At 33.6% G+C, this 57,671-nt stretch carries 47 protein-coding genes, 2 tRNA genes and 1 pseudogene (2 of these 50 only partly in view); 23 read left to right on the top strand and 27 right to left on the bottom strand.

The window, feature by feature from the left end:
- A protein-coding gene (locus HS129_03850; GenBank protein MBE7411185.1) for a DEAD/DEAH box helicase crosses the window boundary here: on the bottom strand, window positions 1-1,408 show its 5' portion. It extends 581 nt beyond the left edge of the window; 1,408 of the gene's 1,989 nt are visible here — the first part of the coding sequence; it begins with the start codon at window positions 1,406-1,408; its stop codon lies beyond the left edge, outside the window.
- A 225-nt stretch (window positions 1,409-1,633) separates the two neighbouring features.
- Here HS129_03850 and HS129_03845 point away from each other — a divergent pair, with 225 nt between their 5' ends.
- From HS129_03845 to HS129_03830, 4 genes are read left to right on the top strand one after another with little or no spacing between them, the layout of a single operon-like run.
- Window positions 1,634-3,226, top strand: a complete 1,593-nt coding sequence (locus HS129_03845; GenBank protein MBE7411184.1) for a peptide ABC transporter substrate-binding protein — start codon at window positions 1,634-1,636, stop codon at window positions 3,224-3,226.
- Window positions 3,214-6,051: a TonB-dependent receptor gene (locus HS129_03840; protein MBE7411183.1), complete on the top strand. Its 2,838-nt coding sequence runs from the start codon at window positions 3,214-3,216 to the stop codon at window positions 6,049-6,051. Before HS129_03845 ends, HS129_03840 begins: the two co-directional genes overlap by 13 nt.
- A 19-nt stretch (window positions 6,052-6,070) precedes the next feature.
- Window positions 6,071-7,747, top strand: coding sequence for a HAMP domain-containing protein (locus HS129_03835; protein ID MBE7411182.1), 1,677 nt, complete (start codon window positions 6,071-6,073; stop codon window positions 7,745-7,747).
- Window positions 7,748-7,752: 5 nt separating this feature from the next.
- Window positions 7,753-8,094, top strand: a complete 342-nt coding sequence (locus HS129_03830) for a tetratricopeptide repeat protein (protein MBE7411181.1) — start codon at window positions 7,753-7,755, stop codon at window positions 8,092-8,094.
- A 77-nt stretch (window positions 8,095-8,171) separates the two neighbouring features.
- Here HS129_03830 and HS129_03825 read toward each other — a convergent pair whose 3' ends face one another.
- Window positions 8,172-10,469 (bottom strand): SLC26A/SulP transporter family protein, encoded by a 2,298-nt coding sequence (locus tag HS129_03825; GenBank protein MBE7411180.1) that lies wholly within the window; start codon window positions 10,467-10,469, stop codon window positions 8,172-8,174.
- 208 nt (window positions 10,470-10,677) lie between these two features.
- Between HS129_03825 and pepN the strand changes: the two genes are divergently transcribed.
- The 3 genes from pepN (at window position 10,678) to HS129_03810 (ending at window position 15,156) form a co-directional block, all read left to right on the top strand.
- Window positions 10,678-13,320, top strand: a complete 2,643-nt coding sequence (gene pepN, locus HS129_03820) for an aminopeptidase N (protein MBE7411179.1) — start codon at window positions 10,678-10,680, stop codon at window positions 13,318-13,320.
- A gap of 69 nt (window positions 13,321-13,389) precedes the next feature.
- Window positions 13,390-13,896: an Hsp20/alpha crystallin family protein gene (locus HS129_03815; protein MBE7411178.1), complete on the top strand. Its 507-nt coding sequence runs from the start codon at window positions 13,390-13,392 to the stop codon at window positions 13,894-13,896.
- A 204-nt stretch (window positions 13,897-14,100) separates the two neighbouring features.
- Entirely contained in the window at window positions 14,101-15,156 is a 1,056-nt protein-coding gene (locus HS129_03810; GenBank protein MBE7411177.1) for a FecR domain-containing protein, read from the top strand.
- A gap of 38 nt (window positions 15,157-15,194) precedes the next feature.
- On the opposite strand, the gene murC is transcribed toward HS129_03810, so the two are convergent.
- The 7 genes from murC to rsmH form a co-directional block, all read right to left on the bottom strand.
- Window positions 15,195-16,589, bottom strand: a complete 1,395-nt coding sequence (murC, locus tag HS129_03805) for a UDP-N-acetylmuramate--L-alanine ligase (GenBank protein ID MBE7411176.1) — start codon at window positions 16,587-16,589, stop codon at window positions 15,195-15,197.
- Window positions 16,579-17,670: a UDP-N-acetylglucosamine--N-acetylmuramyl-(pentapeptide) pyrophosphoryl-undecaprenol N-acetylglucosamine transferase gene (locus HS129_03800; protein ID MBE7411175.1), complete on the bottom strand. Its 1,092-nt coding sequence runs from the start codon at window positions 17,668-17,670 to the stop codon at window positions 16,579-16,581. The genes murC and HS129_03800 overlap by 11 nt, the downstream gene beginning before the upstream one ends.
- The gene (locus HS129_03795; protein MBE7411174.1) at window positions 17,670-18,707 is read right to left on the bottom strand and encodes an FtsW/RodA/SpoVE family cell cycle protein; all 1,038 of its coding nucleotides are present in this window, start codon (window positions 18,705-18,707) and stop codon (window positions 17,670-17,672) included. The genes HS129_03800 and HS129_03795 overlap by 1 nt, the downstream gene beginning before the upstream one ends.
- Window positions 18,708-18,816: 109 nt before the next feature.
- Window positions 18,817-19,926: a phospho-N-acetylmuramoyl-pentapeptide-transferase gene (locus tag HS129_03790; protein MBE7411173.1), complete on the bottom strand. Its 1,110-nt coding sequence runs from the start codon at window positions 19,924-19,926 to the stop codon at window positions 18,817-18,819.
- A 22-nt stretch (window positions 19,927-19,948) separates the two neighbouring features.
- Window positions 19,949-21,448 carry a UDP-N-acetylmuramoyl-L-alanyl-D-glutamate--2,6-diaminopimelate ligase gene (locus HS129_03785; protein ID MBE7411172.1) on the bottom strand — a complete coding sequence of 500 codons (1,500 nt, stop codon included), beginning with the start codon at window positions 21,446-21,448 and terminating at the stop codon, window positions 19,949-19,951.
- The gene (locus tag HS129_03780) at window positions 21,445-21,795 is read right to left on the bottom strand and encodes a hypothetical protein (protein MBE7411171.1); all 351 of its coding nucleotides are present in this window, start codon (window positions 21,793-21,795) and stop codon (window positions 21,445-21,447) included. The genes HS129_03785 and HS129_03780 overlap by 4 nt, the downstream gene beginning before the upstream one ends.
- Entirely contained in the window at window positions 21,792-22,724 is a 933-nt protein-coding gene (gene rsmH, locus HS129_03775; GenBank protein ID MBE7411170.1) for a 16S rRNA (cytosine(1402)-N(4))-methyltransferase RsmH, read from the bottom strand. The genes HS129_03780 and rsmH overlap by 4 nt, the downstream gene beginning before the upstream one ends.
- A 249-nt stretch (window positions 22,725-22,973) precedes the next feature.
- Here rsmH and HS129_03770 point away from each other — a divergent pair, with 249 nt between their 5' ends.
- The 6 genes from HS129_03770 (at window position 22,974) to HS129_03745 (ending at window position 30,187) form a co-directional block, all read left to right on the top strand.
- Window positions 22,974-23,492: an HIT domain-containing protein gene (locus tag HS129_03770; GenBank protein ID MBE7411169.1), complete on the top strand. Its 519-nt coding sequence runs from the start codon at window positions 22,974-22,976 to the stop codon at window positions 23,490-23,492.
- Window positions 23,493-23,501: 9 nt separating this feature from the next.
- On the top strand, window positions 23,502-23,891 hold the full coding sequence (locus tag HS129_03765) for a DUF393 domain-containing protein (protein ID MBE7411168.1): 390 nt from the start codon (window positions 23,502-23,504) through the stop codon (window positions 23,889-23,891).
- Between the two features lie 93 nt (window positions 23,892-23,984).
- Window positions 23,985-25,004 carry a zinc-binding dehydrogenase gene (locus HS129_03760; GenBank protein MBE7411167.1) on the top strand — a complete coding sequence of 340 codons (1,020 nt, stop codon included), beginning with the start codon at window positions 23,985-23,987 and terminating at the stop codon, window positions 25,002-25,004.
- Between the two features lie 194 nt (window positions 25,005-25,198).
- A complete protein-coding gene (locus tag HS129_03755) occupies window positions 25,199-26,554 on the top strand; it encodes an efflux RND transporter periplasmic adaptor subunit (protein MBE7411166.1) in 1,356 nt (451 codons plus the stop codon).
- 5 nt (window positions 26,555-26,559) lie between these two features.
- Window positions 26,560-28,686 carry an ABC transporter permease gene (locus tag HS129_03750; protein MBE7411165.1) on the top strand — a complete coding sequence of 709 codons (2,127 nt, stop codon included), beginning with the start codon at window positions 26,560-26,562 and terminating at the stop codon, window positions 28,684-28,686.
- Window positions 28,679-30,187: an efflux transporter outer membrane subunit gene (locus tag HS129_03745; protein MBE7411164.1), complete on the top strand. Its 1,509-nt coding sequence runs from the start codon at window positions 28,679-28,681 to the stop codon at window positions 30,185-30,187. Before HS129_03750 ends, HS129_03745 begins: the two co-directional genes overlap by 8 nt.
- Here the strand turns inward: HS129_03745 and HS129_03740 are convergent, their stop codons facing one another.
- The 3 genes from HS129_03740 to HS129_03730 are packed head-to-tail and all read right to left on the bottom strand — an operon-like array spanning window position 30,188 to window position 32,547.
- Window positions 30,188-30,856, bottom strand: coding sequence for a hypothetical protein (locus HS129_03740; protein MBE7411163.1), 669 nt, complete (start codon window positions 30,854-30,856; stop codon window positions 30,188-30,190).
- Between the two features lie 32 nt (window positions 30,857-30,888).
- A complete protein-coding gene (locus HS129_03735) occupies window positions 30,889-31,428 on the bottom strand; it encodes a hypothetical protein (protein MBE7411162.1) in 540 nt (179 codons plus the stop codon).
- 57 nt (window positions 31,429-31,485) lie between these two features.
- Window positions 31,486-32,547 carry a hypothetical protein gene (locus HS129_03730; protein MBE7411161.1) on the bottom strand — a complete coding sequence of 354 codons (1,062 nt, stop codon included), beginning with the start codon at window positions 32,545-32,547 and terminating at the stop codon, window positions 31,486-31,488.
- 134 nt (window positions 32,548-32,681) lie between these two features.
- Here HS129_03730 and HS129_03725 point away from each other — a divergent pair, with 134 nt between their 5' ends.
- A complete protein-coding gene (locus HS129_03725) occupies window positions 32,682-34,289 on the top strand; it encodes a DUF2079 domain-containing protein (GenBank protein MBE7411160.1) in 1,608 nt (535 codons plus the stop codon).
- A 19-nt stretch (window positions 34,290-34,308) separates the two neighbouring features.
- On the opposite strand, the pseudogene HS129_03720 reads toward HS129_03725, so the two are convergent.
- Window positions 34,309-34,731: pseudogene (locus HS129_03720) on the bottom strand (hypothetical protein).
- Window positions 34,732-36,737: 2,006 nt separating this feature from the next.
- Here HS129_03720 and HS129_03715 point away from each other — a divergent pair.
- The 5 genes from HS129_03715 (at window position 36,738) to HS129_03695 (ending at window position 39,997) form a co-directional block, all read left to right on the top strand.
- A complete protein-coding gene (locus HS129_03715; GenBank protein MBE7411159.1) occupies window positions 36,738-37,142 on the top strand; it encodes a PaaI family thioesterase in 405 nt (134 codons plus the stop codon).
- 10 nt (window positions 37,143-37,152) lie between these two features.
- Window positions 37,153-37,236 (top strand) — tRNA-Leu (locus HS129_03710).
- Window positions 37,237-38,045: 809 nt separating this feature from the next.
- Entirely contained in the window at window positions 38,046-38,480 is a 435-nt protein-coding gene (locus tag HS129_03705; protein ID MBE7411158.1) for a PilZ domain-containing protein, read from the top strand.
- Between the two features lie 35 nt (window positions 38,481-38,515).
- Window positions 38,516-39,220 (top strand): hypothetical protein, encoded by a 705-nt coding sequence (locus tag HS129_03700; GenBank protein ID MBE7411157.1) that lies wholly within the window; start codon window positions 38,516-38,518, stop codon window positions 39,218-39,220.
- Window positions 39,221-39,274: 54 nt separating this feature from the next.
- Entirely contained in the window at window positions 39,275-39,997 is a 723-nt protein-coding gene (locus tag HS129_03695; protein MBE7411156.1) for a hypothetical protein, read from the top strand.
- 350 nt (window positions 39,998-40,347) lie between these two features.
- Here the strand turns inward: HS129_03695 and HS129_03690 are convergent, their stop codons facing one another.
- From HS129_03690 to HS129_03640, 11 genes are all read right to left on the bottom strand, one after another.
- Window positions 40,348-41,103 carry a hypothetical protein gene (locus tag HS129_03690; GenBank protein ID MBE7411155.1) on the bottom strand — a complete coding sequence of 252 codons (756 nt, stop codon included), beginning with the start codon at window positions 41,101-41,103 and terminating at the stop codon, window positions 40,348-40,350.
- 7 nt (window positions 41,104-41,110) lie between these two features.
- Complete coding sequence (locus tag HS129_03685) at window positions 41,111-42,520, bottom strand: N-acetylmuramoyl-L-alanine amidase (GenBank protein MBE7411154.1); 1,410 nt, start codon at window positions 42,518-42,520, stop codon at window positions 41,111-41,113.
- Window positions 42,521-42,664: 144 nt separating this feature from the next.
- On the bottom strand, window positions 42,665-43,477 hold the full coding sequence (locus HS129_03680; GenBank protein ID MBE7411153.1) for a hypothetical protein: 813 nt from the start codon (window positions 43,475-43,477) through the stop codon (window positions 42,665-42,667).
- A 54-nt stretch (window positions 43,478-43,531) separates the two neighbouring features.
- Window positions 43,532-44,182 carry an O-methyltransferase gene (locus HS129_03675; protein ID MBE7411152.1) on the bottom strand — a complete coding sequence of 217 codons (651 nt, stop codon included), beginning with the start codon at window positions 44,180-44,182 and terminating at the stop codon, window positions 43,532-43,534.
- Entirely contained in the window at window positions 44,179-45,021 is an 843-nt protein-coding gene (locus HS129_03670) for an MBL fold metallo-hydrolase (protein ID MBE7411151.1), read from the bottom strand. Before HS129_03670 ends, HS129_03675 begins: the two co-directional genes overlap by 4 nt.
- Before the next feature lie 4 nt (window positions 45,022-45,025).
- The gene (locus HS129_03665; GenBank protein ID MBE7411150.1) at window positions 45,026-46,465 is read right to left on the bottom strand and encodes an insulinase family protein; all 1,440 of its coding nucleotides are present in this window, start codon (window positions 46,463-46,465) and stop codon (window positions 45,026-45,028) included.
- Window positions 46,462-47,994, bottom strand: coding sequence for an insulinase family protein (locus HS129_03660; GenBank protein ID MBE7411149.1), 1,533 nt, complete (start codon window positions 47,992-47,994; stop codon window positions 46,462-46,464). The genes HS129_03665 and HS129_03660 overlap by 4 nt, the downstream gene beginning before the upstream one ends.
- Window positions 47,995-48,116: 122 nt before the next feature.
- Window positions 48,117-48,389: a hypothetical protein gene (locus tag HS129_03655; protein ID MBE7411148.1), complete on the bottom strand. Its 273-nt coding sequence runs from the start codon at window positions 48,387-48,389 to the stop codon at window positions 48,117-48,119.
- A 119-nt stretch (window positions 48,390-48,508) separates the two neighbouring features.
- A complete protein-coding gene (locus tag HS129_03650; GenBank protein MBE7411147.1) occupies window positions 48,509-49,588 on the bottom strand; it encodes a glycosyl transferase in 1,080 nt (359 codons plus the stop codon).
- Window positions 49,585-50,382: an RNA methyltransferase gene (locus HS129_03645; protein MBE7411146.1), complete on the bottom strand. Its 798-nt coding sequence runs from the start codon at window positions 50,380-50,382 to the stop codon at window positions 49,585-49,587. Before HS129_03645 ends, HS129_03650 begins: the two co-directional genes overlap by 4 nt.
- Before the next feature lie 6 nt (window positions 50,383-50,388).
- Window positions 50,389-51,171, bottom strand: coding sequence for a class I SAM-dependent methyltransferase (locus tag HS129_03640; GenBank protein ID MBE7411145.1), 783 nt, complete (start codon window positions 51,169-51,171; stop codon window positions 50,389-50,391).
- 256 nt (window positions 51,172-51,427) lie between these two features.
- Between HS129_03640 and HS129_03635 the strand changes: the two genes are divergently transcribed.
- Complete coding sequence (locus HS129_03635) at window positions 51,428-51,751, top strand: hypothetical protein (GenBank protein MBE7411144.1); 324 nt, start codon at window positions 51,428-51,430, stop codon at window positions 51,749-51,751.
- Between the two features lie 13 nt (window positions 51,752-51,764).
- Here HS129_03635 and HS129_03630 read toward each other — a convergent pair whose 3' ends face one another.
- On the bottom strand, window positions 51,765-54,944 hold the full coding sequence (locus tag HS129_03630; GenBank protein ID MBE7411143.1) for an EAL domain-containing protein: 3,180 nt from the start codon (window positions 54,942-54,944) through the stop codon (window positions 51,765-51,767).
- A 113-nt stretch (window positions 54,945-55,057) separates the two neighbouring features.
- Complete coding sequence (locus HS129_03625) at window positions 55,058-55,729, bottom strand: CDP-alcohol phosphatidyltransferase family protein (GenBank protein ID MBE7411142.1); 672 nt, start codon at window positions 55,727-55,729, stop codon at window positions 55,058-55,060.
- Between the two features lie 238 nt (window positions 55,730-55,967).
- On the opposite strand from HS129_03625, the gene HS129_03620 reads away from it, so the two are divergent.
- The 3 genes from HS129_03620 to HS129_03610 all read left to right on the top strand — a co-directional run bounded on the left by HS129_03620 (window position 55,968) and on the right by HS129_03610 (window position 57,246).
- A tRNA-Asp gene (locus HS129_03620) sits at window positions 55,968-56,041 on the top strand.
- Between the two features lie 71 nt (window positions 56,042-56,112).
- Window positions 56,113-56,712 (top strand): FHA domain-containing protein, encoded by a 600-nt coding sequence (locus tag HS129_03615; protein ID MBE7411141.1) that lies wholly within the window; start codon window positions 56,113-56,115, stop codon window positions 56,710-56,712.
- Window positions 56,713-57,246, top strand: coding sequence for an SET domain-containing protein (locus HS129_03610; protein ID MBE7411140.1), 534 nt, complete (start codon window positions 56,713-56,715; stop codon window positions 57,244-57,246).
- 4 nt (window positions 57,247-57,250) lie between these two features.
- Here HS129_03610 and HS129_03605 read toward each other — a convergent pair whose 3' ends face one another.
- Window positions 57,251-57,671: the 3' portion of a hypothetical protein gene (locus HS129_03605; protein MBE7411139.1), read on the bottom strand. The gene runs 200 nt beyond the window's last position; 421 of the gene's 621 nt are visible here — the last part of the coding sequence; its start codon lies beyond the right edge, outside the window; its stop codon occupies window positions 57,251-57,253.

Genomic DNA, 57,671 nt, shown 5'->3' with positions numbered 1-57,671 from the left:
TTTCACTGGAAGGATCCCTTAAATTTCTTGCAAGATACAAAATAGAATTTTTAGTATAGTCAAAAGGAGAGTTCAGAATTTCTTCTTTTACCGGAATATCCCCTAATTTATTTTTATAATAGCTAAAGTCTTTTTTTCCACTCTTCAAAGTTGCCGATGTAAAAATAATGCTTTCCATTTTTCCGACTACATTCTCTTGAAAAATAGAAGAAGATTGCAAAGGCTCGACACAAAGAGTTGCAAATCTGTCTCCATTGGCCTCAAGCCACACTACCAAATCTGCTTCCTTTTTCATACGAACTTTCTTTAAAATATCTATCGAACTATTCAGCCGATCAGACACCATCTGCAATTCCAAAACTTTTTCTTTTGAGTCCACCCCATCGGATTCATTGGCAGAATCTGCTATTTCCCTACTCAGTTCTTCTACAATTTCGCCTAACGCACATTCTAAATCGCCTTCATCTAATTTTAATTTCTCTTTGATTCTTTGAGTTGTGAATGAAATAGGAACTTCCGAATACAATTTATTAAAATAGCTTACGAGCAATTTATTTGTCCCTTTAATTTGTTCTTTTAATCCCTCTATAGATTTTTCTTTTTGAAACTTGGTAATGATTCCTCCCTTTTTCCCAACAACATAAATGAAATCCAAACTTTTTTGAATGTCCTCAAATGTAAGTTTAGCTCCAAAAGTTTTACTCAAGATTTCAGGAAAATTGTGGGCTTCATCAATAATAAGATATGAAAACTCTGGAAGAATTTTATATTCTCCTGCGATATGGCTTGCCAAAAGATGATGGTTCACTACAAGAATATTAGAGTTTCTCCATTTTTCTTTTTCAAGAAAATAATACGAAGAAGAAAAATTCGGACATTTTTTCCCAAGACAGTTGTCGCTTTCTCTTGTCACCTTCGACCAAAATTCATTAGATGCAAATCTGGTGTATTCTGACTTAATCCCTGTTTGTGTATTTTTTTCCCATTCGTAAAATTCTTTCAGGTGGTCAGTCATTTCTATTCCAAAATTACCGCTGTCGATTGTATTAGACAATTTTCTCTTGCAAACATAATTGTTTGAACCAAGTGCAATCTCTGCTCGAAACTCTTTTTGTAGAATTTTTTTTGCAATAGGAATATCTTTCTCAAGTATCTGAGTTTGGAGAGATTTTGTTTCAGTGGAAATCACTACAGTTGTCTCCGACTCCATAGAAAAAATCGCTGCTGGAATGATATAGGCAAGACTTTTTCCTACACCAGTGCCCGCCTCCACTATCAAATTCTCAGATTTAGAAAAAGACTGAAAAACTTTTTCAGCCATTTTCACTTGCTCTACTCTCGGCTCAAAGTCAGGAAGACAATTTTTAATTTTTTCTTCAGTAAAATATTCTTGAATATTACGTTTCATTGGTTAGAGTAATCAATTCTAACCTATATTTTTAGAGCTATTGGCTCTTTCAATCAATTCCTTATGAAATTTAGGCAGTTCTTGCTATACATATTTATCACATTACAGATTCTCTCTAAATACTGAAAATTTTTCAACAATACGAGAACACTAAAAATATGAGAAGTTCATTCTTCGATTTTTTTGTCCGATAATTATAGAGTATTGCAATTTTTATAAGCCAAAATGAAACTACGAAAAATTTTTATATTGATTCTTATCATATTTTTTTCAGAAAATTCACCCAATTTTTCTCAAAAAATTCCTGAAAGGAAAGAAGTCTTGGTACTTTTATCATCTTCAAACAGGTTTTATGAAGAAGGACTTATTGGTTTGCGATCCACATTGCAAGTAGAGCCTAAAATTCAATTCATTGACATTATTGAGTCTGAATACCCAAATATAGACAATTACTTTAAAGAAGTACAATCTACAAAGCCGGACTTAGTAATAACATTCGGTTTAAAAGCTACACAGTTAGCGAAGGAATACCTATCCAATATTCCCATTATGTTTTCGATGGTCAACTCCCCAAAGACTTTAAACTTAAATAAGAATAAAATTTGTGGGGTCGTCAGTGAAATTGAAATTAAAGAATATTTTCAAATATTAAAAGATATATCTCCAAATATAAAAAAAGTTTATTCATTTTACAGTGACCAAACAGGAGAACAACAAGCTACTGAAGGAGATTTCAACGATCTGAAATTTAACTTTTTATACACCAAAAGAAAAGTAAACCCGAATATAAATTTTCAGTCAGTATTAGACCAAATTAAGGGAGAAGTAGAAGCCATTCTCATGGTAAACGATCGCCTGTACAATCAAAAAAACTTTGAGATACTTTCTAATTTTTGTAAAAAAAATAAAGTTATCCTAATTACGAGTTTCCCTTCCATACTGAAAGCAGGAGCTACTTTCAGTATCAGCCCGGATTATAACAAAATTGGAGTACGCTCTGGTGAGTTAGCAAATCAATTATTATTAAAAAGCCAAGAATGCAAAGAAGGCCCTTTTTTATTTTTGCAAGAGTCTATTTTTGCAGTCAATGAATCTTATGCAAAAGAGTCAGGAGTCGTGCTCCCTTCTTCAATTATTGAGAGGGCAAGACTAAGCAGAATTTTTTCAAAAGGAGTGTATCTCTTAAATACTGGAAAAGTAAAATCTGCAAGAAATATTTTTATAGCACTCTCCAAAAAAGATCCAGAAAATAAAAATATAAAAGAATACATTCAAAAAGCTACAGAAAAATTGACCGGAGAACAAACCCACCTCTTACTGATTCAAGGGAAAGACTATTACGAAAAGAAAAACTTTAGTTCGGCTTTAGAAATTTTTAAAAAAGTTTTATCGTTAAACCCCGACTCACTTGAAGCACAACACTATTTAGAAGAATCAAAAAAATCGGCAAGTGAAAAAGAGTACAATGAAGCGATTCAACTTCTATCGAATAAAAAAGTTTTTGATAGCTACAAAAAACTAAAAATATCATTAGAAATTTATCCGAACAACCAAAAAGTGAAAGATAAAATGGCTCAAATTCGATCAGAAGAATACCATAAAATTTCATCCTATCTTGAATTGGGAAACGAATTGTACAATTCCAGAAAATACAAACAAGCTTTGGAAATCTTTGACCTTGTCCTACTTCTCTTTCCTGAAAATAAAGAAGCTCAAGAATACTCAAGGCTTTCTAAGAAGAAAGACAAGGCTCTCGTTGACCATCTAAACTGCTCTGAAAAGAAGGATAAGAAATGTAGATTCTTATGGAAAAAATGAAAATAGAAATGAGACAATTTTTAAAAAAGAGATACATATTTCCATTGATATTTCTATGTCTTTGTATTTTTCAATTTGAAAAATCTGAAATCATCTCTCAAACAAAAAAAATCAATTCCGGTATTATTTATTTAGCTCCTTTCACTTCATTTAAGTCTCCAGAAAATTCTATAATTTCAAATAAAATTTACAGTTCTTTAGAAAAAAGGCTTTCTCATTTAGGGTTTCGAGTAGTGAATTCGAAAGGGAAAAATCTAAATTTGAATTTGCAAGATGCAAAAGAAGCAAAAGCTATTTTTTACGTTGAAGGGCTTTACAAAAAAACTTCACAATCAGAAAATCTAAATTTGTATGGGCAGATTTACAATCCTGAAACAGGCTTTTTGATAGATGCAATCAATGTAGAAGAAGATTTAGGCTCTACCGAAGAAGGAATCGTTCTCGATAAGCAAGAAATGCAAATCCCGGATGATACGAGCATCTCTGAATTCACAACAAAGCTTTCCGACAGACTGAGAACCAATTCTAAAAGAGCCGTTAAAAGTGAAAATATCGACGAATACGTAATAGGCTCACCAATCGGACAAGTTAAAAATTTTCCTATACAAAAAGAAAATATAGAAAGCGACATTGCTGATGTTTTTAAGATTTTTGAGGAGACTGAAGTTGTAACCGCGTCAAAAAAAGCACAAAAAGTATCTGAAGCCCCGGCGAGTATTGTAGTAATCACTGACAAAGAAATTCAAAAAAAAGGTTATAACACGATTCTCGATATTTTAAGAGATGTTGCAATGATCGATATTAATTCACCCGGTCAAGGGTATCTACTTGATATTGGTGGACGAGGGATCAATAGCAATCTAAACATGGGTAAATACTGGCAAATTCTAATCGATGGGCATGACATGACATGGAGACAATTTTACAGAAACTACCTTTCCCCTGCTTGGCTGTCCGTTGACAATATCAAAAGGATTGAAATTGTAAAAGGCCCAAACTCGGCTCTGTGGGGAGCGAACGCGGTACTTGGGGTAATGAATATTATCACGAAAGACAATAAAGATGTAGGAGACGGACAAATCTCTGCACTCGGTGGCTCTAACTCTACCTTAGGTGGAAATATAACAGGCTCAAAAACTTTTGCAGAAACCGGACAAATTTACTCTACTCTTTCTTATTATAATGAAAATGTTCCAAGAAAGATCAAGGAATGGTCTGATGTAAAAGGCAGAGATGTTTACAACACCGGAAACGATAGCAAATACGTGAATTCCTATACTAAAATTAAATACAAAGATTTTATGTTGAATACAATGTTTAGCCAAGATAATGGCAGAAAAGGAATCAGCCAATACAGCGTTGGGGGAAATACTCTATTTCAAATCAATAAATACTACGCTGACCTACTCTGGGAAAAAAAAGTTACAGAAAGATTAGAGCTTCGTTCCTCTATTTACTATGATCAAACAGAATGGGGAAAAGACGCAAGATACGAAGATAACCCTTACAATGGTCCGATCACAGACCCTGCAAAACCGGCTAAAAATAAATTAGGTACCCAAAGGTTTATCCAACCAATGAAAGGAGCCGATAAAATTTCCGGATTTCGTTTCCTAGCAAATTATGATATTTTAAGAAATATGTCGATCATTGCGGGTGGAAATTATGAATATCGCTACACTACTCTATGGTATTTCCCGGAAACGATAGGAAACAATTATTCCGATGTACCAAAATTTAACACTTTTCAGCACGGGACTTACGCCCAATGGAGTTACACTCCTCACAAAATGATCAATATCAACGCCGGAATACGTTACGACTTCGATAGTATTTTTCATTCAAAAAATAGCCCTCGAGCAGGGTTAATCCTAAAACCAAAAGATAATGTTGTAATTAAAATGATGTATGGTGAGGCATACAAGGCTCCATCTATTTTTGAATTGTACTATGCAAGAGCAAACTCAACTTTTGGAAATCCAAATTTAAAGCCTGAGTCCAACAAAACTTATGAGTCACAAATTATCTATACTCCATTCAATTGGTTAGTTAGTAAATTTACAGTTTACAGTATCCTCATCAGTGATATTATTTACTACCAAGTAAGAGATAGAAGAGAAAAGCTGTACGGAGAGAGTAGTTTCAAAGTCAACGACAGACCCACAGGCACATTCGACTATCGACAACAAGCCAACTCTACAAACGACTATAGAAGTAAAGGTGGGGAAGTTGAATTTGATTTACGACCTATGAAAAATCTCACAATATCTTTTAACGGATCCTTTAGATGGATGGATGAGGTGAAAAGTGAATTAGCGTATAAAGCAAATCTCGCCCAAGTTTTTTTGACTAAGACTAAGCAGTACGACGACGATACAATGAAACGAAGCTCTACTCTAAACTACGCAGCAAAAACCCAATACAGCTCAAGCGTTTCTTATACATTCAAAGACAACTATACATTTACTTTAATCGGAAGATACGTTAGTGATAAAGGAGTTCCTTCGACCACAAATACCGCCAACCTTTCAAAAATTGGAAGTCCCGGGTACCTACCTATAGACACAACTCCGGGAGAGCCGGGATACTATTATAATAATCCAATCGACACAACAATCAAAGCCCCATCTTACTATTTATTGAATTTTGTTTTCTATTGGTCCAATATTACAGAAAATCTTGACTTGATGGTAAGAATAGATAACTTAATGAATAAAGAATATTATGATGCAGGTGCGCTTGCAGCAGGAACTGGTACGTTTGATGTTTTGTACAATCAACCGGGTAGAAGTATTTATTTTAAAATTCATTTTAAATCATTTTGACGGATAAAACATAAGAGACATGCATAAATTAATTACAAAATTATTCTCGCCTGGTTTAAAAGTAAAAATGATTCTTCTTGCTTCAGGAATTGTGGTGCTTAGCATATCTCCTGTCTCGTTATTAGTTCTCTGGCAAAATGAAAGAGTCATCACTGAAAAAACTTTAGAAGTCTGTAAAAATATGGCTCAAAATATCGCTAATTTTGCAACAGAAGAATTATTAATCAATGAAACTTATGATTCTACACAAACTTCAATCTACAGATTAAAAGAATTAAACGTGAATGCTTTAAACGACGCTTATGTATTGAATGTAGAAGGACAAATCATTGCAGATATGAACAAAACAAGACTGAATACTTTTGCTTCAGAAAAATTAATCAATGAAGTTCAAAATATTTCCAATCTCTCTTTATCCGAATTTTCCAATGAGAACAAAAAAGTCAACTTACGTTTTATTTACCCGATTTTTATGAGCTACGGCGAAAAAAATATGAAGCTTGGAGCTGCTGTTTTTGAGTTTGATAAGAAATTAGTCTATGCTCCCATAAACAAGATTAGGGACACAATTATTCTTACCTCAGTTATAGTTTTTTCTTTTGCTGTCATTATCGGAATCATAGCAGCTATTGTACTCACTCGTCCGATATTGCAACTCTCTAAAGGTGCAAATATAATTGGTGGAGGAAATCTAAACCACAGAATCAAAGTTCAAAGTTCTGACGAGATTGGTGAGCTTGCATTTTCATTCAATGACATGACCGCAAAAATTCAAGATTTGATGAATAATTTAGAGCAAAAAGTCATTGAAAGAACTATAGAGTTAAAGCAAGAAAAAGAAAAAAGCGAAAGTCTTTTACTCAACATTCTCCCGATGAAAATCAGCGAAGAGTTAAAAGAAAATGGTCATGTAGAGTCAAGGCTTTACCATTCCACTTCTATTCTATTCACGGATTTTAAAGGATTTACGAAAGTCGCAGAAATTATGGATCCAAAAGAATTGCTCATGGAATTAGAAAGGTGCTTCATTAAGTTTGATGAAATTACAGAAAGGCACACATTAGAAAAACTCAAAACTATTGGTGACGCTTATATGTGTGCAGGAGGAATCCCCGAAGAAAATAATTCTCACCCTATTGATACCTGTGTGGCAGGGCTACAAATGCAGAATTTCATGGAGGAGAAAAAACGAATTAAAATTCTAAACGAAGAGCCTTACTGGGAGATGAGGCTCGGAATTCATACCGGTCAGATTATGGCAGGTGTGATTGGAAGGAAAAAATTTGCCTACGATATATGGGGGGATACTGTCAATACTGCTTCCAGAATGGAGTCCTCCGGTGAACCAGGAAAAGTCAATATTTCAGAAACTACTTATAGTTACATAAAAGAATTTTTTGAGTGCGAATACAGAGGAAAAATTCCGGCAAAAAATAAAGCTCCCATAGGAATGTATTTTGTAAACAGAATCAAGAAAGAATACTCAAAAGATGAATTGGGTGTTGAACCCAACGACAAATTTTATGAACAAAGAAAAAAAATCATAAATCAAAAAATACAAATTTCAATTCCTCAGGTTGACCCGGAAATACAACAGGTGAAAATTCAAAGCTCTGAAACCTTAGATTATTTCATTCATACCAGCACACAAAAGAAAGATAAATCACAAGAGTCAAAGTCTAAAAAAAAACTCTAAAAGAAATGTATAAAAAAGCAATCTATTTGTATTCTTCAAAAGATTACAGCAATTCTCTAACTCTGTTTCAAGAGATACAAATCTTAGAAGGCGACACTTCTCAAGTGCTCTTAAAAATTGCAAACTGCTTTTTGCGTATTGAACGATTTGAAGATGCAATTCTTAATTTTAAGAAATGCCTCGATTTAGATCCAAAAAATTTTCAAGCGATGAACAACCTTGGGTACGTATATTTTAAAACGAAAAAATATAGAGAGGCAGAAACTCTATGGGAAAAAATAATTGAGATAAACCCAAACTCTGAGGTAGCCAAATTAAACTCCTCTCGTTTACAAAAGATAAAATAAGTATCAAAAGGGTAATATAAGAAATTCTTCCGATTGCAAAAATACTCTTTCTACATAGTCTATCTTCAGCAAGAGTTTCAATTTTCTAATTCTGAAATAATACTGTGACTCATCCTAAGCCTTGATGTGATTTCTTTACTGATATTTTCCAATAGCTTGATGATGATTTCCGGGTGCATCTTTCTTAATTCCAAAAAAGAATTGTACGACAACGAATAACACACTAAGTGGTCATTTGCTTCTAAATTGGCAGATCTCGGCTTTTTGTCTATCAAAGCCATTTCTCCGAATACTGTACCTGGACTAAATACGATAAGTCTTTTATATTTATTTTCGGATAGATTTATAGAAACAGTTGCTGTCCCTTCTGTGATGATAAACATTTCATCTCCCGGATCACCTTGTCTAAAAATTGTTTCTCCAATATTAAATACCCTCTCTTCTAAGTAAGGCCTTAGAATAGAAAGGTCTTCTTTTGTGAAACCCTGAAATATATCTGTTTTCTCTAACGGAATTTCCTTATAGTTCATATCAAAAAGATCAATTAAATTAGAAGCCCTATCTTCCTCTTTCATTGTCGAATCCGGACTCATTCTTCTGACAAAATTGTAGTTAATCAAATAATCTTCTGCGTATTCCAATGCAATATCCGTATCTGGGAAAAAATGTTTTTGACCGATTGAATTTAAAATTCCCGTATCCTGCAAAAAATACCAAATTTTTCCATGAGTATCTAAGTTGGTAACAAAAAGATGCACGTCTATTTTCTGGAGACTTTTAAATATTTTTTCTAAAACCTTGGCTCCGGTAATATCTATCTCAACTACCCTTTTTAAATCTATAATCACAAAACGTATTTGATCGTCCAACTTGTCGATTTCATCGGCGAGCCTTTCCGAAGAACCGAAATACAAATACCCTTCCAATTCAAAGACAACTATTTTTCTCCCTTCATCATAGAGAATTTCCATAAAGCGAGAATCTCTTTGCTTTTTAGAAAATATTTTACCACCATAGTATTTTTTCCGAATTCCCGATTGAGATGTTTTCATTGCAAGTAAAAGAATTGTCAACCCAAGACCTAAAAAAACAGAAAACACCATGTCCACAATAACCGAAGTAGCTGAAACAACAAAGATCACAAGGACGTTAGTTGCCGTCTCTGTCCAATTGTGCACCTTCCTTTGTATTATTTTTTTTAAAATCCTAAGACTCCACCGATCAAACATCTGAATACCAATAGCAATCAAAATACCGGCGAGAACAACCTTGGGAATATACTTCATTTCAGTAGCAAAAAAGAGTACAGAAATCAATACAAAAATTCCACTGATCCCACCACTCAACTCAGTACGCCCTCCCGATTTATAATTCGCAAGCGCACGAGATGCTGTCCCTGCCCCGGAAAGCCCTCCAAAACAAGCCGAAATCAAATTCCCAAGTCCTTGCCCTATTAATTCTTTATTGCAATCCGACTTTTGATGGGTGAAACTTTCTACTGCTAAACTATTTACCAAAGTGTCAATAGATGTTAATAGTGTTAAAACTACAATCGCTGGAAAAATACTTAGAATAGTTTTCAATACTTCAACGCTGGTAAATAAACTAATAAATTCGGGGATGTATTTAGGTGTAGGAAATTCGATTCCGACAGCCCCCATTACAGGACCCAATTCTTTTTCAAACCCAAGAAATATAAAAATATAATAAGTGAGTGCCCCCATAAAAAGCCCAACTACAGGACTCGGTAAATTTTTAGTTATCCTATTTGGAAATAAAATAAAATACACAGTAACAAGCCCTACAATAAAAGTCAAAATCTGTATTTGACTTGGGTCTTGAAAAACAGTCGAGAAAAAGTCATGCCCTTTCACCCCAAAAAATATACTCAATTGGTTTGTAATAATCAGTATGGCTGTTCCGTTGATAAATCCGGCTATTGTAGGGTAAGGAATGAATTTAATAAAGTTTCCTATTTTCATCATTCCAAAAATTACTTGAAACAATCCAGATAGAAAAATCGAAAAAAAGAGTATAGTGATAATTAAAGAAATTGCAACTGGATCGTTCAGATCGGCTTTCATCCCAATTAGCAACCTTGTCAAAATAGAGCTAAGTATAAGTGTAATTGAGCCTTTAGGTCCTGAAATCATGGTAGGAGTTCCTCCAAAAAGAGAAGAAACAGTTCCATTAAAAACTACACACAATAAACCGGCAACAGCACCTAAGGCAATATATTTTTCTCCCAGTGGTGCAAAAGCCAAAACTCCATAAGCTAAGGCACTCGGAATAGAAAGTATAGCTGCAGACACTCCTCCATAAAAATCTCCTTTTAGATATTTCTTATAGATGAGTATTTTATGAAAAATTTGCATTACAATTTCAGTATTTTTTAGAGAGAGATTTTAAACTATATTAATTATCGACACATTCAATTCGCTATTTCATCCATACCAATCTATTTGACTTAAATTTACAGAATTTTGAAATGAAAAATTATTCTTTACAAATAAAAAGACTTGTTACAAAATCAGTATTCTTAAAAAAATAGATTTTCACATATCGACTCTATAGGGAATTTTTATGAATTATTTCAAATTTGGGTTAATAGTTGCCTTAACCTGCTTTACACTGCTATCCACAAATTGCAAAGGCTCTGAAACAAATAGGTCCAAAGCCAACCTGAGCCACGAAACTGCAAAAAAAAGAAAAGAAATTATAAGCGGTCTGCATTATATTTTAAATATTGATTTAACCGATAAGGAAAATTTAAAAGTAAAAACGAAAATTCTGTTTCAGTTAAAGTCGATAGAAAATATTCATTTAGATTTTGAAAATGGAAATGTATCCGATTTTTCGATCAATTCAGAAAAAGTAATTCCATCTCAAGAATACTATGAAAATTCAATCCCCCTTCCTGCTAATTTTTTAAAGATTGGAGAAAATACAGTCAACATAGAATATACAAAATCGTATTCTCGAAACGGAACAGGTTTACATAAGTTTATAGACCCGGAAGATGGTTCTATATATTTTTACACTCAGTTTGAAGCCTTCCACGCAAATAAAGTATTTCCATGTTTTGATCAACCCGACCTCAAAGCCGACTTCCAGCTAAATTTAATTACACCAAAAGATTTTAGTGCAATCAGCTCTACCCTTCCTAAGCTAACAGTAGATAGTGGAGTAAACAAATTCAACTTTCCGGTTTCTAAAATTTTTTCGACTTATCTTTTTTCTATAATTGCGGGCCCTTACTCTGAATGGAAGTCTCAATATAAGTCCATTCCACTTCGACTGTACTCAAGAAAATCAATGGCAAAATTCGTAAATTCGGAAGAATGGTTTTTAATAACAAAACAAGGCTTGCAATTTTTTGAAGAATATTTTGCAATCCCCTACCCATTTGGGAAATACGATCAAATTATTGTACCAGAATTCAACTCCGGAGCCATGGAAAATGTAGGTGCAGTTACATTTTCAGAAAGATATCTGTCCAGAGGAGTTCCCACTCGAAATCAAAGAGAGTCTATAGCGAATGTAGTGTTGCACGAAATGGCTCATTTTTGGTTTGGAAACTTGGTGACTATGGAGTGGTGGAACGGGCTTTGGCTCAATGAAAGTTTTGCTACCTATATGGCGAGTCTTGCCCAGTTTCAAGCAACCGAATTCAAAGAATCTTGGATTACATTTTTTCAAAAAATGAAAATTTGGGCATACAAAGAAGATCAACTGAGTACAACCCATCCGATTGAATCCGTTGTACCAGACACGAATCAAGCTACTGCCAATTTTGATGGAATTACCTACGGCAAAGGAGCGTCTGTCTTAAAACAATTAGCTTTCTATGTGGGTGAAAACAATTTCCGAGATGGAGTAAGAGATTACCTAAAACAAAATAGTTTTAAAAATGCAAACTTAGTGGATTTTTTACAACCAATCGAAAAAAGATTCGGCAAAGAATTAAAATACTGGTCAAAGGAATGGTTGGAAAAAGAAGGATTAAATGAAATTCAAGCCGACTTTCAATGCAGTAATAAAAAAATTACCAATTTTCATATTCTTCAAACAAATTCAACGAACTCTACTATTTTTAGAACACACAAAACAAAACTGCAATTGATAAGCGAATTTAGCGCCGGGTTAAAGGTCAGTAACGAAATAGACGTTGTTTACAAAGATAAATCTACAGAAATCCCACAGTTAAAAGGCATGGACTGTCCCATCTTTGTTTCCCTGAATTCAAAGGACATGGATTACGTAAAATTTATTATGGATCCGGTTTCTTTAAATAATTTAGAAAAAGTATTAGAAAACCTAACAGAAAAAGACCTGCTTGCAAAAACAGTAATTTGGGCGAGTTACTGGGATATGGTATTAGATGGAAAAGTTTCTATCAACACCTACAAAGACTTTGTATTAAAAAATATAGCCAAAGAAAATAATGAAAAAATTTTACGATTTGTACTTCCTACAATCCATTCTGATTCCGGAGTTTCTTATTATACTTCTTTATTTTGGGAAGACTATAGAAAAGAAACTAAAGAACTTACTGAATTACAAAACTTTTACAAGAAAAATTTACTTCTATCAGAAAAAGGTTCCGATATTCAAAAACTTTGGTTTTATGGATATATAAACCTGTCGGATGAAAATTCTAAATACAATGACCTGCTGCAAATTTTGGAAGAGAAAAAAACTATTGAAGGATTAAAAATTGACCAAGATATTAGATGGACAATTCTACAAAAACTTTCAACCGGTAACTTACCTATTGTAAAGGAATTGGTAAAAGCAGAATCCGAAAAAGACAAAACACAAAGAGGGAAGGATTTTGCGATTGCGTGTCAAGCCTCTTACAATTCTAAAGAATCCAAACAAAAATTTCTTCAAAAAATCTTAGCCCCTAAGTCTGAATACTCAAACACCACTCTTCGAGTGATTGCAAATTCTTTATTTCCAATAAATCAAAAAAATTTGCAATCTGAATTTACAAGGGAAATCTATTCAGGGTTAAATACAATCGAAGTTTACAGAGACGATTCATTTATCGGGAACTATGTGAAATCTTTAGTCCCCTCGAATTGTGATGAAAAAAGTCAAAACGATATTAGTGATTATTTGATACGGAAAAATATGCGACCCTCACTAAGAAAAAATCTCATTCAATTAAAAGACCATGAAATAAATTGCCTGAAATTACGAAAAAAACAAAAATCAGAATAAAAAAAAATCTTGATATTTTTACTATAGACTTTCAAGGTTTGGTCAATATCATATTAAGGAGATTTTTTTATGAAAGATATAATTCCATCATGGGCAAGAGAAAGAGGAGATATTTTCAGGAGAGACTTTGACACAGCTTTTGCAAATATCCAAAAAGATTTAGACAATCTATACGGAAATTTTCTTGGAGGACTTAGCGGGTTTAAAAAGAATATCGCAGAATCCGAAAAATATCTTAAAAGTTTTGTTCCCTCTGTAGATATTGTAGAAAATGACAAAGAAATTACAGTAAAAGCAGAGCTCCCAGGATTAGATGCAAAAAATGTGGAAGTCAGTCACACAGACGATTCTCTAACCATTCAGGGAGAAAAAAAAGAAGAGAAGAAAACCGATAAAGACGAATACCACTTATTAGAAAGTGCTTACGGAAGTTTTAAGAGGGTTATCGGACTCCCACAAACTGTTGACCTTTCTAAATTAGAAGCTCATTTTCAAAATGGAATTTTAACTATAAAAGTTCCTAAAAAAGCAGACGCACAAAAAGCTTCTAAAAAAGTAGATATAAAAACTTCTTAATTTCTGCACCCAGAATCTATTTCCTGCCGTATTTTTATTGCATGAAGTAGGTTTCCCTTATAAAAAATCAACTCAACCCTCTTTTTATATAGATTTTTTTCTTTTTTTTTATAAAAATGGTTGTGTTGTATTTATTTTTCTCTCGACGTTTTATGAATTTAGATAATAATTAGTATTTTCGGAGGAACAATGAATAAAATATTTATGACGCTACTGCAAAAATCCCTTTCAGGGCTTTTTACAACGCCTGAAAATGGCACTTTTATTGGCTTTTTGAACAATTGCTTTTTCAAAAAACGACTTTTTGTAGGTACGCCATTTATTGGAATAGTTATTTCAGCTTTGACAATCCTTGGAATAGGAAATTGTAAAGGCGCTAATCAAATTACAGACCTGCAAGGCGGGGTGTTTACCTTCATCAAAGGAGACGTGAAACTTTTTGATATAATGGGTAAGCTGAAACCTATAAAAGTAGAAGGATTTTTTCTGCCTACCGATGAAATCCGCACTGGGAAAGATTCTGTAGCGGATATTCAGTTAATGGACGGAGTAATCATCCGAATCAAGCAAAATTCAATTATCACTCTAAAGAAGATTTGGGTGGACTCTGGAAGAAAAGAAATGGCAGCAAATATAGAGCTAAATAAAGGTGCTTTATTTGCTAAGGTTGTTTCTAAACTTACAAAAAATAGCTCGTTCAATGTAAAGACACCGACCTCTGTGGCTGGAGTTAGAGGAACTGAATTTTTAGTCCAAGACAATGGAGACAAATCAGATGTTTTGGTAAATGATGGTACAGTTGCGGTCAATGCAGTTGACGACGACAAACATATCGGAGAAGAAGTAGTTGTAGAAGAAGGACACAAAGTTACTACAAATAAAGACAACAATATTAAAAAATCCGAGCTTACCGAAGAAGAAAAAAACTCTCTTAAAGAAGATTCTCAAAGTGTTCAATCAATTACCGAAGACGCAAGAGCAAGGATCCAAGATATTTTAAAAGATTTTGAAGAGAACAAAGCAAGAATCAAACAGCACTTAGAAGACCAAAAAGAATCGAATAGACTTGAATTAGAGGGACAAAAAGATAAAAACAGGCAAGAATTAGAAGATCAAAAAGCCAAAGATAAGGCAGAACTTGAATCTGTGAAAGGTAGCACCAATATAGAGAAAGATGCTCTCAAAACAAAAGGTAAATCCGATATGGATGAAATCAAAAAAGACAAAGGAAGTCTAAAAGACAAACTTGCTCCAAATTAAGATTTAAGATAAGTGTCCTAAGTCCTCTTTTCATTTTTCTAAATTGAAGAGGACTTTTCTTTTTGCTTTTTTTGTAAAAATAACTCTCCCCATTTCCTGACATTCCCTGCACCCAAAGTCACGAGTATATCATCTTTCTTTAAAAACTTTATTAAAATTTCTATATCCAAAGTCAAGTCTCCTGTCAGTGGATAGATTTTTCTCAAATCTAAAGAATTTTCAAAAATCAATGCCGAGGTAACTCCTTCGATCTCCTCTTCTCCGGCAGAATAGATAGGCAATAAAAAAACAAAGTCGCTTTCGCTTAGTGCAAGTGAAAATTCTTTATACAATTCTTTTGTTCTCGTAAACCTATGAGGTTGAAATAGAATCACACAACGAGAATCTTTGCCTTTCATTTGCTTTACAGATTGAATTACTGAAAGTATTTCTGTTGGATGGTGACCGTAATCATCGAACACTTGAATGCCGTGTGTATTGCCGATAAATTCCAATCTTCTTTTTACGCCTAAATATTTTTTTAGAGTATTTATGGAATCTTCAATAGATACTCCCGCTATTTCTGATGCAAGTATCGCAGCTAAGGAATTTTTTAAATAGTGCTCCCCCTTAAAAGGCAGAACAACTTGATACTTAGTGTTATTTTTTTGAAAATGCAAAATATCTTTTTCAATAGAAAAATTCACTTGTGAGCTATCGGACTCATTTTTATCGGAATAACCTAAAATCCCCGCTTTATCAGGAATCAATTTCATAGTTTCACTAACTCCTGAATCAGACAAACAAACCACCGACTTAGAATTTTCATTGTTTTCTATAAATCTTGCGAAATTCAATTTCAAGTTTTCAAAAGTTTTGTAATAGTCTAAATGGTCGTTGTCAATATTTGTAACAATTTTTACTTCGGGAGAAGAGTTTAAAAAAGTCCCATCGGATTCATCTGATTCATAAACTCCCCATTCTCCCTCGCCCCATCTCCCACCTCTTCCACCCAAAAAAGAAACCTCTCCTCCAATCATTACAGTTGGATCCAATCCATTTTCTAATAGAATTTGAGCGATCATAGCCGTTGTTGAAGTTTTACCGTGCGAGCCTGCAACTGCAATAGATTTTTTAGTCTTGAATATATTGTGCAAAATTTCAGAACGATGAAATTCTGGGAGATTTTTTTCTTTCAGCTTTAAATATATTGGATTCGTTGATCTATCTATTGCAGTAGAGTAAATAATTGCGTCAATTGTTGATAAGTTTAAATTTTCTATAGTACTGAAAATTTTAGCTTTACGCTCTTTTAATTTTTCTAAAACAGATGAGTCTGAGGATTTGTCGCTACCAAAAACCTGATACCCAAAATCAAGAAGTATATGAGCTAATGGAGACATCCCAGAGCCTCCAATCCCTATGAAAAAAGGAGAAGTAAATTTAAGATTCATGTTTTTCTTTTAAGAAAAAATTTAGAGTATCGTATGACGCATTAATCCTCGAAAGAGATAGAGACATTTTAGATGCTTCGTTCAATATTTCTAAATTGGATGACATCGATAGCAGTAGTTTTACAAGCTCGGTCTCGTCCTCACTTTCACTGTTAATTATAAATGCAGCTCCGTTAGATTCAAAATATTTAGCATTCATCTCTTGATGATTGTCTGCGGCATAAGGATAGGGAATTAGAATCATCGGAATAGCAAAAACTGCACACTCTGAAAGCACACCTGCACCCGACCTTGCAACTACTAAGTTTGCCCACTCGTAGTGCTCCTTCATATCAATAGAATAAGAAATTAAGTCCAATTGTTTTGTATTTTTCTTTTTTGTTTCTTCATACAGAGAAGTACCGGTGAGCATCCGAAAATTTATTTTCTGAGCGACCTCGTCATTTTCCATTGCACGTATCACCATATTATTGATTTGTCTTGAGCCTTGAGAGCCTCCCATAACCAGTACATTTAACTTCTCTTTTTTCTTTGCAGAGATTTCTCTATTGACCTTGATAGAAATACTTGGAATCACTTTTTTACGAATAGGATTCCCAATAATCTTAAAATTATTTTGTAGTTCTGTTGTATCCGATAACGGGAAACTCAGCGCAACTTTTTTTGCAAAATTTTTAAATAATTTATTCACTCTTCCCATGACACAGTTTTGTTCACACAGAAAAATATTTTTTCTAAATACGATTGCATAGATTAGTGCAGGTAAACCAGAATACCCGCCCATAGAAATCACTACATCTACTTTCAACTTACGAAATTGGAAAAAAGTAATCAGCAAATTTTTTGTAAATAGGATCGGAAAAATGAGAAAGTTCCATTTAGACAATCTTGGAGAATCATGCCATACAACCAGACAAGGTGGATTTTGTAAGTCCGGGTTATTCAGGTTTCTTTTGACAGAGTGAATTATTACCGATTCACACTCGAAATGATCTTTGAATTCTATGAAAGTTTCTGCAAGAGCGATACCGGGAGAGATATGCCCACCTGTGCCACCGGCAGAAATCACTACTGTGCGTATCAAGTTAGATTCTCTTTTCTTGTAATATTTGTCAAAATTCCAAGAGACACCATCATTGTTAAAATAGACGACCCCCCATAACTTATAAACGGGAGGCTGATTCCTGTAATCGGAAATACACCGGTTACAACAAATAAATTTATCAAAATCTGAATGCTAAACATTGTAATAATACCTACTCCAAGATAAAATCCAAACAGATCTTTTACTTTTTTAATAAGATAGAAAGCTCTAATAATTAAAAGTAAAAAAAGTGATAAAAGAATTATAAACCCCAAAAATCCATAATCTTCTACAAAGGTAGCCATTACAAAATCTGTGTGACTATAAGTCAAATACCGATGAGAATACCCTAATGAAATAGGATTACCAAACAATCCCCCATCAGAAAATGCACGAAAAGAAGAAACCAATTGATGCCCCTCGTCAAATCTATATTTATAAGGATCGAGCCAGACTTCTATTCTTTTTTTCCTATATCCTACTTTATCTACCAAAATAAACATAAGAGGAATCATAGCAACAAGAGAAATAATTAAATTTTTTAATGGAAACCCATCTAAAAAAATAAGAGTCACTATTACAAAAATAACCGCCATGGTAGTCCCAAATGCAGGCTCTGCAATAATCAAAACTAACTCAATTCCAACAAGCAGTGAAGGAAACAGAAATATTTTATAATTTTTTACTTGGTTCGATTTTATTTTTACTAAAAATGCTGAAAGGTAAATCACCATTGCCAGTTTTGAAAATTCTGATGGCTGGTATTGAAATGGGCCGATCCCGATCCAACGATGAAAATTTCTACCATAGTAGGCGCTTACAGATTTACCTACTCCGGGTAAAAAGACTAATACTAAGAGAAACACAGAAAACACAGCTATATAAATTGCAAACTTCTGCAATAGATTATATGGTAAAAGTGAAAAGCTGATATACACAACTAAAGAAATACATATCCACACAAATTGTTTTTTTAAAAAATACATTGGATCGTTGAATTCACGCTCAGCTGTAACCGCAGAGCTTGAATACATAATGGATATACCAAATAAAAGTAGAGTAAAAATAGAAAAGACCAAAATGATATCCACAGGGTCTTCTGAATTTTTCCAAAATTTTATAATTTTAGATTTTAGATTCACGCTATTGAATCTTCAAAGTCGATAAGGAGATAAGTGCAAGAATGATTGCACAAATCCAAAGTCGAATTACGATTTTTGTTTCTTTTAACCCATGCAATTCAAAATGGTGATGGATGGGTGCCATTTTAAAAATTCTTTTCCCTGTCAATTTAAAAGAGCCGACTTGAAGGATGACGCTTAACGCTTCGACTACAAAAACACCTCCTAAAATAATAAGCAAAATTTCTTTTTTCAATAGAATTGCAATCATTCCAAGAGTTGCCCCTAAAAATAAAGATCCTGTGTCCCCCATAAATACCTCAGCTGGGTGAGCGTTAAACCATAAAAATCCAATGAGTGATCCAGTTAAAGCAGATAGGAAGACAGAATATTCATGAGCACCCGGAAAATACGGTATATTCAAATATTTTGCAGCTACAGGAGTTCCAGACACATAGGAAATAATTCCTAAGGTAACAGTGGATATGATCACTGTTCCTGTTGCCAGTCCATCTAAGCCATCGGTTAGATTGACTGCGTGAGATGACCCTATAATTACTAAGATCGAAAACGGAATAGCCAAAATTCCTAAATTGATCAAGGGCCCTTTTAAAAAAGGGATAAACAAATCTGTCAAAGTAAATGAAATTCCTCTGGAATCAGAGCCTACACTTCCTGTCTTCAAAAAGAAGATAAGGCAAAATGAAATAGAGATAAGAATAGAAAGTATAAATTTGACTCGACCCTTCATCCCCCCTTTTATCTTTAAAACTGATTTTTGATAATCGTCAATAAACCCAAGAATTGAGAATAAAAAACTAAACACTAATAGTAAAATTACATTCGGATTTTTTAAATTTCCCCATAATAGAACAGAGATTAGTAAAGTAGAAATAATCATGACCCCACCCATAGTCGGAGTGCCCGATTTAGACTCATGGGTCTTGGGTCCATCATTTCGAATGCTTTCTTTGAATTTCAAATCGTGTAAAAAGTTTATAATCTTCTTACCCAATAAAAAAGATAGCAGCATAGAAGTCAAACCGGCCATGAGCGCCCGAAAAGTCACATAACTGAAAATCCGGAAAAAACCCGGATCCTCTGAAAATAATTCAAAAATCCACTGGAACATATACTATATTTTCGGGAGTTTTCTAATTTTTACGAAATGCTTTTTTTATTTCTTCTTCATCACTAAAATAAATTTTCTTCTTCCCCAAAATTTGGTAATCTTCGTGTCCCTTCCCGCAAACTAAAAGTATCTCACCCTGTTTCAATAATTTTACCCCTTTTTGGATGGCTTCACTTCTATCAGAAATTCTATAGAAATTTGTATAATTTTTTGAGAAACCCGAAACTATATCGTCTATAATTTTTTCTTGGTCTTCGGTTCTTGGATTGTCAGAGGTAACAATCACTAAGTCGGAATATTTTTCTGCAATTTCTCCCATTAACGGTCTTTTTGTTTTATCTCTATCTCCCCCACAACCAAACAAAGTAACAAGTCTTTTTTGAGTAAGCTCTCTTGCACTTTGAATCACATTCTCTAAAGCATCCGGAGTATGCGCATAATCTACAATTGCTAATTTTTCGCCTGAGTTGTCATAAATTTTTTGAAATCGACCGGGAACAGATTTTAAATTTGTTAAATTCTTTGCAACCCTATCCGAGGAAAATCCGAATTTTTCACACGCTATATAGGCTAAAGCAGAATTAATCGCATTAAAATTTCCTAAAAGGTTTGTTTGTATTTTCCTAAAGACTTTTTTTTGTATATCAACAATAATGTATTGTGTTTCAAAAGAAGTAATTTGAATATTTTTTAGTTCAAAATTTTCACCACCCAAGATATAAATGGGATAAGAACAATTTTTACTTTTTAGTATTTCAACAAATTCTAACCCTCCCGGAAAATCTTTGTATACAATACCAAACTTTTCCGGTACACTACTTTTTTCTAACAACTCAAATAGTTTCAATTTACTATTTCTATAATCTTCCATATTGATATGAAAATCTAAATGATCTACAGTGAGATTTGTAAATATTGCCGCGTAAAATTCAACCCCGTTTAATCTGCCTAACTTCAAACCATGAGAGCTTGCCTCCATGAAAACATATTCAACTCCAGCCATCTTCATATCATAAAAAATTTCATGAAGGAAAGGTGCGTCAGGAGTAGTGTATCCTGTTTCTATCGACTTCCCGTCATAATAAGTTTGAATTGTTCCGATTATTCCACATTTTTTATTTTCCTTTGTCAATAGATCGTAAAGAATATGGGTAACAGAGGTCTTCCCGTTTGTTCCTGTAACTGCAACAACTTTTAAAAATTTTGATGGATGATTTTTTAAAGCTGATGCAAGATAACCTACAATAGTTTCAGGATCATCTTCTGATTCCATTACGATTTCAAACTTATTTGTGTCGAATGAATATTTAGAGCCTTTTTTAATTAAAACTGCGTTTGCTTTTTTTGATAACGCATCTTCTAAAAAATTTGGAGTCCTATCCGCAAAGGATTCATTTACACAATAAATATCTCCCTGTGATATTTTTCTTGAATCTGTATGAATATACGAGACTTCTAAATTTGGATTATTTTTTTGAAGCGTTATGCGATAGGCTTCTAAAGGGAGGTCTTCTATTTTCAATTCTTTCTTTCGTCTTTCTCGGTTATTCTAAATTCTTTATCGGGAGGAAGTGTTACTGTAATTATTTTATTTTCCGCGGATATTGGAAGATAATTGTACGTCTTTCTGTACAATCCCTCAATTCTTTCTGCAGACGTGTATTCAGCTATTCCTATTTTAAGGTCATCATTTTTCTTTGTAAACTCTTCTTTTTTAATAGTCATTTTTCTGATTTCCCTACTCAACATAGAGTACGATACATTTTGCCATACATAGAAAAAGAAAAGGAGAGCGGGCATGAGAACAAGTCCAAACAATTTAAACATAAAGGTAACTGTATAGATATGATTTTTAATATATTCTTTCATATTTCTTTTCTTTGGATCGCTCTTAACTTTGAAGAGCGAGAAGCGTGGTTTCCTCTAATTTCTACCTCTGATGGAATTATCGGCTTTTTTGTTAAAATCTGAAATCCTCCTTTTTTCAAATTGATCATAGAGTGTTTCACAATTCTATCTTCAAGAGAATGAAAAGAAATAATGCACAGTATTCCGTTTTTATTTAATAATTTCGGAAGATTCTGAAAAGCGTCACTCAAGTGTTTTAATTCAGAATTGACTTCAATTCTAAGAGCTTGAAAAATCCTAACACCCGGGTGTGACTTTGGAGGCCAAAATTTCCTTGGGATAGTTCTCTCTATAAGTTTAGACAAATCGAATGTAGTTTGAATCGGATTTCTTCTTCTCTCTTCTACGATTTTTTCGGCAATTTTTCTTGACCAATTTTCTTCACCGTAATTCAAAAAAATCTCTTCTAACTTTTTTTCGCTATAATTCTTTAGGATTTCTTTTGCTGTAACAGTCCCGTTACAGTCAAGTCTCATGTCTAAGTCCTCGTCTTGTTTAATCCCAAAACCTCTGTTTGACTTTAGATAGTGGGTCATAGAAATCCCCGCATCGATTAGAATCCCATCTACACTTTTTGGGAAATGCAATTCAGTTAAAAGATTCTCATCTATTTGTGAATAGTTGCAGTTGTAAAAATAAGTCCTGTCCTTATATTTACTCAATCGCTCTTTAGCTCTTTCGAGCATTTCAACATCTCGGTCAATAAGTAAAATTTTGGAATTTGGAAAATAGTCTAATATCGCAATAGAATGTCCACCTTCTCCAGCCGTACAATCCAAAAATATTTTTGACTGGCTATCCCCTAAGAAATCAAATATTTTGAGAACTTCTTCCGTCATTACAGGAATATGGGTTGGTTGTAATTCAAACGATTCACTCAAAGTTTTCATCAACTAAAAATATTTTTTATTCCCATTGGGACAAGTACACTTTTTATTAAATACAATTCTAAGCCACAGTCAAGCATTATTATCCACGACTTACAGTTGAACATTTATAAAACTTTTTTTAAAGATTTGCAGTGAAATCTTAAAGTGCAACTTTTGTACAAATTTTCTATTTGATGAAAAAACTGTCTTTTACAGGCATTCATTCATAAATTCACTTGCAATATTTAAAAATAAAATTCCACTTGAACTATGGGAAGTAAATACAATATACAAAACCCAAGAAAGAATCTATTTTCCGTCAATAAATTAAAATATGCAAAAGGAGACAGACCCAAGGTTGACTGCATTCTTTGTGGAGTAAAAGACAATGATCCCAATGTACCGAATCTTATTATCGTTTCCACTGAACTGTCCGTACTTTCCGTAAATTTATTTCCTTACAACCCGGGTCATTTAATTGTATTTCCAAAGCGACATTTGTTGAATTACGAAGATATACAAGAAGAAGAAATTCTTGATATGCACAAACTAACTACAAAATCAGTTAAACTTGTTTCAGATAAGTGGAATGTTAAGGGATTCAATATCGGATATAATATAGGTCAAAACAGTGGAGGCTCTATCCCGCACATTCACCAACATATTGTCCCCCGGTTTCCGAATGAAGTCGGTTTTTTGGATGTGTTTGCCAATACAAGAGTAGTAATTTATGAGCCATATAAAATGGTAGAAGAGATTAAAAAACTCTGGAATGAAAATACAGACTAAGACTGTACGATGAAAGTCATATTCTTTGATGGTGTTTGTATTTTGTGCAACAGTTTCATCAACTTCATAATAGATCACGACAAAGAAAAAATTTTTCAATTTTCACCAATTCATTCAACTCTATTTTTGCAAACATTCCCATCTTCAGAAGAAATTTCCACTCCTGATTCGATCTTTTTTTTGGACGAAAAAGAAAAACTAAAAAAATCGACTGCTATTTTACAAATCCTATTTTTGCTATTTCCAAGATTTAGAAATATTTTTTTATTACTAACTTGTATTCCTGAACAGGTTCGTGACTTTTTCTACGACTTTATCGCAAAAAACAGATACAGGATTTTTGGAAAAAAAATATCTTGTAGAATTTCAGACAAGTCAATTCATGATAGATTTATTTAGAAATTGGAGTTTTCTCTTAAAAAAAATAATCAATTGGATTTATGATTATAGAAAATATTTTTTGTAATCAATTTTCTTTCGTGGAGTGAAATTTTGAGACGATTGGTGTATAGAATAGCAAAAGCAGGCTCCATCAAAAACTTAAAACTCATCGAAGAGGAAATTCCTACTCTAAAAGAAAATGAAGTTTCGATAGAGGTTCACTCTATTGGATTGAATTTTGCCGATATATTTGCAATCACAGGACTCTATAGTGCAACACCAAAAGAGAGCTTCATTCCAGGCTTGGAATTTTCAGGCAAAATAATCCAAACAGGAAAATCCGTAAAAAAATGGAAGTCAGGAGAAAAAGTCATGGGAGTGACCCGATTTGGAGCCTACTCCACTCATCTAAATGTTGATGAGAAGTATATCCGTAAACTTCCTAAAAATTGGGATTACTTTGAAGGATCAGCATTTCTTACACAATCTCTGACTGCTTATTACGCTCTTCTTCCATTAGGGAATTTAAAAAAGGGAGACACTGTATTAATTCATAGCGCTGCGGGAGGGGTCGGAATTTTTGCAAATCGAATCGCTAAAAAATTCGGAGTTTATACCATAGGGACGATAGGAGATGAATCTAAGTCTGATTTTTTAAAAAGTGAAGGATACGATGATATAATCGTAAGAGACAAACATTTTTCTGAAAATATAAGAAACGCAGTTGGCAAAAGAAAACTAAATTTAGTATTAGACTCTATAGGTGGAAGTATTTTTCAAAAGAGCTACGAAGCACTTTCTCCAACCGGAAGGATAGTCACCTATGGTTCCGCGAATTTTACTCCAAAACGCTCCAGACCTAATTACTTAGCAGTTATTAAAAATTATTTTCTAAGACCGAAAATAGATCCACTGCAAATTATATCTGAAAATAAATCTGTTTTAGGATTTAACTTGATTTGGCTATGGGAAGAAATTGATACGTTAGGCAACTTGTTGAATGAAGTTCAAAATTTAAAATTAGAGCCACAATATATCGGAAAGATATTTCCTTTTAAAGAAACAATAAATGCTCTAAATTATTTTCAGTCAGGAAAAAGCATCGGCAAAATTGTTCTTTCTGTAGATTGATTTGATGATAAAAAAAATAATTCTATTATAAGTTTTTTTGAATAAAATGGAACCTGTTTTTTTCGATTTTTTATCCAGTTTCTAAAATTCCTTTTATTTCAAAATTTCTATTGATACCTTTCTGATTTATATTCAACTTGGTTTATTGGTTGAATCGCTATAACATAACATATCGAATTCGATGAGACTACTAAATGAATATAAAAAATTTTTCAAAAAGAACTATCTATACACTAACCATTATGACTATTGCAGGAGTCTTTCTCTTTTTGGTGTATAAGACAAACAAGAAAAAAAGCCCGGAATACTTCACTCACCCTATCAAGCGAGGGAACCTGTTAGCTACTATTAGCGCCACCGGAACTCTGGAACCCGAAAAAGTTATTGATGTAGGAGCACAAGTTGCCGGAAGAATAGTTTCTTTTGGTAAAGACAATTCTGGAAACCCTATAGACTACGGGTCAGAAATTTCATCCGGAACAATCCTTGCTAAGATTGATGAACGAGTTTATAAAAGTGTAGTGTTAAGTGCAACAGCACAATTGGAGCAATCCAAAGCAAACGTGAATTTAGCTAAGGCGAACTTAAATCAATACAAGGCAAAATACTATCAAGCAGAAAGAGACTACGAAAGAGCAAAAAAACTTGGCCCCTCAGATGCTTTATCTCAAGCCGATTTTGATGCAGCGTATTCTGCATATAAAAATGCTCAAGCTGGAATTGAAGTAGGGAAGGCGAGCATACTCCAAGCAGAACACTCCGTGAAACAAGCAGAGGCAAGCCTAAAATTAGCAGAGCAAAATTTAGCTTTTTGTACGATTGTTTCTCCAGTTCGAGGAGTTATTATAGACAGGAGAGTAAATATTGGTCAGACGGTAGTAGCCAGTTTAAACGCCCCAAGTCTTTTTTTAATTGCCTACGACCTTCGTAAAATGCAAATCTGGGTAGCAGTAAATGAAGCTGATATTGGAAGCATTAAAAAAGGACAAAAAGTCCAATTTAGTGTAGATGCCTTTCCCAGAAAAACATTTCAAGGGATTGTAGGAAAGATACGTTTGAACGCTTCCATGACTCAAAATGTGGTAACATATACTGTAGAAGTAAATACGGACAATTCAGATGGCCGCCTACTCCCCTATCTCACTGCGAATGTAAAATTTATATTGAGCGACAGAAGAAACGTACTTCTTGTCCCAAACTCAGCACTTCAATTTTCTCCAGGATTGAACTACGCAAATAAGGAAAATTCATCTAAACAAGAAAAAAAGAGTGATGAAAATATTTTAATCCAAAACGAAAAACAAGAGAATAAAGCAGATAAAAATTTTAACGGAAATGTTTGGGTATTGAAAGAAGGAGCATTACAGCCTATCTCTATTCATACGAGATTTAGTGATGGAACTCAGACCGAAATAGAAAGTAGTGAAATTCAGGAAGGAGATATTGTAGTAATCGGTAAAGAAGAAACTTCTACAAAAAAGCAACAAACCATAAATCCATTTACGCCTAAATTTTCCAGAAGAGGAAAAAAAGATGAAAAGCAAAAATAAATTCAATGCCTCTTATTGAACTTTCAAATATTACAAAAACTTACAAAACGGGTGAATTGGAAACACCAGTCTTGCACGGCATTTCTCTAAAAATTGAACAAGGAGAATACGTTGCCTTAATGGGACTTTCCGGATCAGGAAAAACAACCCTTATGAATATATTAGGTTGCTTGGACAGACAAACATCAGGAAAATATTTTTTAGATGGCAAAGAAGCAGGCAATCTTTCTTTGGATGAAAGAGCAATTATAAGAAATAAAAAAATTAGCTTTGTTTTTCAAAATTTCAACTTACTCCCTCGTACAAATTCTTTCAATAATGTAATCATCCCGTTATTTTATTCTGACGATCCACTATCAGATAAAGAAGTAGAAAAAAGGTCTATTGATGTATTAAAAAAAGTCGGGTTAGATAATAGGATAAATCACTTTCCATCTCAACTTTCCGGAGGTCAACAGCAAAGAGTAGCAATTGCAAGAGCTTTAATAACTCGTCCTTCTCTATTATTTGCTGATGAACCTACAGGGAACTTAGACACAAAAACAAGCGAAGAAATACTGAATATATTTCGCGAACTAAACGAAAGTGAAGGAGTTACGATTATTTTAGTTACTCACGATACCAATGTTGCAAACCACGCAAAAAGAGTAATTACTATCAAAGACGGAATTATAGAATCCGACAGGATTTCAAGACCTAAAAAAATTACCCCTATTTTTACAATTTCTCATAACGTCTCAAAAACATCAAATACACTATGGCGTCTCAAAAGAACAATTCATACTGCCTACACAAGTCTAATCCGAAATATTGTGCGTGCATCCCTTACCACTCTCGGGATCATAATTGGTGTAAGTGCTGTTATAGCCATGATGGAAATAGGCAAAGGCTCATCCACCTCAATTCAGGAAACAATTAGCAGCATGGGAGCAAACAGTCTCCTTGTTTTACCCGGAACAACATCAAGCGGAGGGGTATCTTACGGTGCAGGTACAAGCACAACTCTGACACCGGAAGATGCAGAGACGATTTCAAGAGAAGCAAAATACATTCGTGCAGTAGCACCCACTGTCAGAACAAGAACTCAAATTGTATTCCAAAATAAAAATTGGATCCCTGCCTATATTTATGGAACTACACCTTCATTTTTAGATGTAAGAGAGTGGAATTTATCTTTAGGCTCACCTTTTACTGAAAGAGATGTAAGGAATTCAAACAAAGTCTGTATCCTTGGACAAACTATAGTAAGAGAATTATTTCAAAACGAATCTCCAATCGGAAAAGAAGTAAGACTCAATAATGTACCGTTTATTGTAATTGGAGTTCTTAGTTTCAAAGGAGCCAATATGATGGGAATGGATCAAGACGATATTTTAATTGCACCGTGGACTACAGTAAAATTTAGGATTAGCGCTGCTTCTTTATCTTCCATAAACTCAAGCTCAATCTCTTCCACAGATTCTATCCAACAGATAAACACATTGAATAAACTTTATCCGGGTTCTTCCACCGGACTTTACCCTGCTACTTCCAGCGTTCAATCCACAAACTCACCCATGCTTATTTCATTTTCCAATATAGATCAAATCATAGTTGCCGCGAAAAATCCTGAAGTCATTCCTTTGGCAATTAAAGAGATTACTAAGATTTTAAGAGAAAGACATAGAATCCAAAATGACAAAGAAAATGATTTTACTATTCGAGATATGACTGAAATGACAAAAGCCCTATCTTCTACCTCAAATATGATGACAAATCTTTTATTGATAGTTGCTATGATCTCATTGATTGTAGGTGGTGTAGGAATTATGAATATTATGCTCGTCTCTGTCACTGAAAGAACAAAAGAAATAGGGCTAAGAATGGCAGTTGGAGCTAAAAGTAAAAATATATTACAACAATTTTTAATTGAAGCTGTTACACTTTGCTTTCTTGGAGGAATAATAGGAATTCTACTAGGAAGAAGTGTATCTGTTTTAATTAGAGTTTTACTTCACTGGCCAACTGAAATTTCTTACGAATCCATCGTGGCTGCATTCGCAGTCTCAACTATGGTAGGAATAATTTTTGGTTACTACCCTGCATGGAAAGCATCAAAATTAGATCCAATAAGTGCTCTTAGATATGAATAAAAATTTTTTACACAATGTATTTTTGATACTATTTTTCTATAATACAAGTATATTATTTGTGTATTGCACAGTAGGTCCAGATTTTAGAAGACCACAAATACCGATTCCCCAAAAATGGGAAAATGATATACTACAAGACGATGACAAAAATCCTATCAACTTAGCCTATTGGTGGAAAAATTTTAATGACCCAATTTTAACAGAGCTTATTGAAGAATCAATTCATTCCAATTTAGATATTCGTCAAGCTGGTTTTCGAGTAGCCCAAGCAAGAGCATCACTCGGAATAATGACAGCAGGACTATTTCCTGAGCTTGGGATTCAAGGTGCAATGACCCGTCGCCACAACTCTATGTCTGTTTCGTCTTCAAATAACACAACGAACACTGCACAAGCCACGAGTATTCCACCGAGCAATTCTCAAATAATTGCTGCTACAGAAAAAAGTCCATCTACCAAAAGCGCGACCAATCTATTTCAAACAGGATTGACCGCTTCATGGACGTTAGACGTTTTTGGAGGCGTTAGACGAAATATAGAATCTGCAAATGCTAACCTACAAATGACTCTCGAAGATAGGCGAGGAATATTTTTAACTCTAATTTCTGATGTAGCCACTAATTATGTAAATCTGAGAACATTTCAAAAACAAATTTCTATTGCCAAAGAACAACTAAAGATTCAAGAACAAACCTCTTTGATTATGAAAAAAAGATACGAAGCAGGATTTGCAAGTATTTTGGATACTTCCAATGCAAATGCACTCGTGGCTAATACGAAAGCTCAAATTCCTATTTTAGAATCTGCAGAAAAAATTGCGATACAAAACTTAAGTGTACTATTAGGGAAGGAGCCTCAATATCTACAAAAAACTCTATCGAACCCATCGGATATACCTAACTTCCCCAGAAATATCCCAGTCGGCTTTCCATCAGATTTAGTTCAGAGAAGACCGGATGTAAGAAAAATTGAAGCTCAGCTGCATTCAGCGACTGCAAAAATCGGTGTAGCTAAATCAGATTTTTTTCCAAAATTTACGCTCACCGGAACTGTAGGGTTTTCCGGAACCAACGCGAGCGATATTGGTACTTCAAATAGTGTCTTTTGGACGGCTGGACCATCTGTTAGTCTCCCGATTTTTACGGCAGGAAGGATCAGTTGGAATGTGGAACTTCAAAAAAGTGTCAGGGAAGAGGTACTGCTACTATATGAAAAAACTTTACTGATCGCATTTAAAGAAGTAGAAAGCTCACTTGTTAGTTATGGCAATGAAGAAAAACGATTAAAGTATCTACAAGAGGCAGTAGAAAATTACAGAAAATCGGTAAAGATTTCTATGACTCTTTATATAGCCGGAAAAACAGATTTTCTAAACGTAGTTACGGCTCAACAATCTCTATTCAATTCAGAAAATGCGTTAGCCCAAAGCAATCTAAGCCTTGCACTGTACCTAATTTCAATTTATAAGGCACTGGGAGGAGGATGGGAAATGTACGAATGATTATAATTTAGAATTACAATTTTTCAAAGACTCGTCTTTCTGTTTAATAATAGAATCTCTTTCTTTTATTTGAATATTGCAAGTGTCTTCTTTTTGTTTCAAAATTGTTTCTCTGTCCTTTACGAGTTGAGAATAGGATTCCTCTTTTAATTTTAATGTATTGTCTTTTTCTTTCAAAATATGAATAAACGTTTCATCCTTTTGTTTGATAAGAGTATCCTTCTCTTTCAACTGAGACTCTTTTTCTTTGATGGATTGAGTTAAGTTCTCTTCTTTTAATTTGCAAAAATTTTCTTTTTCTTTTATATTTTGCAAATAATTTTCATCTTTTTGCTTTAAACTCAATTCTTTTTCTTTTATTTGCTGAATATATTGTTCTTCTTTTTTTTTGAAGCTATCCTCTTTTGATTGTAGTGAATGTAAAAAATTCTCACTCTTCTCAAAAATTTCTTTGGCTTTTTCTTTCTCGATATTCTCTTTTTCTTTTAGTGTTTGCTGATACAATTTTTCTTTTTCTTGGATTTTTTCTTCTTTATCTTTTAGTACTTCTGCAAGATAAATATCTTTTTGTTTGATTGCTTCTTCTTTCTCTTTCAGTATGGATAAAAAAGAATCATCCTTTTTTTTTATATTTTCATCCCTATCTTTAATTGCTTGATTAAAAACCAATTCGTGCTGCTTTAACTCTTCGTGTTTTTGTGCTATTTTTTTATACGTTTCAGTTCTCTCATTTTATAGCCTTTGAATTGTGGAATTCTTCGAATCAATTTTTTTCCTTCTGAATCTACATTATTAGAAATTTTATCAAGAAATCCTTTTGCATTTTCATCCGCGATTCTTTTGTTCTCATCTTGTTGAAAAGTAGAAACTGCTTCTGCACTAAAAGCACAGATTCCAGTAGTAACTAAAAAGGTAATTCCAAGAGCGCCTCGTAACGTTAGTCGAATACTCCCTGGGCTTTCTTCGGTTTTAAAATTAAAAAGTGTACTATAGATACCGTACAACAAAAGCAAAAGAGAAGAAAGCCCCTTCGTGTAAAAGTAGGAAAATTTTTCTGCATACTCAGAAACAAAAAATGAAAGAAGAATACTCGTAAACGCTAATAAAAAAGGAGCATCAAAAATAACCTTGTACCATCTCTTTCTAAACTTTCTCCATTCTAAATAGACCACAACGATTGAGAAAAAAAGTAGAACAGAAAAACAAGAAATTAGTATTAATTGAAAAAATTGAACAGTCATAAATTACCCTCTAAAGAAAATTCTTATTACTTTGAAATTCTATCTGTGAATTAAGAATCATTTTTTATTCAAAACTTGTTTTAAAACAAGAGGCATGGTAAATAGTAAAAATAAACCAATAGATATTGAATTCCCGATTCCCCCAAATACTCTCAACGAAAAATTTCCAGTAAGATTGCCGTAAACCCTAAGAACCAAAGCAAAGTTCATGACAAGAACATGAATATAAAATATGGGGCTATATACGAAACCTACACCCAAGACAGACGGAAAGATAATAGGAGCGTGCCCAAATATCATCAGCATAATAAACCCAAGAAAAAAAGAATGAACTACAGAATCATAATAATAACCCGGTTTCAAATCTTGCATTAAAATAAACAAGACACCGGATACCCCAAGCCATACATACCCAATCAAAAGACTAAACGCACTAAATCGCGCAAGCCCAGTTTTTTGTACCGTTCTTCTTGCGATGTCGTTAAACGCAAGCCATAAAGCCACACCTAAAATTGCCGCTCCAAAAAAAACTCCTCCTGTTTTCAAAAAAGAAAATATTCCGACTAAAAATAAAAGTATCCATAAAAGAAGAATTTGGTTTTTTGATCTGACTAAAAAAGAAGATAGTTCAAGCCTTTCTGCGACTATAGTAAGAATTAAAAATACGATCCAAAAACTTACCGCTACATAGATTGAATTTCCGAAGATTAAATACAAATTTCCAAGAAAGAAAAAAAACGCTCCTATCGCCATAAAAACTAAATTTCGATCAAAATGTATTTTTAAAAAATAGAGAAAGATTCCTACGAGAAATAAATTTCCGATTGCAAAAAACACAGATGCAATGGGAAGAGAAAGAACATCAAAAGCAAGAAAAACTGCACCCAGTATACTAAATACAGGAGAAAAATACCCCCAATATTTATTTAAAGCAACCGCTCTTTCCAGACTAATGACTATTCCTAAAAATCCGGAAACCATAAGTGGACCGTGCATATCATTCCAGTGAAAATTATTGGAAATCTGCAATACTCCGATTCTACTTAACCCGCCTATGACCCCTAAAAATAACACAAAAAATCCAAAAAAGACAAGGAATACATTTCTAGATTTATTCATAATGCTCCCCCTTACTACGATTCTTTGACTCTTAAGCAATGCTTGCCAATTGAGTAACAATGCAAAGACATTAAATTCAATTTGAAAATAACCTTAGTTGACATACAGTTCCTATTTTTTTATCCATTATGAGAATGCAAAGAAAAATCGACTTTCTCACATTTTTCCTGTTCTTATTTATTATTAGTTTAATTTATCTGATTTCCTTTACAGAAGTTCCTGACTTTAGGAAACCTATACGCTTTTTATCTATTGTAGTATTTATTATAGGATTGCTTGTTTTTTTTATATTCAAGAAAAATTTAATTCAAGTAAAAACTACAGAAAACTCAAACTCGTGCTATAAAGAAATTGCTTTTGCCTTCCTTGCTTGTGTAATTTATTCTATTCATTTTTTTTCTATACACAATTCACATTTTCAATCGTTTTTTCTAGGGGACATGGACTATGTATCTATGGCTGAAGTTTTAAACTCTACACTCAAAGGAAATTTTTTTTCAACAAACTACCATGGACAAACAGAAAACTCCAATTATTTATCCCACCATTTTTCTCCGGCAATTATTTTATTGTCTCCATTTATGGTTTTCAGTGAATACCGTCTTGGGTATGGATACTCTTTGTTGTTCTATAACCTACTGGGAGTTTTTGCGATTTCTCTCTATCTGATTTCAAGGAACATCAGAGGCTTTCAATTCTTTTTTTTACTTTGCTTTTTTATGATCAATATCTATGTATATCGTTTATTTCAATCTTATCACTTTGAACAAATATTCTTATTTTTTTGTGTTCTGCTTTTTTGGGCAATTCAAAAAGAAAAAAAAATATTAAGCTACTTCCTATTTCTAATCTGTATTTTTATCAAGGAAGATATTTCTATATACATGACTCTTTTGGGAATTTTTCTATTGTTCACCAAAAGAAAAAAAATGGGCACGATTTTGATTGCTGTCTCCATTGGCTACTTTTTCTACTTAGTTCCTTGGATTCAAGACTCGATAGATTCAGGAGCAAAAATCAATTGGCTTTTGGATTGGAGTAAATGGGGAAATTCAATTTCAGAAATTGCGATACAAATTCTATCGAATCCGATAAAAGTTTTTATGTTGTTTGTACAAAAAAAATCTCTACTTTTTGATATATCGCTTTCTTTTAGTTTTCTTTTCTTTTTTTATCCAAAAATCTTTCTCATACTAATTCCAATTTTTATTTTTCACTTTAGCTCTGATAGAATATGGTTCAACGATTTCTATAATTATTACAGCTATACAATTCTTCCTTTTCTAATTTATGGAAGCGTAGAAGGATTTAAAAAAATCGAAAATTTTCAACCCTCCAAAAACTTACTTACTCTACCTTTTCTACTCCTATTTTTAAGCCTAACACTATTCAGATCTTCAAAAGATCAATTTTTTCCGTTGCAGATTCCGAAAATAGATTACAGTAAATTTCAAAGTGTGATTGAAGCCTCTTCTATTATCCCAAATCATTCTAAAGTGAATGCTCAATTTGATGTCTCAGGATTTGTAAATAGGAAAAGCCAAATTTTCCCTATGACAATGGAGCCAAAAGATTACCTGTTCTTTAATTTACAAAATGGATTTTCGCCTTACAAATCATTGGAAGAATTAAAAATATTAAAAGATAGCTTACTCCATTCAAAAAAGTTCCAAACAATTTTTGAAAAAGACGGGATCATTGTAATTCAGAGAGTTTCAAAACATAAAATTTCTAAAGAGTAAGACTTCTTCTTTAAGATTCTCAACCCTTTGCCATTAAATATTTTTCCATAAACTCGGTAATATCCGTGATATTTCTATTAATCATTTTCTTTAGCTCAGGAGGAATATTTTGAGATTTGATAACGCGATAGTAGTTTAACGCATTTTTCAACATTTTCCTTCGTGCAAATTCCTGGGCCTTCATTAGCATTGGCTTATATTTATAATAAGAATATTCCATTACTGTATGATTTTTAGAAAGCCTGAAAGAGTGTGGAATTTTTCCAAAATCATAAGTCAATGTCAAAAACGGTGCGTCATCCGCTTCAGGGGGCTTTAATTCTAAAATACCGTGGATAGTTCTTTCTGGCTCAGGTTGGTTGACTTCTGCCTGCTCTGCTTCCGGTGGTGGCTCTAATTCGTCTAAGTTGCCATCAACGACTTCAACCTCAGGCAATTCCTTATCTTCATCAAAAGGTGTTTGTGGGATTTGAGGGAGGGGGCTTGCCTCGATTTCCTTTTCTTCATGAGAGAAGTCAACCGGATCCGGTAACAAAATTTTTGTAAACTGATTTTCTTTTTTTCCAAATTCATTTTCTTTTTTGTCGTCTTGAATCTGTGGCGGAGATTCCTTTTCGACCACTACATAAGGCAAACCATTTGAGGTTTCAGAACTTTCCGGTTTTAATAAAATATCTGTTGGTATTGGCAAATCAATCAGAGAAAGATTTATTGGAGAAATAATTTCTTTACTTTCCTTAGAATGATCTTCACCATCACGAATCACACTTGGCTCTGGAAGAATTTGTTTTTCTACAGGGCTCGGCAAAGGTAACGGATGAATTTGAATTTCATTTTCTTGCGGATCAGGTAAGAGAATCGGTAGTTTTTCAAATGGAAAATACCCCGGCTGTAACGATGGAGGAAATGAAACTTGAGGCAAAAAATCTGACAATTTCTTATCGGCGAAATTGCTAAGCGAATCTTCTTCTTTCTCTTCTTTCTTCTTTTCTAAGAATTCTTCTCTTTCTTTAAATAGATCGTTTTTTCTTCGATCTTCTCCAGACCTTCTATCCTTTCTCTGAAAGTCACCTCTTCTTTCATTTGATTTTCTTCTTTCTATTCCTGATCTTCTATCCTTAATCGGAAGGCTTTGAAACTTTGACCAGTTCGCATCGAATACCGCAGACTCTAAAATTTCGTCTGATTTTTTTTGTGGTAAGGATTCTTTATTTAGCAGATCGTTTAATTTAGATTCAGCATACCGATCGCCAAATCCCCCTGAATACCCTCCTGAATCAAGAGGAGAAGATTTTTTCGTTTGCTCAGTTTGAGTGTCTAAGGCGGGTGAAGTTTTTTCTTTAGAAGAATCGGACTCTTGTTTTTCAGTTTCTAATTTTGAATCAACTGATTTTCTCGGCTCTTGTACTGGTGGCTCTTTTGCAAAACTATTATCCGGGTGAGTCCTTTCTGAATTTTGAAAAATCTGATAAATGATTGGAGGAGAATTTTGAGGAAACAATTTTTCCGGGTCAAATAATGATTCTTTTGGCGAACCTCCACTATCGAGTTCTAATTTCTGCAAAGTAGAATCATTGAATAGCATAGGGATTGCTACAATCTTATACCCACCGGATTCCAATTCTTTTCGACCTAGATCAGAGTCCTCTGCACTACTACCAGTTGCATCATTCAACGCATTAAGATTATTTCCTAAAGGAAAATTAGACGGAATAGAAAACCCTCTATCCACTGTTTGAGAAATTCCATCAGTAATTTCTTTTATAGCTCTCACTAAATCCTGAAATGGAATTTCTACTTTACTGTATTTTTCATCTTCAAGAGAAAATGAATCATCAGGTTCATCCAGAAAATTTCTTATGTCCTCTGCATTCTTAGAAATCTTTTTTTTGATCTCTTTATCAGGAATTCGATTCTCTATCCTATTCAAGATCTCCAGAGCACTCTCATAATTTTCCTTTTCTACAAGAAGCTCTGCATTCAATAGAGGTCTTCGATGAAATGAATACCTCGAATTTTTAGTAATAATCTCGTCGGTATCATAGGTGAGTTTTAATTTTTTACTTTTTTTTAAATTCCCTTCTTTTGTTTGCCTCTTTGGATCCAAAGCTTTCTCTGGAGGTTTGATTTCCACTTTCTCATTAGAAATTTCTTTTTGGTTTTCATAAGGCAATACACGAATTTCAGACCCTCTTTGAATCTGTGGCTTTTCTATTGCACTAGATTTTTCTACATTTCCTTCGGTAGCCTCTTTATTTTCCGATCGAGGCTCCCTAAATAAATAATACACCCCGCTCCCCGTAGCAAGGGCTGCTATAATCATTAGTAGTGTAAACATATCCTATTATTAAAATCGACTAATGGAATAGCCACTCTTAAATTCAAATCAATAAATATATGCGCTTTTTGTGATTGACAAAAGAATACAGTTCTCAAAAGTAAGCAAGTATGATAAAGTCAGCTAAAAAAAATTTAAGCTTTGGTTCGAGTTTGGACAATCAGGACGGTTTACAGCTAAAAATTACTTTTGATGAAGATACTAAAACTGCTTATGGTGACTTTACCTGTCCGGCAAAATACCAAGGAAAACCGGAAATGATTCACCCCGGTATTATTTCTACAATATTAGACGAAATGATGTTTAAAATCAATGAAGCCATGAATTTTGATACCTTAACGGGTGAACTTACTGTTAGATTTCTACAACCCGCTTTAGTAGATGAGCCACTTCATCTAAGAGGTTGGTTTGTAAAAAAGAACAAAAAAGTGATCGAAAATCGTGCCGAAATAGAGAATGAAATCGGTAAAATTGTTGCTCGCGGAAAAGGAAAATACATAGAAGTAGACGAATAGGCTTTTTTACGCCGATGTGGTGAAATTGGTAGACGCAGTGGATTCAAAATCCTCCGGGGGCAACTCCGTGCCGGTTCGATTCCGGCCATCGGCATAGTATTTATTTTTTTCTTTATGTAATTTTAGTAAGATATCCCTATTTCAATCAGGAATCTAACCTCCGGTTCTTCTCCACCCTTTTGAAATCTAAGATTTGAGGCAATAAAATTAGCCCGCAATTTACTTTTCCCTTTCAGCCAGTTCATTAAGTACGCACAAATATATTCTGCGATTATCACAAATCCTTATAGAAAGCTGAAATTTTTGATTCCTCCGAGGACTCCTACCACTGAAAATAGCTTTACAAAAAATTATTTTTATTGCTACACAATAATCGTCGATTACACAAAATATCGTTATAGATCGATATTAAACCTCTTTTTTCGAAAAGTTATGGCTCAACATATGATCTGGCGTTTTAGGCACAAAATTTTTCTTTTCTATATCAAACCCACATTAGATTACAAGCAAATTTCAATACAGGCTACTAGAAATTGATTGATGCAATTGTGCGAAAATATTTCGCATAAATAATAATTGTTAATTCTTAGTAATTTATTTAAAAAATTACTAAATCAATATTGACATATTTTTTTTTTTGAATGGTTTTCATGACAGATCGAAGAAAAAGAAACAAAAAGCCATTAAGTTTGATAATTTTATCAATTATCCTTTTTTTAGCACCATTAGTAAATATCATAAATCTTGCGAGAATTCACGGAATTCCTCTAAATCAATTAAGCACAGTTTTTGAAAAACTAAAAATAATTGAGCTTATTTTCATTGTGTCTCCTATCCTTGATTGGTGTGGGAATTTTGAGAATTACCAAATAAGGATGGTTCTCTTTTCTAGTTTATGGAATATTGCTGATCAGCTGGAATATTTACCTGCTCGTTTCGAATTTCAGCTACTACAATATTCAAACTTCCTTACAAACTATAATCGGGATAGCTCTGGTAATCTATATAACCAGAAACGATGTAGCTGCACCTTATTTCGATATGTTTCCAAGGGGGTGGAGGGGGCAGAAAAGATTCCCGATTGAAACATGTATTAGCTTGAACGGAAAAAAATGTAAATCAAAAGACTTAAGCACCAGTGGATTCTTGCTACAACTTGATAATCCTGATTCTTTTCAGTTGAATCATGGCTATAGTGTAGAATTGGCGGACGAAATAAAATGCGAATGTGGGGCAGTAAGAATCGAAACCTACGGAATTGGGTTTGCATATCGAAATCTGAATAGAATTAATAAGCAAAAAATATCTCAATTCATAAAAAAATTAGAAACGGCTTAATGGTAAAGATCATGAAAAGCAAAGGAGAGAAGTTTATGAAAGTGAAAATAAATAGATTTGGAAAAATTGCATTGGGTTCAATTTTGGTTGCAATGAGCATTATGCCAATCTTAAATTGTGTAGGTTCCGGGGATCCGGCAGTTGCAAAGAAAAAAGACCTGGTCGTTTTAGGAATATTGGTTACGGAATCTTCTCGAGATAAAGCGGACAAATTTATGGCAGACTATAATTCATTCAAACCGAATGGATCGATAAAAAATTCTGTCAATGAAGGAATTGAGACGTTAATTGAACAGAAAGCCCAAGCTATTACAAATAATTTCTCAAAAGAAGAAAAAATTACAGTTGTAAACGTTATCAAAGAAAAAGCAAAGCTAAGCGAGTCATCTGTAAACACTCTTACCAATAGTGCGAGTGATAAAGAAAAGTTCAAATCTGAGCTGGCAAAAATTTTTAAAGATACTCCGGAACCTGATTACAAAAATCTAGGACAAAATCCATCACTTGAAATTAGGGCTGCTTCAACGACTGTACACCAGAATTGGTTTGATGGATGTTATGATACTCTTGCTTGTTATACTGTATGGGGCAGAATTGATATGGGAGGAGCTTTCTGGCCTGCAGCCGTAGGATGCTGGTGGTTTCGTGCTATTTCCGGTAATCCTACCGTATTGAAATACGAATCTTTATGTGGATCGGGAGGAAACATTAACGTAAGCTTTCCGGTAGCTAGTTGGTAGGAGAGATTTATAAAATGTTAAACAAACTTAAAGGTTATTTTGAGAATTAAGATTATGAAAAATAATATTGTTTATTGTTTTTTTATCATACTGGCAATGAGTTATGAACATTTACATGCTCAAATCACAGAGTCTAAATTTCAAGGAGACCTAAGAAAAGAAAAAAATATTCAGGTAGGAGTTATTTCTCCAAAAAACTTAAGCGTTGAGTATTTCTTTTCGCCCTCAATTTCTTTTAGCATTAGTTTCGGCACAATGAACCGGATTACGGAAAAGGAAAATATCTATCCTTCGATTTCCAGTATATTGCATACGAAAGAAGTTATTGGAGTGAAAGGAACAACAGGTCGTGCTGTATTTAGTTATTATCCTTTTCAAAACAATGGATTTTTCATAAGCGGTTTTCTTGGAAAAACTCCTGGTTTTTTTAGGGAAAACTCAGACATTTTCTTATTGGACTCTAGTGGCAGTATATCCCCAGCACTACCATATGGTCAAAGGGTAGAACAAATCCCCAGTCCATATATCGGATTTGGAACAGGATACAAACATATTTTTTCGAATGGTATATTTTTAGGCATTGATGCCGGTTTTAACCATATACCCGGACGAATTCAAAAAAAATACTCGATATTTCCAGATGCGTCCACTTTTTTCTCTGGATCCAATTCTAGAATTACTGAATATTATCTCATAAGGAAGCAAAATGAAATGGATTCATATAAGCCAAAGAAAAATTTTCTTCAAATCCATGTTAGCTTCGGAATTGCTTTCTGATTTTACTATTGTAGAGTTAAAGAATGTATTCAATTATTTCTAAAAGCTTATCTTTTGTCGGAGGATGGGCTTTTATTTCAATACAAAAAATAAAGCAAGCCTTCCTATCTGCTTAGGTGTCTGATCACAAGGAAGTCTATGCTGAAAAAATTTATAACCACAAAAAAATTGCGAATACAGATTTTCAATAAACTGTTCAGCGACCCTTTCATCCGAAACAGTGATTTACGGAATCCAACCTCCGGTTCTTCTCCACCCTTTTGAAATCTAAGATTTCAAACCCCAGAATTTCTCTCTACGGATCGAAATTCTATGGCCATCGGCATAGTATTTAGTTTTGTAAAATAATTTCAATTTCCTATTATAGCATTCTCAAAAAAATCTTTTTCAATATCGTCTATTGCAGATAAAACCAATTGAATATCAGATGGATTCAACTCATGAAAAACGTTCTTCCCTTTTGAAATGATACTTAAACCCATTTCTATCCCATAGATTTCAGATTCTGAATATATTCCCGGCTTTGACTTCATTTTGCTGATAATATTTCTCATGATTTCAATAATTTTATTTAATAATTCAACCTCAGTCAAAGTATGAAACAATTCTACAACATCTTTTCTAAATTTTTCTGCTTCTTTTTTTGGAATTTTTGCAATTAATCGATTAAACTCATCATAACTCAATAAGTCTTTTCCTTCTAAAATCATATCTTTTGCGTGGAAAAAAAGAGTTTCTTCAAATTTGTGAGCGGTCAGATAGGAGGAAAGAGAAGAAACTCCGGCTCTAATCGCTCTCGGAAAATGTCTTCCAAATTTGAATACCATACCACCTATATCTCCCATAATCCCAAAAAATTTGGACGGAGAATGAACAAAGGATGCAAGTGACTTAAACGCATTGTCGAGCTTGAGCCTATCTTCATAAGGTGGGTAGAGTAACTCTAAAAAGTAAGAAATTAATCTATCAATCAAATTTCTGTCAATTTTTGAGTATTTCGGAAATCGTTCTAAATTTTCTATTGAGTATCTTTGTATTAGTGAGTTTCGATAAGCAGAAATTAATATTGAAAATTCCGGGTTGGAAAGTGAACTATTTTTTTTCATTTTAAATTCATTTATCTAAAACTTGTTTAAAATAATTTTTACCGTGAAAATTTTCGTATTTCTTAAAATCTATTTTTTTTCCCTTTGGATGAATTGGAAGTTTTTCTTGCTTAATATTCAATCCATGAAATAGAGAAAATATGCCGACTGCGATAGATATTGCAGTTTCTTTTTTCTTTTCGGTAAGATAGTATATATCGGAATTTCTTTTAATATCTCCCAATTCCAAATAAGCAGAAATACCATTTACAAAAGTTGGAACACTGTATGTAGATATATAAGGTTTAGTAATAGAAAAAATCTCCGGTGATTTTTTAATAGATCGAAACTCTTGGTTCAATCCATAATTGATAAATCGCAAGATTTCCATGCAAGCAAAATGATTATCCCCACCAAATCCTTCAGGGCCATTTTCCCTTTTCCAAATTTCAGGCTTCCCTCTCTCTCTGTCCCAAAATTTACCAGAAGGACGAAATAGTTCATGGTCGAGTGCATACTGCCCCTTTTTTTTCATTCCAACTTTTTCCTCCCACCCGGGTGAATCTTCGTATTTCCATGTAATCATATTTTGTCGAAATCCACTAAATCTTTCTAAGTCTGTTTTTCTTCCGGTTTTGTCCGGCCAATGACCATGAAAATAAATCCATGCATCAGCGACTGCATTTTCCAGCTTAGACCAACCATCCTGAAATACCATCCAATCCTTCCAAGGTGAATTTTCAAACGAAGATGAAGATTCTTTTTTCATGGAGATTTTTCGTAATATTTGGAAAGTGTGGTAGGATGGAGCCAACACACAGGCAAGCCCACTTTCACTAATCGGGCTTTTATTCGTGTTCAATTTTCCTTGATCGTTTATATGAATCGAGACAACCAAATAAGGTTTTTCTTTATTGATTTCTGAAATTCGACCTAACTTTCTTTTACCAGTTTTAAAATCCGGATAATCGTAAAGCCTATACAACGCGTTTCTATCGTCTTTTTCTCCATAATCTTTATCCTTATAGCTATCAGTTCTGGAAAGAGATGAATGAATAATCATCCTTTCTACTTTATCGTGTGAAAATTTTTTTATATATTCTTTAAACTTAAGAAACCCTGACTCAGTTTTTGTCAAATTGAGAATAGACTGAACTTCCTTCCCAATTTCCAAAACTATTTCCATCTCTGTTCTGCCCTTAAATTCTCCGCCACTTTTATAATGCTCTAAATATTTCTGACTAATCGTATCAAATTTATCTCCATACAATTCATAGGGGGCTTGTTTCCACCCGCCATGGCCCGGATCAATCACAATTTTATATTCCTTAGGAATTGTTTTCTTTTCTTCAGAGAATAAATTGTTATGCAACGAAAAAAAGAAAATGGTATATAGGAGGAAGAACTGAATGCTATTGAAAGATTGAAAATTATTAATAGAAAAAATACAAGAATATTTTATTTTAAGAGATTTTTGTTTTTCCTGAAATTTGCATATACAAAAGGACATAGTACACTACTTAATTAAGAAAACTTCAGGGAATAGAAACAGGGGAAACTGAATCCCCCGTTATAAAAAATTTTATTTTGATGAAGTTTTTTCAGTTTTAGGTTCGTTCTTAGACTTATTAAAACTTCTATTTCTATTGTCTGCAAGATCAACCTGATATTTGTCCATGACTGCTTTTTTATCGCTTTCAGTAGATTTTAAATCTGAAAGAATCGCTATACCGTATTCCTTCCCTAATCTATAAAAAGTAATTGCATCGTTGAACCTACCTTCTCTGTTCATATTGTCTGCAAGCCCCATCTGATAGTAAGCGATCTTCAACCTGAGTTGATTTTGTGCTAACTCTTTGATTTTTGAATTCTTTTCTTGCCCTGGCTCAATACTTTCGTTCTGTTCCATGGTCGCTATTACATCGGCACAGTCTGTCAAAAGCTCATCAGTTCTTGATTCATAGTAATTAGAAAGTTTTTTATAAATTTCAGTGATCTTTCTTTCATTGTCTTTTAAAGACTTACCGGAAAGCATAAAAGCTCTTCTGTAATAGTAACGTAGAGCGATCTGGTAGTCTTTTTTAACAGCGTCGAGGTCTGCTTTCACTCCCTGAACTTGATCTCCAAAATTTCCTACCATGATGTCTAAAATATGAATATCGTTAAGATTTTTAGATTTCAAATTTTCAGAAATGATGGTTTGGTAATATTTTTCTAAATAGCTACCTACATTTTTTTTGTAAAGTTCTTCAGACGACTCCTTCCCTTCCACAGAAGAGCTTTTTTCGTCTTTAGACTGCGCCAACAAAATCGAAGGCATTGATAGACCCACAAGTAAAATTATTGTAAACACACCTTGCATTTTTATCTCCATTTCAACATTATAGAATTCCATTAACAAAAAGTCTTAACAAAATAACCACAATATTTTCAAATTTTCGATTTTTTTTTACTCTAATCTTAAAAGTAAAAGCCCGTCTCCAGCCGGAAATAGAGTAGATTTCCAGTCACTTTTTTTTATATCAGTCCAAAATTGTTGAATAGCTAAATCAGAATTTTTGTTCAATGTGCGATTCATCACCCTTCCGTGCCAAAGTACATTATCAAAAACAATCGAAGTGCCTTTCTTACAAGTATTCATCAGCTCTTTTAGTATTTCCGGATAAAAGACCTTATCACAATCCACAAATATAAAATCAGAGTCAGTTGCAATCTCGGGAGATTTTTTTAAAAATTCTACTGCCCAATCCAGAATAAATTCAATTTTTTCAAAATGCAAGCTACCCTCTTTCAAGAATTTCTTTGCATAGTCCAAGGACTCAATACTTCTATCCAAAGTTCTGATTTTTTCTAATTTAATTCCAGATGACATAATCCAAAGAATAGAATACCCAAGGCCGGTACCAAGCTCTAAAATCTTCTTGGGAGAAAATTCCTTTACCAAAAAAGACAATACATGTCCTGACATAGGAGAAAGAATTGGGAATTTTTTTTCTATTGCAATATTTTCAATTTTTTGAAACACCTCGGAGGGTCTTTTGATCAACTCTCCATTAATAAAACTTTCAAGACCCTCTATAAAAATACTTTCTTTTTTCATTCTACTCTACGACTGGGTAAGAATACATGAACCCTGTCTTTCAGAATGTCAGGGATTTTATTTTTTACTGTAGAGAAAATATATTTATGGGAATACCTTTTTGAAAAATGGAATAAAACGATTTTCTCATTCTGAAATTCTTTTGCGTATTGAATGATCTCATCTAAGTGAATATGCCCCCATTCTCGAGCACGATTAGTGTCTCTCTTGTCATCAATATAAGTACACTCTAAAAACAATACTTTTGAGTTACGTACATCGGCATTATTCAAAACATATTCGATTCTACTATCTCCAGAATAACTTATCACTGGTGTATTTTTTTCTATAGAAAGCTCGAATCCTTTCTCTTTCAAACCAACCAATTCTTTTGAATTCAAATCATGGTATTCATCTTTGAGTTTTTTTGATATTTCATAAATTGTATATCCGAATGAAGGAATTCTGTGGTAAGTTTTTTGAGGGAGTATAAAATGGGTTTTATTCAAATCAATTTTTTCTTTTTCTCTTGCTGGAATTAAATTATAGCTATACGTAAAGTCTTCTACCTCTGAATAAATTTTTAGAATTTGTTCCAGTGGAGCCACCAAGGTTTCTGGCAAAATTATATTCGGGGGTTTTAATTTTTTTAATGTCCTTTGAGAGATATAGTGAGGGATTCCCGAAAAATGATCCAAGTGGCCGTGGGTGATTAAAATATTACTTACCTGAATTTTATCGTGAAATATTGTGCCTGCATCAAATAGTACATCCAGCTCAGGTAAAAGTATAGAAGTGCATATTCCTCCCTCCGATATTCCCGTAAAATGAAAACCTTTGTAACGAAATATTGAATTCAAATGATTACAATTCAGATTCAGGAAAAATTTTCTTAGAGTGTTTTGGCTCTAAAAACTTAAAACTGTCTCCTGTCCCTACTACAATAGTTTTTAATTTATTTGAAACAAAATACTTCGTTCCGACTCTTTTCAAATCTTCTAAAGTAACCTTCCCTATTTCTTTTCTATAGTTTTCCAAATACCGAGCAGGCATCTCATCCTCTGAAAATCTCAAGTAATTCGATAAAATCTGAGAATTATTGGAAAACAAAAATACGAACTGATTTTGAATTGCATTTTTTGCATTTTGGATTTCTTTTTCTGTAATTTTTCCAAATCGGTCTTCAGACAAAATCTCTTTCATAAGATTGTAAACCAACTCGGTTGATTCTATTTTTGTTTGAACATAAAAATAGATATATCCGTGATCTTTTTTAAATACAGGATTGCTATAGGCAGAATAAGCAAGCCCTCTGTCCGATCGAATTTCTCGCATGAAATAAGAATTGAATCCCCCCCCTCCAATTATATAATTCAAAATCTGTATTGCATAAAAATCTGAATGGTTGTGCCTTGGAAGTAGCCCAACCATCATAACAGCTGATTGGGTTACTGGCTTTTCGACCAAAATATTTTGGAATGAATATTTTTGAAAATTCGCCTGCAAGATTTCTTCACTCAAAACTTCTTCTGTAAATTTTGCTTTTTCTTTTTTTTCAGAAGAAAACATCTCTGAAATATTTTTCTTCAATTTTAATTCATCATAGCTTCCACTTACAAGAATTGCCTTTTTCGCATTTCTAATAGAATGAAAGTAAAAATCTTCTACATTTTCTTTTTTGACTTTTTCGAGAGAGTCAATCCGGTAGGATTTTCCGGTCAAAAGTCCACGATAGATAAGCTCTTTTGTTTTTCTAAAGACAATGGAATCCGTAGAATCATTTCTTCTTTTAATTTGTTCGGCAATTTTTCTTTTTGCATCGGAAATTGAATTTTCAGTAAACGCAGGAGAAGTAAGAAGCTCTGATAGTAACCTCATCACTTCTTCACTGTCTTTTTTTAGAAACGATAGAGTAATTTTTATTTTTCTATAATCTGTCTCAATTTCAAATTTCACTCCGAGGCTTTCCAATTTTGCAAGAAATAAATTATCCGAATACTTTTTTGTCCCACCGTATTTTAAAGAGCCTGCAATGATTGCGACTGTCTCAATGGGTAGGTTGCCAACAGAAGACTCTCCTCCATAAAGATGAATTTCCAAATTGCAAACTGGTAACTCATCCGATGGAAGTTTGTAGAATTCGATATTTTTTCCAAGATTTTCTTTTTGTATATCTGGAATTTGAATATCAAAATCTTCAATCTGAATATCTTTTACAAATTTTCCGGGCTCGGCGAAAAGATTTCCAATGATGAAAAAACAAAATACAAAAATATGATTTTTTTTTGTGATAGAAAATTTCATTTTTTCTTCCTTGAATCGATCAAATACCCAATAGTAGAATTTTCTTTTGTAAGGTATTTTTTACTAACCCTTTTAATATCTTCCTTGGATACACTGTGGATTTTTTCATAAGCGCTGAAAAGATTTTCCCAATTTCCAGTTACCACTTCATAGTAACTTAAATAGTCGGCTAAATTAGCGTTATTATCTAAACCTCTAAAAAAATCCGCTATCAATTGATTTTTGATTCTATGGATTTCTTCGTCCTCAACATCTTCTGTTTTTAATTTTTCAACTTCTTCCCAGATAATTTTCTCTACTTGTTTGTGATCTACTGATGAATTTATAGTAGTCAAAATTGCGAATAAATTAGAATACCTTTCTCCAGGATCCCCGTTCCACGCATCAGCACCGATCGCTAACTTTTCCTGAAAAATAAGCCTTTTGTTTAACCTACTCTCTGCTCCTTTACTCAAAATTAAATCAATCATCTCGAATACAAAATTATCCGGATGCGGAAAGGTTGGTTTATGCCAGCCCATCAAAATTTGTGGACCACTCGGAAAGTTAATCTCAAAACGCTTTTCACCATTTCCGATTTTCTCGGCAATTCTGAAATAGGATTCGATGGGTTTTGGTTTTAAATGTGAAAAATATTTTCGTATAATTTTTTCTGTGTTCTGAAAATCCTGATTCCCTACAATTGTAATTACAAAATTATTAGGCGCATAGTATTTTCTAAAAAATTTTTCGGTCTCGTCTATATCTAAAAATGGAATATTCGATTCGTATCCGATAATAGGCATTCTATAAGGATGACTTTCAAAAGCAAGACTAAGAAATTTTTCTCGAAGACTACCAATCCCACGATTGTCAACTCTCATCCTCCTTACTTCCTGAATCACTTCTCTCTCAGTGTAGTATTCTCTAAAAACCGGATTTGTCAACCTATCAGATTCCATCTTTGCCCAAATTTCTAAACGATTCTTAGGAAGTTCTATTTGATAATTGGTCACATCTTGAGACGTATATGCATTGAAACCTGTTTGACCGTGTTGATCGTAAATAAATGAGTCTTCATTTTTAACCAATATCTCTCTTTGCAGATTTTCTAAATTTTTTAATCTTCTGGATAAGATTTCTATCTTCGGTCTCAGTTCATTGGAAATTGGTTGATTAGTATTTTCTCTTGCCTGTAATTTTAGCCTATCTAATTCTTTTCCCCATACCCTAATTTGCTCTTGGTATTTTTCTTCCTTAGAATAATCCAGAGTGCCAATATTTTTTGTACCTTTAAACATCATGTGCTCTAGCAAGTGAGCCGTGCCAGCAATTTCTGGAGTTTCATCTACCGCACCGACTCTAAACTTTATATACAAAGCAAGTGTCGGAACATTTTTTCTCTGCATCATAATCACTTTCAAACCATTCTCTAACTGAATCTTTTTTATATTGGATTTTACTTTATCCGATACCTCATCAAATAAAGTGTTTGAATTCAAATTGGTTGCATAGATCAAAAAAAATAAAAATAATATTATTCGTTTCAAAACTGACTCCTATCACCACTCTATTTCGGTAACAGTCAATGTCAATACTATGGGGATGATTTTTAAATGGGGAAAGGACTTGACGGCTTAAAAATTACTTCAAACCGTCAACTCTCTACAAATTACTGCTCTGTTTTTTCTTCTTTTGCTTCTTCTTTTGTTTCTTTAGCTTTTTTTGCTTTTTTAGCCTTTTTGGCTTTTTTTGCCTTTTTGGCTTTTTTAGCTTTCTTAGCTTTCTTTGTTTTCTTTTCTACTTTCTCGTCTTTTTCTTTTGCAGGCGCTTCTTGTTTATTATCGGGAGCATCTTTTGTTTCAGCTTCTTCTTCTTGAGCAAATACAGAACCCACTGAAAGGAAAGCGATCATGAGTAAAGAAATTCCTAATTTTTTCAACATACTATTCTCCAAAATTTAATTTAAAGCTCTAAATTTTCGTCCGAGCTGTATTAATTCTATCCACTATTTTTACAGGTTTTTTTTAAGCAAAGAGAAATATGGTCAAATTCAGGAAAAACTTAATTTTTTTTTCTTCCCCCGATATTCACAATTTCACTTGCAATTTCCAATGTCCCATTCTCTAATTTATTGCGAATTTTTTGTTTTTTCGTGTCAATTTTATCAAAAACTGCCTCTTGAAAGTTTAGCTGAAAAAGCTCTTCATGAGAAATATAATATGCCTCATGGTAATGATTCATTGCCTCAACTAAATACGGGTATTCTGCAAAATCCCCCCTGTCCGTGTAAATCACAGGTGTGTTGGCAAAGTAGGTTTCTGCCAAAATTCCATACCCCGGCTTAGTTACCACAAAATCACAGGCTCGAATCAAATCTGCATACATTACATTCTCAATTTTCAGTATTTTCTCCGATTGAAAACCTTCATAACCACTGATTACAATTCGATAATCCTGCTTTAACAAATCCAATCTCAGATCACTTTCCCTAATCCCATAAGCTCCAAAAGAAAAGAGAAAGTATTTCAAGTCCTCTCTAAAATGTAAAATTTTTCTTACTTCCTTTCTTGAAAGAGTGGGCTCTCTACCTACAAGCCCTACATTTTTTTTAACTGGTAGAGAGTCCATTGGGCAGTGGAAGGGCAAAACAAAACTCAGATCACAAAAAGAATACTCCTTGGCAATCGAGTTTGCATAACTTTGATAGAATTCATCATGCTTCTCATAATTTTTATAGATAAAATCCCAAGTAAAATTTCCGATAAAAACAGAAAATACCCCCAAGTCTCTTGCTATCGGAAAAGGCAAAGAAGGGCTATCGGATACTACCAAGTCAACACTATTTTCTCTCAAAAAGAGCTTTTCTTCTTCTTTTAGTTTTTCTTTTTTTATTTCAAATTCTAAAATAGCGTTTTTGGTTTTTCCTATATCTAAACTTATTGATGAATTTTGAACCATCTCCGGATCTAAATTTTTTTCTCGAACTTCAACTCTTTCTAATTTTTCTTGAATGAAATTTTTTCGCTTTGTAGTTAAAAATATTTTTTCGACCTTGGGGCTTTTTAGTAACTCTCGAATAATAATTTCAGATCGGCTAATATGACCAAAACCATGTCCGCTAACGTAGTAGGCTATCTTCAAGAAGTTGCCCTCTGTCTAAGTACTTCATACAAAACAATCCCGCATGACATCGCAAGATTCAAAGAGTCAGCCTCTCCTTTCATTGGAATAAAAATCTTTCGATCAGAATTTTCTTTCGCATACTGAGACAACCCATACTGCTCACTTCCAAAAACCAAGGCTGTTTTTTTATCGTAGATATTTTCATAATAAGGAATGTTCCCGTCAGGTGAAATTGCCAAAATTTGAATTTGTTGTGAACGAAAAAAATTTATGACACTTTCAATTTCAGAGATATAGGTCGGTATTGTAAACAAAGTACCAGTACTAGAACGTATAACGTTAGGATTGAATAGGTCTATTTTTGGATTGGCTACAATGACTGCGTTCACCCCACCCCCTTCGGCAGTCCTAAGAATTGTGCCGAGGTTCCCTGGTTTTTCCACACCTTCGATGATGAGAAAAATCTCTCCATCCAACTTCTCATTACAAGGAAACTGAAAGTCGGGAATAGTTGCCACGGATAGGATCCCGTCCGGTCTATCCCTATAAGAAATCTTTTCAAACACCTTTCTTGGAAGTTCAAAAATTTTGACGTTAAATTTTTCAATGAGACTTTCTTCATTTTTTCCCAAGAAACATTCAGGGCATATATAAAGAGAGTCAAAACTGATTTTTTTAGAATATATGGCTTTTAGATTTTCTCTATACCCCTCTATTACAAATTTCTTTTCAATATCTCTACTTCTTTTGTCTCTGAGTCTGATGATTGATTTAACCCGATCGTTAGAAAAACTGGTAATCTGGTTTCGCATAACGTATTACCCTTGTAAAAAACTTGCAGTAGAGCCAGATGGCATTGCCCTACCTGACTTTTCAGAGATCAAAAGCTCGCTAAACGCATAACTTCCCTTTGACAAAATCATACTCTCTAAAATTCTTTCTAAATTTTTTGGAGAAAATCCATTTGTATGACAAGACAAAATTACAAATTCAGGGCGAGATTGACAAAGCTCCATACACAAATCCAATAATGGAATTAAATCATTTTCTATTTTCCATACTTCTCCCTTACTCCCTCTTCCAAAGGTAGGTGGGTCAAGTATAAATCCCTCGTATTTTTTACCTCGTCGAATTTCCCTTTTTAAAAATTTAGACACATCATCCACAATCCAACGAACTTTTTTTTCGGATAGACTTGAGAGTTGCGAATTTTCTTTTGCCCAATCTACCATCCCTTTTGAAGCGTCAACGTGACAAACAGAAAAACCGGACTCTAAACAAGCCAATGTGGACAGACCGGAATATGCAAATAAATTTAACACTTCAAGATTTTTCTTTTTTTGAGAAATTTTTCGAATAAAATTCCAGTTTTGTTCTTGTTCCGGAAAAAGCCCCAAATGACCAAAAGGAGTGAATTTAATTTTCACTGTTAAATTTGAAACAGTAATAGAAAATGAATCAGGAATGTCGGTAAAAAATTTCCACCTTCCTCCATTTTCATTTTTATAAAAAATTGCGTCCGGGTTTTCCCAGAGGGACTCGTTAGTTTTTTTATAGACACTCAAAAGTGATGGACGAATGATTTTATATCCACCCACCATCTCTAATTTTGTTAAGTCCCCTGAATCTAAAAGCGTATATGTTTTCAAATTTATTTAATTACAAAAGAATATTGCCATGATTTTAATTGCTTTATAAGATAAAATGTTTTTTTCTGCACAATTTTTATTCTCTGAAATACCATGAATTCAAAAAATAAAGCCAATACAGAAAAAATTCATGCCCACAAAACGAATTTACATTTTTCTATGAACTTAAATATATTGACTAAAACATACTACAATAGGGTATTTTAATATGAACGTAAAATTTTCCTTAAACGACAATTCTTCAATACATAAGCGGGATGTTTATATAGTTTTTGTTGACGACAATTTTCACTTTGATGATGAAGAACGATACATTCAAGGAGAGTACGAGTCCTTAGAGGACGCTATTTCTGTTTGTCAAAAAATTGTAGAAGATTTCTTGACCACTTCCTATAAACCAGGAATGAAATCCGATGACCTACTTAAACTCTATAAAACCTTTGGTGAAGACCCATACATTCAGGGTTACTCTTTTAGTGCATGGTCTTATGCTGAAACTATTTGTACAAAAATTTGCAAATGGAGCATCTAATCAATTCTTGAATTCAATTTAAGGATACTTGCTTTTTAAAATTGTTAAGAAAAGTTTCTGTTGCTTCAGCCGGGAGTGGTGGACTGAAAAAATACCCTTGTATAAAATCGCACCCATTCGCCCGTAAAAATTGCAACTGCTCTTTTGTTTCCACCCCTTCTGCAACAACTTCTAACTTTAAAATATGAGAAAGTGCAATGATTGCGGTTGTAATTGCTGCGTCATTTGGATTTGTAACAATATCTTGAACAAAAGACCGATCTATTTTCAGTATATCAACCGGAAACTTTTTTAAATAGTTTAACGAAGAGTAACCAGTCCCAAAGTCATCTATAGAAATAGACACCCCGATTTCTTTTAAAGCGTTCAACACTTTTACAGTATATTCCGGGTTTTCCATAACGCTACTCTCTGTTAGCTCGATATTCAGTAGATGGGGAAGTAAATTGAATTCACTCAATGTATCTTGAATCAGAGTGCATGTATTTTTTTGTTTAAAATTTTTAGCAGAATAATTCACAGATACATCTAATTTATTGAATCCGGCTTTTTCCCATTTTTGAATCTGCAAACATGCCTCTCTCACAACCCATTCTCCGATTTGAACGATTAGACCAGTCTCTTCAGTTAAAGGGATAAAGTCATTTGGTGGAATCATTTTACTGTCAGAGCTTCTCCAACGAATTAGAGCTTCAAATCCGGTGATGCTCATATCTTTCAAACTGATCTTAGGCTGATAGTATAATACAAATTCTTTACGTTTCAGAGCTTTACGTAAATTTGTTTCTAAAGTTACGTGCTCCAACAAATTGGTGGTCATATCTTTTTGAAAAATCTGGAACGTATTTTTACCGAGGTCTTTTGCTCTATACATTGCAATGTCCGCATCACGCAGCATCTCTTCCGAATTATTGTATTTTGGAGAACCGATCGCTACACCAATACTCGTAGTAACAAAAAAATCATGATTTCCTATGGTAAAAGGATCTACCAACTCATTAAAAATATTTTCAATAAATTGATTTAGCTCCGAGACACTATCCGCAGGCTCCATTACGATGAGAAACTCATCTCCCCCAAGTCTTCCAAAAGTATCTGTTTCACGCAAAACTTTCTTTAATCTCTCTCCGACCTCTTTCAACAATTTATCCCCGCTCAAATGACCAAGGCTATCATTGATATTCTTAAATCTATCGAGATCAATAAAAAGAACTGCAAACGAAAAGCCTTCCGTAGTTTTTATTTTTTCAAGAGAGGCATTCAATTTTTCCATGATAAAATTTCTATTGGGAAGTCCGGTCAGTCTGTCGTATAACGCATCGTATGATAGTTTTTCTTCTGCAATTTTTCTGGAGTGTATATCGCTTTGAGAGCCTACAATTCTACACGCTTTGCCATTGCGAAATTGAGAAATCCCCCGAATGAGCACCCATATATATGTCCCGTCTTTTTGACGCATCCTATGCTCACTGTAAAGCAAAGTAGAATGCCCGTCCAATAAAGACTGTATGTTCGATTTTAATTCTTCTAAGTCGTCGGGGTGAACTCTTTTAAAAAATTCTTCTACAGATTTTCCGATATCGCTATCTGAATAGCCAAGCATAGTTTTCCATCTTGTAGAGAAATATACCTCACCAGAATCTATATCCATATCCCAAAGTCCATCGTTTGCGGCTAAGGCTGACAGAGAATATCTTTCCTCACTTTTCCTTAGAGCTTCTTCGGTTATTTTTCTAGATTTTTCCATTTCTGATGATTTAATCGCATAGGATAAATCTCTCGCCAAAGTTTCGAGAAGTGTAATGATTTCTATATTAAAGTAATTTATCTCAGACGAATAAAAACTCACAGTGCCTACAGGCTTACTGTCCAAAAATAGAGGAATTGCCGCAACAGAGCGAAACTCATTTTTTAATATTTCTTTTGAACAGAGAATCATGTTAGAGTCGTTATAAACGTCATTAGAATAGTTTGCAGCACCTTCTCGAAAAGCATTTCCTTCAATACAATGTCGATCACCCGAATCATCAGAAATCAAAATATTCAAATTATCCAAATAATCCCCCGTTGATCCAGCGAAGGCGACAGGGAGCAATGCTGTGCCCTCCTTATTCAACATCCCTACCCAAACCATTTTAAAAAGCTCTTTATAAGAAGAAATATTGCACACAAAATTAAAAAGTGAATTAGGGTCTTTTAACCGAAGGATAGCTTCATTCGTTTTATACAGAATAGAATAAAGCCTGTTTAATTTTTCTATCTTCAATTCATTTTTTTTATTTTCTGTAATGTCAGTAACAAACGCAAAAGAATAGATTGCTTCTCCTTTCTCTCCACGAATTGTACTTGCAGAAAAAATTGTATGCACTACAGTTCCTGACTTATGCCTTAACGGTATCTCGTATTTACGATGATTGGTGGACCGAATCATTGCAGTTATTTTTTTTAAATTCCTGATTCCCTCATCTGTTGCGAATTCGATTGGTCTTCTTCCTAAAAATTCCTCTTTTGAATACCCCAGCATTTTACACAAGGATTCATTTACATCTACTGTCTTTTGATTTTCATCCAAAAGCCAAAAACCTTCCGAAGAAATTTTTGGTATCATTTTCAAAAACTCTTTTTGATTCTCTGATTGTTTCTGAATAGATATATCTCTCAGCGCAGACACCCTGACAGTCCTACCCCTATAAGACAAGGTTCTGCCTAATACTTCTACAGGAAAAACAGTACCATCTTTTCTTTTAGCTTTTATCTCAAACACTACAGGGAGATTTGTTCTTACCTTCTGAACTATTTCGTCTGTCAATGCTTCAGCAAAAAATTGAGTAATTTCTTTTCCAATAGATTCCCCAATGGAAGTTCCAAACATTTTCTCTGCTGCCGGGTTTGCTTCCAAAACAATCCCTTTTTCATGCACAACAATTCCTTCACTGGATGCTTCTGTTAAAAAAATTAGCCTCTCTTCATTTTCTTTTTCTTTCTTACTCGAATAAACAAAAAACTTATACAAAAACATGGTTGTGATTGCGGTTGAAATCGGAATAATTACAAAAAACTCTCCATGAATTTCTCCATACACCAAAAATGAAGTTATAATTCCTACAAGGAAGTGAATCACACCCAATCCGAGTATTAAGAAATACTGTGAATTTGGTTTAGACAAGAAATGATAAATTTTAGATACTGGCATTGATTATTTAGTATAATTTTGTCAAATTTGATACTTTATTTCTTCATAACCGTGTCAATGGATTTTTTTTTTAGAAAATGATTTATTATTTAAACTATTCTAACCAAACTAAACTAAACTACATGGTATTTCTTTTTTTCTTTTAATTCTTCTTGAATCTCGTATTTTTCCGGGTAAAATACGATTGTCCAATATCTTTTAGAATAAGCATAAATCCCGATGAATAGAACAAAAATTAAAAAATACCCTGTAATCTCAGGATTTTTTAAAATACTTTGCCCCTGTATTTTTTCTTGAAATAATGGAAGCAAAAGATACCAAAACATGGCTACAGAAACAAGTCCAACACCAATCTTGCCCCACCAATTCGGCTTACCTTGAATCCCTCTTTTTAAATACAAATACGCCCCAAGCCAAACCCCTAAAATTTCACGAATAATGTAGATCAAAAGTATCCACAAAGGAAAATAAAAAAATCGAACTAAAACAATCAACCCTCCAATAGTTACAATTTTATCGCAAATAGGATCCAAATATCTCCCAAGTACAGTTTCCTGATTCAACAGTCTGGCAAAATATCCATCAAAATAGTCAGTTAAAACCGCCAATCCGCAGATCAAAAGAGAAATCACCAAATTTCGGTAATTCCCCGGTTGATTTTTATAATGATAAGTATAATATACAAAAAAAGGTAAAAGTAAAACTCGAGATATTGACAAGAAATTTGAGATAGTAAAAATTCTGTCTTGCAACAGCTCTCCGGGTTTTTTCTTAATTCTTTCCATGCTATTTGCCTATTTTTCTATTCCTTAAATTCTTGTAATCGGAAAAATTTTTATCTCGAATAACAAATATTGAATTCGGCTCTGCCTAAATACTATAAAAACCAGATTTTCCAGAGCTATCTACCGATGGGCTTTCTTTCACTTTCACTCAAATTGATTTTTGATAAAAACTTTTTTCGTATTTACACTTAGAAGAAACTTGACCTCAAAATAGAAGCAAATATTCTGACTTTTAATAGGAGTTGTAGCTCAGCTGGTTAGAGTGCCTGCCTGTCACGCAGGATGTCGCGGGTTCGAGTCCCGTCAACTCCGATTATTCAAGAATTCTATTTTTCAACTGAGAAATAATCTTTACATTTTAGAAGTTTTCCGATAATAAAATAATGGTACATTTTCTTTCAGACCCATGGATCGTACTACCTACCGGAGTATTTATACTATTTGTAAATTTTGCAATACTCTATTTTTTAAGAGGCTATAAATTAGAATCTAATTTTTTCGGTAAATCTATTGATCCTACTAATGAATCATCCATTTACGAAAAAATGTATGGCGATAAAATAATGCGACCTATCTCTTCACTGCCTTATTCTGATGCCAACTTACAACCAAACTCCATAGAAAATCCCCAAAGAGATTTTTCCGAAATAGAAGAAAAAAATCCGATTGATTTAGCAGGTGAAGCATATAAAAAAAGTGTACTGATTCAAAAAGAAGGTCCAAACCCAGGAAGACAATACGCTATTCATTTAAAGGAAACTTCTATTGGAAGATCAGAGGCAAACGATTTGGTACTCTGGGATAATTCCCTGAACCCATTCCACGCAAAAATAAAAAATATTAAAGATAAATTTATCTTGTTTGATTTAGTCTCAGACAAAGGTGTCTATGTGAACGGAAAAAAAGTTCTAAAACCAAAAATTCTTACCGATTTTGATGAGATTAGAATTGGTAAGTCAACTCTAATCTTCAGAGGAAAATAAATGGAATTTGATGAAAGTTTTCTAAAAGAAATTTCTTCCGAGAGCTACGTCAGAAAAGGAATCGCTGTAAAATATATAGAGGGGAAAGGCCTCGGTCTTTTTACAAATACAAAAATTCCTAAAGGAGAAATTGTAAGCATTTCAGGCGGGATAGTAGTATCCAAGACATTTTATGAAGATGTAGCGAAAAAAAATGGTTACGACGATTACGCATATTTCATAGAAGATGACTTTTTAATCATGCCCTTGAATCCAAAAAATCCAAGTCCGGATTGGAGGATGAACCACTGCTGCGATGCAAACTGTGGGATTGTAGGTCAGACTACTTTTGTAGCAATGAGAGACATAGAAGAAGGAGAAGAATTAACCTTTGATTATTGTATGAGCGAGTCAGACCCGGATTATGAATTTTACTTAAACTGCACTAAATCCATTTGCCGAAAAAAATTTAGCGGAAACGATTGGAAAAACCCAGAACTCCAAAAAAAATACAAAGGTTATTTTTCTTTATACATCAAAAGAAAAATGGAATAATGAATTATTCAAACTTAATCATTTGATTGAGTCTTTTTTCTCCACCTTCATAATTCCACTTGAACCCACAATTGCAATACCCGTAGTCTTCGTTACTCGGATCTGTAGTCAAAGGAGTGCAAGAAGAACTTTGGATACCCTTCACTTCTCCCTTGCATTCTGAAACAACTGTTTTTTCGGATATTGTGAAATTGCATTTGTATTCTTCTGATCCATCTTTTCCTTGTAGAAAAATCGCACCAGGCTCAGATTTATTTTCAGATGAAAGTCGATTCATAAACAAGCCCTGCATCAAATTAAAAGCTGCCTGAGTTTTTGCTATTTGAGCACAAGTGGACATGATTTTAGGGAAATTTTTCTCTTCGATTGCAGAATCAGAGCCTTTTGCCTTTACATGAAAAACCAATTGATCCTTTACAGGCTCT

This window comes from Leptospiraceae bacterium (genome assembly GCA_015075105.1).
Lineage (GTDB): Bacteria > Spirochaetota > Leptospiria > Leptospirales > Leptospiraceae > JABWCC01.
The sequence above is the reverse complement of the archived record's forward strand: the minus strand, read 5'-3'. Positions and strand labels throughout refer to the sequence as shown.

Coding starts and splice junctions, on each gene's coding strand:
- HS129_03845 (MBE7411184.1), top strand. CDS start 1,634: ATGAAACTACGAAAAATTTTTATATTGATTCTTATCATATTTTTTTCA.
- HS129_03840 (MBE7411183.1), top strand. CDS start 3,214: ATGGAAAAAATGAAAATAGAAATGAGACAATTTTTAAAAAAGAGATAC.
- HS129_03835 (MBE7411182.1), top strand. CDS start 6,071: ATGCATAAATTAATTACAAAATTATTCTCGCCTGGTTTAAAAGTAAAA.
- HS129_03830 (MBE7411181.1), top strand. CDS start 7,753: ATGTATAAAAAAGCAATCTATTTGTATTCTTCAAAAGATTACAGCAAT.
- HS129_03825 (MBE7411180.1), bottom strand. CDS start 10,469: ATGCAAATTTTTCATAAAATACTCATCTATAAGAAATATCTAAAAGGA.
- pepN (MBE7411179.1), top strand. CDS start 10,678: ATGAATTATTTCAAATTTGGGTTAATAGTTGCCTTAACCTGCTTTACA.
- HS129_03815 (MBE7411178.1), top strand. CDS start 13,390: ATGAAAGATATAATTCCATCATGGGCAAGAGAAAGAGGAGATATTTTC.
- HS129_03810 (MBE7411177.1), top strand. CDS start 14,101: ATGACGCTACTGCAAAAATCCCTTTCAGGGCTTTTTACAACGCCTGAA.
- murC (MBE7411176.1), bottom strand. CDS start 16,589: ATGAATCTTAAATTTACTTCTCCTTTTTTCATAGGGATTGGAGGCTCT.
- HS129_03795 (MBE7411174.1), bottom strand. CDS start 18,707: ATGTATTCAAGCTCTGCGGTTACAGCTGAGCGTGAATTCAACGATCCA.
- HS129_03790 (MBE7411173.1), bottom strand. CDS start 19,926: ATGTTCCAGTGGATTTTTGAATTATTTTCAGAGGATCCGGGTTTTTTC.
- HS129_03780 (MBE7411171.1), bottom strand. CDS start 21,795: ATGAAAGAATATATTAAAAATCATATCTATACAGTTACCTTTATGTTT.
- rsmH (MBE7411170.1), bottom strand. CDS start 22,724: ATGAAAACTTTGAGTGAATCGTTTGAATTACAACCAACCCATATTCCT.
- HS129_03770 (MBE7411169.1), top strand. CDS start 22,974: ATGGGAAGTAAATACAATATACAAAACCCAAGAAAGAATCTATTTTCC.
- HS129_03765 (MBE7411168.1), top strand. CDS start 23,502: ATGAAAGTCATATTCTTTGATGGTGTTTGTATTTTGTGCAACAGTTTC.
- HS129_03755 (MBE7411166.1), top strand. CDS start 25,199: ATGAATATAAAAAATTTTTCAAAAAGAACTATCTATACACTAACCATT.
- HS129_03750 (MBE7411165.1), top strand. CDS start 26,560: ATGCCTCTTATTGAACTTTCAAATATTACAAAAACTTACAAAACGGGT.
- HS129_03745 (MBE7411164.1), top strand. CDS start 28,679: ATGAATAAAAATTTTTTACACAATGTATTTTTGATACTATTTTTCTAT.
- HS129_03735 (MBE7411162.1), bottom strand. CDS start 31,428: ATGACTGTTCAATTTTTTCAATTAATACTAATTTCTTGTTTTTCTGTT.
- HS129_03730 (MBE7411161.1), bottom strand. CDS start 32,547: ATGAATAAATCTAGAAATGTATTCCTTGTCTTTTTTGGATTTTTTGTG.
- HS129_03725 (MBE7411160.1), top strand. CDS start 32,682: ATGCAAAGAAAAATCGACTTTCTCACATTTTTCCTGTTCTTATTTATT.
- HS129_03715 (MBE7411159.1), top strand. CDS start 36,738: ATGATAAAGTCAGCTAAAAAAAATTTAAGCTTTGGTTCGAGTTTGGAC.
- HS129_03700 (MBE7411157.1), top strand. CDS start 38,516: ATGAAAGTGAAAATAAATAGATTTGGAAAAATTGCATTGGGTTCAATT.
- HS129_03695 (MBE7411156.1), top strand. CDS start 39,275: ATGAAAAATAATATTGTTTATTGTTTTTTTATCATACTGGCAATGAGT.
- HS129_03690 (MBE7411155.1), bottom strand. CDS start 41,103: ATGAAAAAAAATAGTTCACTTTCCAACCCGGAATTTTCAATATTAATT.
- HS129_03680 (MBE7411153.1), bottom strand. CDS start 43,477: ATGGAATTCTATAATGTTGAAATGGAGATAAAAATGCAAGGTGTGTTT.
- HS129_03675 (MBE7411152.1), bottom strand. CDS start 44,182: ATGAAAAAAGAAAGTATTTTTATAGAGGGTCTTGAAAGTTTTATTAAT.
- HS129_03665 (MBE7411150.1), bottom strand. CDS start 46,465: ATGAAATTTTCTATCACAAAAAAAAATCATATTTTTGTATTTTGTTTT.
- HS129_03655 (MBE7411148.1), bottom strand. CDS start 48,389: ATGTTGAAAAAATTAGGAATTTCTTTACTCATGATCGCTTTCCTTTCA.
- HS129_03645 (MBE7411146.1), bottom strand. CDS start 50,382: ATGCGAAACCAGATTACCAGTTTTTCTAACGATCGGGTTAAATCAATC.
- HS129_03640 (MBE7411145.1), bottom strand. CDS start 51,171: ATGGTGGGTGGATATAAAATCATTCGTCCATCACTTTTGAGTGTCTAT.
- HS129_03635 (MBE7411144.1), top strand. CDS start 51,428: ATGAACGTAAAATTTTCCTTAAACGACAATTCTTCAATACATAAGCGG.
- HS129_03630 (MBE7411143.1), bottom strand. CDS start 54,944: ATGCCAGTATCTAAAATTTATCATTTCTTGTCTAAACCAAATTCACAG.
- HS129_03625 (MBE7411142.1), bottom strand. CDS start 55,729: ATGGAAAGAATTAAGAAAAAACCCGGAGAGCTGTTGCAAGACAGAATT.
- HS129_03615 (MBE7411141.1), top strand. CDS start 56,113: ATGGTACATTTTCTTTCAGACCCATGGATCGTACTACCTACCGGAGTA.
- HS129_03610 (MBE7411140.1), top strand. CDS start 56,713: ATGGAATTTGATGAAAGTTTTCTAAAAGAAATTTCTTCCGAGAGCTAC.